Raw genomic sequence first — 57,671 nt, forward strand, 5'->3', positions numbered from 1 at the left:
ATCTCTGTTAATTTTTGCTCTAATGTGGACAAGTCCACCCCCAAGACATAAAAAAAGGGCCTAATAGCCCAGTTGTTTGTTGCCAAATAACAAAAAACCCCGAAAAATCGGGGCTTTATGCAACTGGACCCTAATACCGCTAACCAGCGCGGCATAACTTTCGGTGAAGGATTTTTTCAAAAATCACTGCAAAAAGAGATAGAAATTGAGTGAAGAACGTATTTGAAAAAACACTTTACTGGAAGTTAAGTGGTTGCGGGGGCCGGATTTGAACCGACGACCTTCGGGTTATGAGCCCGACGAGCTACCAAGCTGCTCCACCCCGCGTCCGAAAACGTGGCAAATACTACGCTGACAACTCCAGAAATGCAAGTCATCCATAGGATTGGTTCGAAGGCGATTCTTATACGCGCAATGCGCACCGTTGTCAAGAATCATCAGCCATCGAGAGACGGCTCACGGCAAGAGGTATTTCACTTTATAAATTGATCTGGTGTCGTCATACCAGCCGTAAAGTAAAGCAACCGTCGAAGAAAGGCACGGGTACCTGAAGTGGCTAAAAAAGATGACGCAGTGGGGATTCCCTGATGCTTTAATAAAACAACAGCTAAATAATGTAATGGGATAAAATTATCTTCGTTCTTCTAACTTATCTTCGTTCTTCTTCTAATAGTACGATCGCAGCCTGCGTTCTGTTACGCACATTAAGTCGCCTGAAAATCGACTCCAAATGCGACTTCACGGTTCCTGCACTGATGTTTAATGTCCGACTAATCTGTTTATTAGAAGCGCCTGATGCAATCAGTTGTAGCACCTCATGCTGCCTTTCACTCAGTTTGCCTTTTACACTGTTATCGACGCTCCATCCTTCATAGATCACGCCATCATCCGGTAAACAGACCATACCCATTGACACTGTTTTTAATGCCTGAGCAATAGAATCAACGGGAGATGTTTTAAGAACGACCCCCATAACATGATGCTTCAGATAGTTATTCAAAATATGTCTTTCTATAGCATCAACCATAATAATCACACTGACACCAATATATTTCTCATACAGAGTTTCAAGGAAAAAACTGTACTCTCCATTTTCTTTATTACAATTTAGTAAAATAAAAGCGTTTTTCATCCCCTCAAGGCAAGGCCATACATCGTCAATTTCCTTTACGCCAACAATATTGACATTGTGAATAAAATCATTCAGCCCAACAGATAAGCCCTGAATGAAAACAGGGGATTTGTCAATAATAACAACATTCACTGTGCAATCTCCATTTACCTTTATTTTAAAATGCCATATTTAAAAATGCCCTCTAAGAAGTTTTAGCCTATCTTGAAAGATATGATGTCACGCCATTTGGCATATGCCGTTTACCTTATAGACCTGGTCATATTTATTCACGCATACTGACATGATAACTTCAGATAAAACCCCCGAAGAGGAATACCATTAGCAATGAAATATTATCTCAAAATAAGACCTAATGGCGTAATGATTTCATAAACGCATAAAAATATTTAGCATAATAGATTTTAAAAATGGTAATAAATGGCCTATGTCGTATTACATGCTGCCTCTAACAAAATGACTGATATATCCCTCTTTCATTAGCTGTTAAGTTTTCTCAAATTGTCATTTATTTCCCTCCAGGCTGTTTATTTTTAGCAATTGGAAAATAAGATAAGGAGAGAGTATGTCATTCAAAAATTGGATAACGGGGAAAAATAAAAAACCAGATGATGTTGATCATTCCCAAGGGAAAAATCCGCATTCCACGCTAAACGATTGCGCAACGTCATCAAAGGCAATGACATTGGCAGATATTGCTCGCGGCATGCAGCATGCCGCCACCGCCGCCAATCAATTTATCGCTCACCAATACCAACAAACGCTCGATCCTTTTTTTGAACGAGGCGCTGATGGCGCACTAACGCCAAAGACGGTTTCGATTCAACTCGACTCCCGACACCACATCGAACTGCCGCTGGTTGCCCTTTCTACCCCAAGGGGGTTGATGCTGGAAAAAATGAAAGTGCAAATGACGGTGAGAACCGATGCGGTAAACAAGGACGAAATAACCCCACCTTTAGACGATTATAATATTAGTAATTTTCACGTCAGTATGTCGCCTTCTGGCAAAAATACAAAAGGCAGAAATAGTCAGCACGTCGATATAGAAATGCAGTTCACTGCGCTCGAACCTCCAGAAAGCATCATGCGGTTAATTGATGAATATACCAATCTCGTTCTTCCAAAAATAACACAAGAGGAAAAAAACAATGGCTAACATTCCTGAAACGATCAATGAAGCAGGACTCTCGCTGATTAAGAGTTTTGAAGGTCTGAAATTAACAAAGTATCGTGACACAGCAGGTAAATGGACGATTGGATATGGACATTTAATACTGCCGAATGAAAACTTTGATAATGGAATTACCCCCCAGGAAGCTGATTTATTGTTACGACAGGACTTAAAAACGGCGGAAAATGGTGTTCAGCATTATGTGAACGTTGACCTCAACGGAAATCAATTTGGTGCATTAACATCATTTACCTACAACCTGGGAGTCAATAGTCTGAAGACGTCGACATTATTGCGCCTGCTTAACCAAGGTGACTATGTTGGCGCAGCAGCTCAATTTCCACGCTGGGACAAAGATGGTGAGCAAGTCGTGGAAGGACTCCTTCGCCGTAGAGAAGCAGAGAAAGCCCTTTTCCTACAATCCATCACACCAAATTAATATTCAACAGAAGTTAAAAAACGCTATTTCACAGAGTAAATCATCGTGGATATATTATGGATACCTCACAACTCCCTATCATTTATGACATTCTGATCAGTGATATTATTGCATCAGTTGCAGGACTATTCGGCGGACTCAGTATTTCCTTTTTTTGGCGACCGCAGAAATTGAATAATTATGACAAATTCATTGCCGCATTAATTATTATCATCATCAGCATTTCAGCTGCCTTCTCACTGGTAGGGATTATCGCCGAATTGCTGCACGTTAATATTAGTAAAATGGAGAATGCAATAGGATTAGGCTATCTGGTTGGCGCGATTAGCGTAGGCCTGGTTACGCTGCTGGCAAATTTCTTCAGCTATCGAGAGAATAACGATATTCTGGATGTCGCATCAGAAATAAAACAGGCCAGAAAAGGCGTTCATTTAATTAATGAGGCCCAGAAAAAAACGCCCGATGACAAAACCCCACCAGACCCTTAAGAGATTGTTCTTAGAGGTCAATGTTCTTGAGAGCAAGTGTTTTTGAAGGCAAACGTTCTTAAGAATCAGGGCTTTCAACCGCACATCGCCCATATGGCAGGAAGGTATCTCACTGCCTTCCTGCTACCGCTTTCTCCTTCCCGACGTGTTCGACTCCCCCCACCCATGCATTGCCAACGAAACCAACGCCTAAATGCAAACCACCTCAACGAAGGCGCCTCGGTTCGGGACGCCTTCGTTAGCGTTATTACGGCTTGCCGTACGAGGACGTCGCGCTTGGCTGTACGATATCCATGAGAATTTGATGGTACTGATGAGACAGCGCGGCAATCTCTTCCGCTTCAAACGCCGCCTGCTGATAATTAAAACACAGCGTCAGTGCATCATCGTCATAAACAGAAAGCGTCAAATCCAGCCGAGCCTGATGATTAGCAATGTCCGCGATCTGATATTCAGTCTCATTGATTTGTACAGCCAGCGGCATGGCGGTCAGATAGTTAAAACTCACAGGGAAACGCAGTTGATCAGACCATCCTCTGGCCCGAACGTCGGCCATTAACACATCATAGGGCAGCGTCTGATTGTCCAAAATGGCATGGATCTTATTCTGGCTACGGGCCAAAAGCGTGCTGAAAGACTCCTGCGCGGGTGCATCATCATAGTACGTCACCATGTTAACGAAACAGCCTATCGTGGTAGCGTTGTCCGCCAGCATACGGTTCGACACCGGAATACCGATGGGCACATGGCGGTAGTTTGTGGTTTTGAGCAGCAGAGTAAAAGCGGTCAGCATGCAGACAAATGGCGTTGTGCGATGCTGCTGGGCATAGTGCTTGATCGCCTGCGTTAACGTATCAGAAAAAATACACCAATAATTTTCTCCCTCCTGATTTTCACTAAGAGGAAACGCCGTCGCATCGGCACCCGCCGTCAGGTAATCCACCATTTTATCCAGCCAGAACTGCCGTTCTCTTGGGTAGCACTGATCGTTGGTACGTCGTTGCTGTTGACGATAGCGCAGATAGCGCTCCTCACTGCCTATTCGATAGCTGCGATCGCCTGCGCTATAAGCACGGACGTAATCAATAAACTGATTGAAGAACAAACCAATGGCGTCATGATCGAACACCGTATGGTGTACACGTCCCAGCAGAATATGCCGTTGCGCCGTCAGCGAGACCAGATGAAAACAGGTGAGCGGCGAATGTTCTAAATCCATCTCTGGCGTATTGACCAGCTCCAGCAGCTGTCGGTCGCTCAGCGTATTCGCCAGCCCGCCGGGAGAGCAAGCCGTCAGTCGTTCAATCGGGATCGCCTCGATCGGATAATCCCCCTCAAGGCACTGTAGCCGATCCAGATCGAAGCGAGTCCGCAATACCGGATTGCCTTCCAGGATACGTCCAAGACTCCATTCCACGGCAGATTCATCCAGTGTACCGTCTATCGTCAGGCGAAAGGCCAATTGATAGACCGACGGTTCCGGACTGAGCTGATCCAGCGTCAGAAAATAACGCTGCTGGGATGACGGTGTGAGCGCCTCAATATCCGTTGTACCCTCGTCAAACGTGGGCTCGTCATCGTTAACATAGTAAGGGACGATGAAAGCCAGCAGATGGGGCGTTGCGTTGTTGAAAAACAACGGGTAATCAATGTCGCTAAACAGTCGTTTTCGAATCAGTAGCCTGGCGTTCATCGCCTGAAGCGAATCGCCCCCTAAATCGAAAAAGTTATCGTTGGCGCCGAGCTCACGAAAACCAAGCACTTCCTGCCAGATATCAATCAGTTCCTGCTCCAGCTCATTGCCTGCAGTTTTAACCGGATACCCCAGTTCAGGGCGCTGCGGACAAGGCGCAGGCAGCCGGCTCACATCCAATTTCCCGTTAGGCAATTTGGGCAGAGTTTCCAGCATAATAAAATGGGACGGGTGCATCGCTCGCGGCAGTTTGTCCTGCAAGAAGCGACGCAGATCGTTCGTGGCAAGCGACGGGTTATGACTGACCAGATAGGCGACCAGACGCTGACGCCCGTTTTCCTGAATCGGCCGCACCAACGCCTTGTCGATATCGCCATGCTGACGTAACACGATTTCGATCTCTTCAGGCTCGATACGAATACCATTAATCTTAATCTGGCGATCGATGCGCCCCAGATACACAATTTCCCCATCCGGCATCCTTTTTCCAAGGTCGCCAGTGCGATGTCCCCAGTCGCTTTTATCAGCTCGCACATGGGTGAAGAAACGCTGTTGCGTTAATTCGTCTCGATTAATGTAGCCACGGGCGACACCTTCACCAAAGGCGCAAATCTCCCCTTCTTCCCCTTCAGCAACAGGACGCAGACTCTCATCCACGATCAGAATTTCGCTGCCACGTAGCGCCTTACCAAGCGTCACACCTTTTCCCGGTGCCAATTCGGCAAACGAGCAGTTGGCCGTCGTTTCCGTCGGGCCATACAGATTAAAGAGCCGGACATCGGGGATCTGTTGGAACGTGCGCTCTTTTAAATCAAAAGAGACGGGTTCGCCAGAGAGAAAAACGGTTTTGGGTAACGCCCATGCGTGAGCAGATGCCGCCTGATAACGCAGCAGTTCGTCCCAAACGGTCGGCACGCAGTAAATGGCTCCGTCTGGATGCTGTTGGTGCCAACGTAATAAAACGTCCGGCTCATTCAAACTATCGGCGGGTAAAATAAACAGGGTGTCGCCACGTAATAAAGGCGCATAAAGCTGTGTCACGGCAGCAGCAAAGCTGAGTGACGATGTCAGAGGGAGCGTCGCACGCGTTTCTGGCCACACATCCTCATTAAACCAGTTCAGATAATAACTCAGGTTCCGGTGCTCAATGGCCACCCCTTTTGGCTTCCCGGTAGAGCCGGAGGTATAGAGAATATAAGCGAGATCGTTTTCACAAACCGGAGGCAGCACGGCGGCCAGCTCAGCCGGATAATGGATATCCTCTAATACGAGCGTAGAAGAAAAAACTTTATCGATAGCCGTTTTATTTAACATCGAGCGCGTGGAAATAAGTAAAAATGCCGACGAGTCATCAAGGATCTGAATGATTCTTTCTGACGGATGAAAATGTGAGAGAGGAACATAGGTATACCCGGCTTTTAAAATAGCCAGTAAGACCACGGGCATCATGACCCCAGGTTCCAGATAGACAGCAATTCTGCCACGTTTATTATTCGGGTAGTGTGATAACAGATAGTCGGCCAAAAGACGTGACCGTAATTCTACTTGTTGATAGTTTAGCCTGTCGCCATTAAATTCCACTGCCGTCTTATCGGGGCTTTTCAGTGACCATTCAGAGATAATTTCAAAGACCGTTTTTCTATTCTTCATCATTTTCCTTCCATATTGTAAAAGGATGCTTTTTGCGGGAATGGTTCTAACGCGACGTCCGGTATCTCACACGGTGAAAAGTGAATGCAGTAAAAATGAGAACACGTAACGATGGGTTCGTCATGCTAATACCAGGAAAGACACTTAAAATAATACGCATGCCTGAGTATGGGTTTAACAAATAAAAGACATTATTGCCTATATACCAAAGGGACTATGCCAGAATGCGAAAGTCCCCCCGTACCCTGACGGGTATTCTTTTCCCTTCCCTTTGCTATTTTTTATTGACAGTGCATCACACCCTATTAGCAGATAATTGGAGGCTCCGATGGATTCACAATTTATCGGTTCGGTTATTAATGCGTTACCGCTGGAAAATATGATTAGCGGGCCTTTACAGGCAATGATTAACGCACAGGTTCAAGCCAGCAAAGCCTATACGGATTTTTTATTATCGGTATGCATTCAAAATAATAAAGCGGTCGCTATCCAATTCGATTACGACGAAACGCTTATTGATGAAAGCGGAGTCGCAAAAGGCGCAGTGACAAAAACGATGCGCATACCGCTCATTGCCGCCATTACCCATCCGATTATCTCTATTGAAGAAGGGACAATCGATTTCGAGCTTGAGGTAACGCAGAGTGAATCTTCATCCGATGACACCGGAGAAGACGGCAATCTGGCGGCTTCACTGGGATGGGGAGCCTTCAAGGTCAAAATGGCCGGCCGGGTATCACACAAGTCGGCGCAAACCCGGGCTACAGACACACGTGCCAAATACAGCATTCACACGCAGGTAAAACGTCAACCTGCGCCTGAAGCACTGATGCGCGTCATTGATTTTCTGACCGATGCCGCAATCAGGCCCAGTATTCCGAATGGGGAAAGCACGTCACCGGCAGCGGAAAACGCCGCCCCACCTGCGTCTGCGGAGCAGCAAGAAGCGTCATCATAACCAAAGAACATTATTCAGCGGCATAGCACATGTGTGCCGTACCTGCATAACGCGTAAAAGGATGCCCGGCGTGACTCCCTGGCATCACCAGAGGATCAGACCATGGCATCGGCAAAAGTGCTCCATACCTTATTTGAACAGCAGTGGCATCAGACGCCGGACGCCATCGCCCTGAGAAGCGATACCGAAACATTGACCTATCGGCAATTGGAGCAACGTGCGAACGCCATGGCGAGCGCGCTGTTGCAGCGGGGCGTAAAGCCAAAGGATGTTGTCGGTATTTATTTGAATAAAAGCCCGAATCTGATCGTCAGCCTGCTCGGCGTATTGAAAACCGGTGCCTGTTATTTACCACTTGATCCGTACTATCCACATGAGCGTCTGGATTATATGGTCAATCATGCCAACGCACGTCTGGTGATCACTGACGATGAACACGCGCTTAAGCTGGCGCCGGGCCACCGTGAGATCGTTGACCTCAATCAGCTCGATCTGAGCACGCAGGCTACTCCAGCGCTTCCCACCGTCAGTGAGGAAGACCTGTGTTATGTGATGTACACCTCAGGTTCTACCGGAACGCCAAAGGGCGTGATGGTCAGCCATCGAACGGTGATCAATTACCTGGTGTGGATGCAAAACGCCTTCGGACTTCGTCACGAAGACGTTGTCCTTAATCAATCCACATTCAGTTTTGACGTCTCGGTGTGGGAGATTTTCTGGCCACTGATCGCTGGTGCCAGTTGTGCGGTCATCACCGAGGACGCTAAGTACGATCCGCTGTTGCTGGCAGAATTTATGTGCCGCCATCAGGTCACGGTTGCGCAGTTCGTACCGACGGCACTGCGCGTCATTGTTGATGCGCATGTGCTATCTCGCTGCACATCCCTATGCCATATCTTTTCTGGCGGCGAGGCGCTCGATCAAACGCTGGTTAACGATCTTTCCCTGCAATATCCAGGGAAAATCCACAATCTCTATGGCCCGACCGAGGCCACGATATTTGCCTGCCACTGGCACTGCCAGCCGGGGGCAGAGGAAAACATCGCCCCGATTGGCAGGCCAATCCCGCACGCCATCGCTTATGTACTGAATGAGGCGCAACAGCCTGTCAATCCAGGGGAAAGCGGCGAACTCTATCTGGCAGGAGATGTTCTGGCCAAAGGCTACCTGCATGCAGAAAAGCTGACACAGGAGCGATTTATCGATGACCCGTTTAGTCACCCGTCTGGGCAGAAAATGTATAAAACCGGTGACTGGGTTAAGCAGCGCGCCGATGGCGTGCTGGAATTCATTGGCCGCATAGACAGTCAGGTTAAATTGCGAGGACACCGTATTGAGCTGGCAGAAATAGAAACGCATTTGCAGGCGTTGCCCCAGATTAATCACGCCGCCGTTATTCTCGAAACGCGCCCGGAAAACGCGGCGCCATCACTCTCCGCGTTTTATGTATTACGGCATCAACAGCACATCGATATTCAGGAAATAAAAGCGCACCTTGCCAAGACGCTGCCTTTTTTCATGGTGCCTTCTCATTTCGTTGCGTTGGAGAAAATGCCTACGCATCCTAATGGAAAAATAGATAAATCCAAGCTGTGTTCCTATGTAAATAACTAATGGTGAAAAAATGTCAAATGACAAAGCAATATTACCTTCCGAGATAGAAAAAAACATTATTTCTATCTGGCGGACCGTACTCAATAATCCGAAGGTCTCCATTCAAGAGAATTTCTTCGATGCAGGAGGAAATTCCCTGCTGATGTCCAAGGTTTATCGCGAAATAAAAAACAAAATAGAGTCACCTATCTCTATTGTTGATTTATTCCAATACCCGACGGTACAGATGCTAAGCAAACGTATTAGCGAAATACACGCTGGGAAATCAAGCAGCAAGAAGTAATTACGCCGAAAAGCGTATTGATACTCCAGGGGAATAACCGCCCTGTAATGGGTAATGCATTTCATCATCCTTATTTCACTGATAATAGGTGGTAATACCATGTCTGCAAATCAACTGAACGTTTCCTCGGCAGTAAAAGCAAAAGTGGCTTCGGCAATTAAATTTGTCCTGAGTCACCAAAATTCATCCAAGCCCGCGCACTACTATGCGATTGGCCAGAAAATCCTTCCTTATGCCAAAAAATATTGGGGGACTAAATCTATTCCAGCCATTCCTGTTTCAATCAAAGCATCATTGCAACACCCGTCGGCATCCAACCTGCAAAGCCTCATCAGCCGGGTTACTGCTGGCGTCGCAGGTAGCAAAAAGTAATTAACGTTTAATTTAGCTGTCCCTTCTATATTCACGGCGTAGGACGTCGACCTCTCTTTCTCTGAAGAATATTTAGCGAGAGAAGGTTAACGGCCTGCGCCGTGAAAGGAGGCGAATATATTCACGGTGAGGTAATGAAATGAAACAGCAAGAACAGTTCCGCGATAAGGATATTGCTATTGTAGGAATGTCGGCCCGCTTTCCCGGTGCGGAAGATACCGCGATATTTTGGCAAAACCTGTTGGACGGCGTGGAGACGATCAGCACATTCAGTGAAGAAGAACTGAGGGAGTCAGGCATTGAAGAAGAGATGATCGCCTCGCCCAACTATATTCGCCGTCGGGGAATTTTGGGCAACGCACAGCACTTTGACGCTAATTTCTTTGATATTACGCCGCGCGATGCCGAAATTATGGACCCACAGCATCGTGTCTTTTTGGAATGCTGCTGGCACGCATTTGAAGACGCAGGCTATGTACCTGCCACCTATCCCGGCAAAGTTGGCATCTTCGGCGGAACAGGAACCGCCTGGCATTTGAGTAAAGTGAATGCCCATCCTGAAGTACAGAAGTATGCCAGCGGCGCATCGGTCGTCACCAACAATGATAAAGATTACGTAACGACCCGGGTTTCTTATAAGCTCAACCTCAAAGGGCCGAGTGTTAACGTACAGACCGCCTGTTCAACCGCGATGGTCGCCGTCGTGATGGGCATGAATAGCCTGTTGAACGGGGAAAGCGATCTGATCGTTGCGGGCGGTGTTTCCGTGGATACGCCAGAACGCCGGGGTTATCCTTATATGCAAGGCGGCATGGAATCCGCAGATGGCCGCTGCTATGCCTTTGACTCCCGCGCCAACGGCACGGTGTTCAGCCGCGGTGCTGGCGTCGTGTTACTGAAGCGCCTGAATGACGCTGTGCGCGACGGCGACCATATTTACGCCGTGCTGAAAGGCGGCGCAGTGAATAACGATGGTAACCTGAAAGCTGGTTTTACCGCGCCGAGCATCGACGGGCAGATCGCCGTTGCCAAACAGGCCATCGCCAATGCGCAGCTTGATCCCGCTACCATCAATTTTGTTGAAGCACACGGCACCGCGACGGCATTGGGCGACCCCATCGAATTCACGTCGCTCACACAAACGTTTCAGGAATATACAGATAAAACCCAGTATTGCCGCCTGGGATCGGTGAAAACCAACATCGGCCATACGGACGCGGCATCAGGCATGGCCAGCCTCATCAAAGCCTCGCTGGCGCTGGAAACCGGCAAGCTGCCAGCCTCACTCCATTTCGAATCACCAAATCCTAACATTGAGTTTGAAACCAGCCCGTTCATCATGAACACCGAGCTCAGCGAGCTGGAACCGTCGGAGACACCGCACCGCGCGCTGGTAAACTCTTTCGGCGTCGGCGGTACCAATGCCTGCGTCATTCTGGAAGCGGCGCCACCGCTCAACGCGGGCGATACCCATAATGACAGCCTGCTGGTTTTGCCTTTCTCCGCCAAAAGCCGCACGGCGCTGGAAGACATGAAACGCCGCCTGCGCGATTACCTCAGTGCGCATGACGACGCCAATCTGGCAGATATCGCCTACACCCTACAGGTTGGGAGACAAAAGTTCTCGCACAGCACGGCGGTTATCGGGAAGGATCGTGATTCCCTGCTGGCCAAACTGGATCAGCCGTCACTGGTTGTGACCCAACAGGGTAAAAGCAAAAAGTCTGTCGTGTTCATGTTCCCGGGACAGGGCAATCAGTATGTCAATATGGCGCGTGAACTGTACGATACCTACGACGTCTTCCGCGCGAGCATGGATCAATGCTGTGACTATCTGGAACCGATTCTGGACGTCAATTTGACGTCAATTATTTTTCAGGACAGCGACAATATCGCTGAGTCCCGTATCAATGAAACCCAGTTTACCCAACCGTCCCTGTTCGTGGTGGAGTACAGTCTGGCAAAACTGTGGATGTCGTGGGGCATTCAGCCAGATGTCATGATTGGGCACAGCGTGGGGGAATACGTGGCAGCCTGCCTGTCCGGCGTATTCTCACTGGAAGATGCGCTGAAAGCCGTGGCGCTCCGGGGCAAAATGGTACAGGCATTGCCCGCAGGGGATATGCTGGCTGTTCTGCTTGATGAGGAAAGCCTGAAGGCAAAACTTCACGGCAGCAAGCTGGAAATTGCAGCGGTTAACTACCCTGGGCTCTGCGTCATCGCCGGTGCTTCAAACGATATCGCACGTTTCCAGCAGCAGTTGGAAGACAGCAATATTTTCTGTAAACATCTCGACACTTCACACGCGTTCCACTCACACATGATGGAGCCCATGCTGCCCGCCTTCAAAAAGGTCATCGACAGCATCAAGCTCCATGCACCACAGATCCCGTTTGTCTCTACCGTTAACGGCGCATGGGTCACTGAAGAACTGGCGAAAAATAGCGACTACTGGGTGCGTCACGTACGCAACCCGGTGCTGTTCTCCCACGCCTTCAAAACGCTGATGGCTGAAGAGCATCATGACTTCGTATTCCTTGAAGTCGGACCGGGGCGTTCACTGGAATCGTCCGCCAAGCAGCATTTCAGCGCGGAAGACGGCGCCTTGATTTATGCCTCATTACCCACGGCAAAAGACGTTGCGTTATCCGGCGAACATCTCCTCTCAACGCTTGGCGCGCTTTGGGCTAGCGGCGTAGACGTTCCCTGGCATCTGCAGCATTCAGAGCAGCACCGTCGCCGAACCCCGCTGCCGGGCTACCCTTTTGAACGTAAACGCTTCGCCCTGCCAGCACTGTCGTCAGCCAGCCCTGACGCGCAGAGTGAACAATCCGTTAAGGCTAAGAAGCGGAAACAGGCCGATATCGGTGACTGGTTCTATATGCCGACCTGGAAAAAAACCATTCCAGCGAAATACATGGCGGGCAAACGCGTTGAAGCTGAGAACACCTGCTGGCTGATCCTGACGGATACACAGGGCATCGCCGAACGCACGAAGCAGATACTGGAAAAGGACGGGCATCAGGTCTTTTTCGTCAGCCCGGGAACGCAGTATCAGGAAACACGTTCCGAAGGCCGATACACTCTCAACCCTGCCTCACGCGCCGACTATGTCCGGTTACTGAAAAGTCTGACGGAGCAAGGGCTACGTCCATCGCGTATCCTGTATTTGTGGAACCTGGCGGCAGAGGAACAGGTACAGCCGCTTGAGCACACCTATCTCTCGTCACCGCTGAATACATTCTATCCTGCCCTCTATCTCCAGCAGGCGCTGGTGAATGAGAATTTGCTGGACGATCTGCATATCACTTTTGCCACCAGCAACACATTCAGCGTCATGGGCGAACGTATCGCTTCCCCAGAGAATGCACTGCTGGTAGGACCTTCGCGCGTGTTCTATCACGAATACCCTGAGGTGCAATGCCATCTGGTAGATATCGATCTCAAACAAAACGCCGTACAGCTTGATGAATTTGCCCATAGCCTGATTGCAGAAAGCCATATTGCAACACACGGCAATCTGGTGGCTTACCGCGGAAACCAGCGCTGGGAAGAAAGCTATCAGGCCGTCCATCTGAAGCAGGACGATCTCGGTTTACCGGCAGAATTGAAAGACGACGGCGTCTACCTCATCACAGGCGGCCTCGGTGGCTTGGGGATCCTGCTTGCCAACCACCTGTCAGAAAAAAGTCATGCGACGCTCATCCTGACCTACCGCGCCGCGCTACCGCCACGCGAAGAGTGGCAAGCCTGGATCCAACAGCATCCTGTTGACGATCCTGTCAGTGAAAAGCTGGCGAGCATTTTACGTCTGGAAGCCCGCGGCAACCTGATACATCTGGCACAGGTCGACGTGAATGACTATCACGGTATGCGTGACATGTTATCCGCGTTCCCGCAGGTCGACGGAGTATTCCATACCGCAGGCGTGGCTGGCGGCGGCATTATTCCGCTGAAAAATGACGCCGATTGCGCCAACGTGCTCGATCCCAAAGTCGCAGGTTCGCTCATTCTGGATGAATTGCTACAGGACAAACAGCCAGACTTCTTTATTTTATTCTCTTCCATTACCTCCATTGTCGGTGACGAAGCCCGCATTGATTACTGCTCGGGTAACGCGTTTATGGATGCCTTTGCGCATTACCGCAACCAGCATCGCCGCGGACGCACTGTCTCGCTGAACTGGGGAAAATGGGGCGATGTGGGCATGGCTGTCCGTTGGGGCAAGCAGTTACAGGAGAAGAAAAACAGCAAGCTGGCGGCTGTTGAGGAAACCAAAGGCGACCTGCTTACATACCTTGAGCGCGAAGGCATGCAGGAAAGCTATCAGGTTAATCTCACCGTGCAAGACTGGGTCATCGATGAGCACCGCCTCGCGAAGCAGCCTTCACTGGTGGGAGCGACGATTTTATCGCTGCTGCATGAGTTCATGACGTGCTTTAAACCTCAGGAAAGCCTGCAGGTCAAAAACCTGATGCTGACCAAGCCCGTTATCTATACCGATGCCTGGCCACGACAGATGAAGCTATTCATCACGCCAGATGGCAAAGGTTATAAGTTCAGCCTCAAGAGCCGAGGCGTGCTTGAACTCGCATGGCAAGAGCATGCATTCGGGGGAATCGGCAACGGTGCGCCAGCTTCCGATCTCACGCCACAATCGATTGACGCCATTAAACAGCGCTGCACCACGCAGGTGCCCTACGCGCCGTTTATCACTGAGCTGGACAATGCCAACACGGGCGAAAATTTCCTGTCGTTCAGCCAGCGCTGGAACAACCACCGCGAGATCGTTCAGGGCAATAACGAATGGCTGATACACAAGGTGCTGGGGAACGAATATACGCACGATCTTACCCGCTATCCGTACCATCCAGCGCTGATTGATGCCACGGCGATATCCTGCCTGTCATTGATTACACAGGAGAATTTCCTGCCTATTAGCTATGGCAAGATGACCTTCCTATCTCCACTGGAAACAGAGTGCTACGTCCACGTCAGGCTCAAGCAAGCCTATCAGCCGCAGGACAACGCCATCGTCATGGATATCACGTTCCTTTCACCGGCGGGCGTTCCGCTGCTGGTCCTGGAAAACTACACGCTGATGAAGATGACGATGGGCAATCAGCTCGCAACGCCAGAGAACACCACTGCGGCAACGGCAGCCACGGTAAAAGTGAATCTGGCAGATAAAGACATTCTGTTGCCAGAAGGGGTGGATGCCATAAAGCGCCAGCTCGCACATCTGGAATTTGAACAGTTAGTCGTCGTCACCAGCGATCTGGACCAGCTCATTTATGAGTCAATCCCTGAGCAGGAAACGCCTGAATTCATCTTGCAGGATAGCGAAGCTACGGAAGGGTATGCCAGACCCGCTCTCTCTGTGGATTACGTTGCGCCAGAAAATGACATTGAGAAAGAGATCGTCAAAGTCTGGCAGTCCATTCTGGGGATCTCGGGTATCGGCGTTAATGACAGCTTTACTGAACTGGGCGGTAACTCACTGCTGGCAGTACAGGTCGTTTCTACCGTTTCCGGCATATTTGAAATCGATATTCGCGTTGATCTGTTTTACCAAAACCAGACCGTGCAAGGGTTAGCAACGCTGATCCTTACCGAACTGGAAGCCTTATTGCAGGAATAAGGGCACGGCCGCCTTCGGTATGCATCTCGAAGGCGGCCGCTAATGTAAAAACCGAATGTCACAAAATGAGACTCGATAATGACGCAGCTTCCCACCGCAAAACTGACCTCGCTTAGCCTGGATGAACTCAAAAAGCTGGCAAGAGAAAAGAAGAAAACGAGCAACACATCCTCAGGTAAAGCCATTACTCCGCACGCAACCCCCGGCAGAGTCCATTTCCCCATGACCAGCGCGCAAAAGCGTATCTGGATGCTCTCCCAATACCTTGACGATAGTCAGGTCTATAACAATCCGTATGTGCTTGCCTGCAGAATCGAGCACGACATGGAGCCGCGGCGAGTACAGCAAACGCTCGACTATCTGATGCAACAACATGACATTCTGCGTACGACATTCCGGTTGGTCGATAACGATGTGTGCCAACACATCGCCGACGATATGTCTTTTCCGTTTAGCTTTGAAGATATCTCCGCATTCAGCGAAGAAGACATTGAAAAATACGTCTCAGAGACGGCCATAGCGAAAGGGAATATTGTTTTTGATCTGGAGAATGGCCCTCTGGTTTACCTCCATATGGTCAAAACCCATCCGTACAACTATGTCCTATTTCTGACATTCCATCACATTATTTCCGACGGGTGGACGGTCAATGTGCTCTTCAAAATGCTGATGGAAAACTACTTTCGTCTGTTGCAAGGAGGGACATTACCTATCGAGAAAACGCTCCAGTTCGCCGATTACGCGCTGGCGGAAGATCGATGGTATACCGAGGGCGAATACCAGACCGGGCTCGCTTACTGGGCGAAGAAGCTGGATGGCATCACGGGGCAGTTAGATCTGGCAACAGATTACCCCCGTCCAGCCAAAATGAGCACCGCCGGCGGCATCATAAGTCAGTTCTTTGATTCCTCTTTCTGCCAGCGTTTGCAAACCTCTGCCACACAGCATCAGGCCACGCAATTCCACGTTATCCTCACGGCATATCAACTCCTGCTACATAAATACAGCGGGCAGCAGGAAATCATCATCGGCGCGCCATTTGCCAACCGCAATCTACCAGCCACGCAAAACATGATGGGGCTGTTCATGAATACCCTGCCATTACGTTTTGATATCGATCCTGATGCCAGTATCGCTTCGCTGATTGAGGGGGTGCGCGTCGAATGTGAAGAAAGCATGAAATATCAGGATGTGCCGTTCAATTACATTCTGGATGAGATTGCCTATGTGCGTAATCCCCAGATCAACCCGGTATTTCAGGCAATGCTGACTTATCAGGTGTTTCCTCATTTTCACAGCAACAGCGGGTTCAAATACAAGCCGTTAAAAGTGGATTACGGCACCGCCAAACTGGACCTGAACTTATGGGTAGAAGAAGACAAGGATAACGACGGCTTGCTGTTCACCATGAACTACAGCAGCGCGTTATTTTCCAGCAATACCATCCAACGCATGCTGAATGACTTGCGTACGGTGATTGAAACCTTAATTAACCAGCCGCAACTCACCGTGCGGGATATTTCGCTGTTAGGCGATGAAGAACGCCGCGCGACCATCGCGCAATGTCGTCCAACCGCTAACACGCTCCCACCAACCGTTCATCGGCAGTTTGAACAACAGGCACAGCAGAGGCCGAATGCTATCGCGGTTCGCTGTGAAGGACGCACACTAACCTACGCTCAGCTCAATGAACGGGCGAACCAGTTGGCTCATCAGCTACAGAAAGACGGGCTCGCTCATGGGGAGTGTGTCGCGTTATTTATGCCTAAAAGCGAGTATTACGTCATCGCGATTCTGGCCGTGTTAAAAGCGGGCGGATGCTATGTCCCAGTCGATATGGATCTTCCTGCGCAGCAGGTTGAGTTCATACTGCAAAACTCCGCCGCCCGTCGTGTCATCATCGACGAACAGGCGCCCGGTGAGATGCTCCCCTGCGTCTACGTAAGACAAAACCGCAGCACGATGCCAGACAACAATCCATCACAACCACAGCCCGTGACAGATGGCCCTGCTTACATCATTTATACCTCGGGCAGTACCGGAAAACCCAAGGGCGTTCAGGTCAAACACTCACAGCTAAGCCACTACTGTCAGGCCATTCGACCCGTGCTCAACCTGTCGTCCGATGCCCGCTACGGCATGTTTTCATCCTTCACAACCGATTTGGCACACACGGTGTTATTCCCCGCATTGATCCATCAGGGTCAATTGGATGTCATCACGACTGAATTACTCCGCTCGCCACAAGAGCTGTTTGCTTATCTGGCACACTACCCCGTAGATTGCATAAAGATCACACCTTCCCATTTAGCGACGTTATTGACGTCACCACAGGCCGAAGCGTTATTACCTCGTCAGTTGCTGGTTATCGGCGGAGAACGCGTTCCTCTGTCACTCATCAAGCGCGTACGTGAGTTCCCCCTTCCTTGCCGCATCCTGAACCATTATGGTCCAACCGAGTGTACCGTCGGTGTCACCACCTATCCGGTGCCAGAGGATCTTAGCGCGCTCTCAGGGAACTACTTACCCATCGGTAAACCCCTGTCCGATAGCCATGTCCTGCTGCTCGATCCTTATCACCAGTTAGTTCCTGCCGGTCTGCCAGGTGAAATTTATCTGGGTGGTTCACATGTGGCGGAAGGATACATCGGCCTGCCGGAGAAAAATCACACACGCTTTATCCCCCACCCTTACCTTGAGGGCGAGCGGCTTTATCGCAGCGGTGACAAAGGCCGCTTCCTGTCTGACGGCAATCTTGAATTTATGGGGCGCTTGGATCGCCAGGTTAAAGTACGCGGCTACCGTGTTGAGTTGACAGAGATCGAACAGGCATTACAACAGGTCGCTAATGCGACACACGTGGCCATTAAACAAAACACGCTCCCCCACGGAGAAGCCGTTTTAACCGCCTATGTGTGCGGTATTACCGACGCTCATCAGACTGCGGTAAAAGCAGCACTGCAAAAGAAATTGCCAGACTATATGCAGCCCGAACGCTGGGTATGGCTAGAGGCGATGCCATTAACCGCCAGCGGTAAGATAAACTATGCCGCGTTACCTCTGCCCTCAGCGGAAAAGCGCGAATCGCTTCATACCCCGGAAAATCAGCGCGAACGCGACCTGTATGAGATTTACCGTGATATTTTACAAAACGATGCCATTGATACGCAGGAGAGTTTCTTCACGCTTGGCGGGAATTCTCTCAGTGCATTAAAGCTCATCCTGAACATTAATCAGCACTTCGGCACCTCCCTGTCTCTGGGACAACTGTTCGAAAACAGCAGCATTGCGCAGTTGGCTCGCGTGATTGACGAAAAAGGAACCCAGACTCAAGCCGCAAGGGTGACCATCAACCGTGGTCAGCCTGAAGATAAACCTACGTTGCTTTTGATCCACCCAGCAGGCGGCAACGTACTGTGCTATTCCGCGCTAGCGCGTGAATTGGGCGAGAGCTACCCGGTCTACGGTATTCAGGTGCCTGACTTCAGCGTTAACCAGCCTTATAACGCCGATATCAAAGCGCTTGCCGCATTCTACCTCTCACAGGCTGGCGACATCATTCATCACTCTCGTCTGGTTCTGGGCGGGTGGTCCCTCGGCGCGACCATTGCCTTTGAAATGGCACAGCAGCTCGCGGCAAAAGGCATCACCCCCACGGTATTAGTCCTGGATCAGCCTGCGCCAGAGATCAACATCGATGGTTCAGCAGACATGAACGAGGCTGAACGTCTGGCGTACTTTGCACATAAAGTGGCTTTGTTTACCGGCACGTCTTTCGATCTGTCAGAGCAGTCACTTGCGGACATGAGCAATGCGCAACGCACGGCACGCTTTCTGACTGAATTTAAACGGGTGGGGCTGGTTCCTGAGTCAATTGGACCGAAAGCGTTTCAAGATTTTCTCAATATCCTGCAAACCCATATCTATGCAACGGATGCTTACCGTAGTGAGCCCTACTCAGGTGATGTACTGGTCGTCGAGGCGGACGATATTTTGCCCGGTCGCATCCGCCTGCCTGAATCCGGGTTGGGGTGGCGTCGCCTTACGTCAGGCTGCCTGACGGTACTGCCGACATCTGGCGACCATATCTCAATGATGAACGCCCCACATATTTCGCGTATAGCCGAACAGCTCAAGAAAGTATTGCGATAACACATCCGCCGTCTGTGGTTTCAAACGCAGAACGGCGGTTTCATGACGTAAGCGAGGAGAAAACATGGGCCATCCCCCGTCGTTAACCGTTTGGCGATATCTGAGATCACGCGATGCGCTTCTGACCATTATCATACCGGTCATTCTTTACAACATCGCATTCTTACAATCGGGGGCGGGCATTGCGCTGTTAATTACCGCGATCTATTCCGGTGTCCTGCAATTATTCAGCCGTTGGCAGGGCTATCTGCCAATCATCGCTCTCATCCTGGTTTCGGGGCTTAGTCACTACCTTTATCTCGAAGGGGTAATGCTGCTTGGAATCCATCAGGAGAGCGTCTTTTTATCGATCAGCGGCGCGCTTTCCACCGTTATTATTTTTTCCATTTACAGTATCAAGGGGCGTCCGGTCATACAAATCTTGGCGGAACAAGCTACGCCGGACCTTAAGACGCTCCCCGTTTATGGCACACCGCAGTATGTCAGAGTCTGGAATGAGGTATCACTTGTCTGGATTCTTGTCTACCTGGTAAAAGCCATCATCATTTACCTCCTTTCTCTCCAGCCCGGATTACCGATGGATACCCTTGTCCTCATCAGCGGATGGCCGCTTACGCTACTGCTGGTGATTTTCAGTTTCCGCTGGCCAAAGCATCGTTGGACCTCGCACGCACACGACAACGCTTCCTGACCAACTCAACAGGTAGCGCATAACATAATGAATGATAAATATAGGGAATATTATGAATCCGTTAGAAAACAAGCTGATTGTACTGGATCACCATCCTGATGGCCCTGCGCAGCTAGAGCATTTCAGGTTTGAAAAGCGCCATATCAATGCACTACAGCCCGGCGAATATCTGGTTGAAAACAAATGGTTATCCATTGACCTTTATACACGTCCACGGCTTAACAAGAACACGGCCTATGTGAGCCCAATCAAACAGGGCGAGGTAATTCAAGGCGAAACGATAGGCTACGTGGTGGCGACGAAAAATCCACATTTTCAGGTTGGAGACTGCGTGTTCACCTTCTCAGGCTGGCAGAAATACTATGTCGGCACGCCTCAGGATTTTATTACGCATCGCCTGCCGCCAACGATTCTGTCACCTTCGATTTTTCTCAGCGTAGTCGGAACACCGGGACGTTCCGCTTATTTTGGCATGAACAAAATAGCCAAACCCAAAGCGGGAGAAACGCTGGTGGTCTCAGCAGCCTCAGGGGGCGTAGGATCCGTCGTCGGTCAATTAGGTAAACAGGCTGGATGCCGGGTTGTCGGTCTGGCTGGCAGCGAAGAGAAGTGTCGCTATGTCGTTGATACATTAGGCTTTGACGCCTGCATTAATTATAAAGAAGATGATCTAAACCGAGCCTTGCGGGCTGCCTGTCCTAACGGGATTGATATCTATTTTGAAAACGTTGGTGGCAGGATCTCACTGTTCGTCGCCAAACTACTCAACGAAGGCGCAAGAGTCCCAGTCTGTGGCAGTGCAGCACAATACAATCAGGATCCTGACGTTGACGCGTCCAGCACAGTCGCGTTTTTCTCTTCTCTACCCGATGCCCCGCTGAGCCGTTTTTTTCTCGTAACAGAATGGTTCAAAGACTATGCGGAAGCAAACATCTGGCTATTGGATGCCGTAGAGAAAGGACGGTTAAAATACCGGGAGAGCATTGTTGAGGGAATAGAAAATGCACCTCAAGCCTTTATCGATCTGTTAGATAGCAAACACTTTGGCAAGCAGCTGGTTCGTCTGTAAAGCTGAGACCAGAAATTAAAGACAAAAAAATAGACGTCCATTGACGTCTATTTTTTATGTTGGTACCGAGGACGGGACTTGAACCCGTAAGCCCAATCGGGCACTACCACCTCAAGGTAGCGTGTCTACCAATTCCACCACCACGGCATCACAATTACTACTTTAAAACGCTTACTTCGGAATGTCACTCGCCGGCGTTGAAGGCGCAGCAGGCGTTGTCGTCTGCTCAGCTTTTTCAGGCTGGTTAAGGTTATCCCAGGCGCCACCTTTTTTCTGCAGCGAACTCAGGTTGCCCAGAACGAGGCTGATAATGAAGAACAGAGTCGCCAGTATCGCCGTCATGCGGGTCATGAAATTACCAGAGCCGCTCGAACCGAACAAAGTGGCAGAAGCACCTGCTCCGAACGACGCTCCCATATCAGCACCTTTACCCTGCTGCAGCATGATCAAGGCAACCAGCCCGATCGATACTAACAGGAAAATCACTAATAGAGCTTCGTACATAGTCGTACCTGTTAACCGTTTCCCCATGTTTTATGGAGAATGCTATATTCTGGCGGTAAACCGCGTGTCATTCCGCAAGTCAGATGTCTTGAACATCCGTTATCAAGCGGGTCTGAATACTAACCAAAGGATGTAACGTACGCAAGGGTAATTTAGCCACCACGGGTTGATTGCAGAAAAAAACAGCGGCTTTCGACACGAGATGCCTGTCGAAAGCCTTATCTGCCTGATTGGTGAATAAAAAAGCCCTCAACCAGCGGCTTTCACCGCATCGGCAATACGGTTTGCCAGCGCGATTACCGTCTCTTCATGTTCACCCTCAACCATGACGCGGATAAGCGGTTCAGTACCGGATTTACGCAGCAGTACCCGCCCGCGTCCGGCCAACTCTTTTTCCACATCCTGCGTAATCTGCTGCACTTTTTTATCTTCCAGCGGATCGTTTTCACCCGTAAACCGTACGTTAACCAGGATCTGTGGAAACAGCTTCATACCGCTGCACAAATCATGCAGGCTCATATGGTTTCTCACTATAGCGGTAAGTACTTGCAAACCGGCAATCACACCGTCGCCCGTCGTCGTTTTATCCAGCAGGATCACATGACCGGAGTTCTCTGCACCAATGCGCCATCCTTTTGCCTGCATCATTTCTAATACATAGCGGTCGCCCACCTTGGCGCGAGCAAACGGGATGCCGAGCTGCTTTAACGCAACCTCAAGCCCCATGTTACTCATCAGCGTGCCCACCGCACCGCCGCGCAGTTGTCCTTGACGCAAGCCTTCACGCGCGATGATATAGAGGATCTGGTCACCATCGACTTTGTTGCCCAAATGGTCGACCATGATGAGCCGATCGCCATCGCCGTCAAAGGCCAGCCCCACGTCCGCTTTTTCAGCCAGTACGCGAGCTTGTAACTGCCTGACGTCGGTCGCTCCGCACTCTTCATTGATATTCATGCCATCCGGTTCACAGCCAATCGCGATCACTTTAGCGCCAAGCTCGCGCAATACGCTGGGAGCGATATGGTAGGTCGCACCATTGGCGCAATCGACGACAATCTTTAAACCATTGAGGCTCAACTCGCTCGGGAACGTTCCCTTACAAAACTCGATGTAGCGTCCAGCAGCGTCAACAATGCGGCTGGCTTTACCTAATTCAGCAGACTCAACACACGTCAGCGGTTTTTCCAGTTCAGCTTCTATCGCTTCTTCTACGTCATCTGGCAACTTGGTGCCGTCAATTGAGAAGAATTTAATTCCGTTGTCGTAATACGGGTTGTGAGAAGCAGAAATCACGATCCCCGCTTCTGCGCGGAACGTGCGAGTCAGATAAGCAACCGCAGGCGTAGGCATGGGGCCGGTAAAAGAAGCCGATAAGCCCGCCGCAGCCAGCCCGGCTTCCAGCGCAGACTCCAACATATAGCCAGAAATACGGGTATCTTTGCCGATAATAATCTTACGAGAACCGTGTCGCGCAAGCACTTTCCCAGCGGCCCAACCCAGTTTAAGCACAAAGTCAGGAGTAATCGGCGTATCGCCAACCTTGCCACGTACGCCATCGGTACCAAAATATTTGCGGTTACTCATCTCGTTTTTATTCCTTCGCAGAAAGGGTGGCCTCAACAATGCGCATGGCATCAGCCGTTTCTTTAACATCGTGCACGCGAATAATCTGTGCTCCCTGCATCGCCGCAATCACTGCGCAAGCGACGCTACCATGAACACGCTGCGCAGGTGGCACGTTTAGAAGTTGTCCAATCATGGACTTCCTCGACATCCCCACCAGAAGAGGCAGTTCAAAACGATGCAACTCGCTCAGGCGGGCCAGAAGCGCATAATTATGGGCAAGATTCTTACCGAATCCGAACCCAGGATCCAGCAATAGCTTACTTTTCGGAATATTGGCGTTCACGCAGCGATCTATTTGCTGTTGCAAGAAATTTCCGATGTCCTGCATCAGGTCATCATAATGCGGTTTGTGCTGCATCGTTCGCGGCATACCCTGCATGTGCATCAGGCACACGGGCAAACCTGTTGCCGCAGCAGCTTCCAGAGCGCCAGGTTCTTGCAAAGCGCGAATATCATTAATCAGATGTGCGCCTGCCAGCGCTGATGCCGTCATGACTTCCGGTTTTGAGGTATCAACAGAGATCCAGACGTCAAAACGCTGAGCAATGGCTTCAACAACGGGCACCACACGCTCCAGTTCTTCTTCCGTACTCACCTCATCCGCCCCAGGACGCGTTGATTCACCACCAATATCGATCAGGGTCGCGCCAGCGGTAACCATCTCCTGAACGTGCAGCAATGCAGCATCGAGCTTGTTGTGTTTGCCACCATCGGAAAAAGAGTCCGGCGTGACGTTAAGAATTCCCATGACGTGTGGGCAGGAAAGATCCAGCGTTGAGTCTCTGGCAACCAGTTGCATGATTTACCTCCGCATTCTGGTGTAGTTAGCATGAAATGTGATTCGAAGAATATTCCCAGTAAAAAACCCCAGCCTGAGCTGGGGTTTCATAAGTGACCGATATCAATCGCAGGCGAATTATTTGTCGTCCGCTTGCTCTGACATGGTGTTACCGGGATTCGGCGTCTGCGGCTCATCCACTGGCGTAGGGGCTTTAGGTGTCCCACCGCCGTTGCCGGAATCGTTGTCAGAACGAGACTCTTCCCAACCCGCAGGCGGACGAACCTCTTTCTTACGTCCCATCAGGTCATCAATCTGCGGCGCATCGATGGTCTCATACTTCATCAGGGCATCTTTCATCGAGTGAAGGATGTCCATATTAGCCATCAACAGCTCACGAGCACGCACGTAGTTGCGTTCAATCAGTGATTTCACTTCCTGATCGATGATACGCGCCGTTTCATCTGACATGTGCTTGGCTTTTGCTACAGAACGACCGAGGAATACTTCACCCTCTTCTTCCGCATAAAGCAATGGACCCAGCTTTTCAGAGAAGCCCCACTGCGTCACCATGTTACGAGCAATCGACGTTGCAACTTTGATGTCATTGGACGCACCAGTCGAAACATGCTCCACGCCGTAAATGATTTCTTCGGCCAGTCGACCACCGTACAGCGTAGAGATCTGGCTTTCCAGTTTCTGACGGCTGGCGCTGATCGCATCACCTTCAGGCAGGAAGAACGTCACACCCAGCGCGCGACCACGTGGAATGATCGTCACTTTATGGACTGGGTCGTGCTCTGGCACCAGACGACCGATGATAGCGTGTCCCGCTTCATGGTATGCCGTCGATTCTTTCTGCTTTTCGGTCATGACCATGGAACGGCGCTCAGCACCCATCATGATCTTGTCTTTCGCTTTCTCGAACTCAACCATCGAAACAACGCGTTTGTTACCACGAGCAGAGAACAATGCGGCTTCGTTAACCAGGTTAGCCAAATCCGCACCAGAGAAACCTGGTGTACCGCGAGCGATAACTGACGCATCGATATCTGGAGACAACGGTACGCGACGCATATGTACTTTCAGAATCTGTTCACGACCACGAACATCTGGCAGGCCAACAACAACCTGACGGTCAAAACGACCGGGACGCAGCAAAGCCGGGTCAAGCACATCGGGACGGTTAGTCGCCGCGATAACAATAATACCTTCGTTGCCTTCAAAGCCGTCCATCTCAACCAGCATCTGGTTCAGCGTTTGTTCACGTTCATCGTGACCACCGCCTAAACCTGCGCCACGCTGACGGCCAACGGCGTCGATTTCATCGATAAAGATGATACAAGGTGCAGCCTTCTTCGCCTGCTCGAACATGTCACGGACACGAGAAGCACCGACACCCACAAACATTTCAACGAAGTCAGAACCGGAAATCGTAAAGAAAGGTACTTTCGCTTCACCGGCAATCGCTTTCGCCAGCAACGTTTTACCCGTTCCCGGCGGGCCGACCATCAGAATGCCTTTCGGAATCTTACCGCCCAGCTTCTGGAAACGGCTAGGTTCACGCAGGTATTCGACCAGTTCGCTAACTTCTTCTTTCGCTTCGTCGCAACCGGCTACATCAGCAAACGTCGTCTTGATCTGATCTTCAGTCAGCATACGCGCTTTGCTCTTGCCGAAGGACATGGCACCTTTACCGCCGCCGCCTTGCATTTGGCGCATGAAGAAGATCCAGACACCAATCAGTAACAGCATTGGGAACCAGGAAATAAAGATAGAAGCCAGCAAGCTCGGCTCTTCCGGTGGCTCACCAACGACTTTCACGTTCTTCGTTAGCAGGTTATCCAGTAGCTTGGGGTCATTGACAGGAATGTAAGTCGTGTATCTATTGCTGTCTTTTTTGATAACACTGATCTCACGCCCGTTAATACGTGCTTCACGGACCTGATCCTGATTCACTTCAGTCAAGAAGGTTGAATAATCCACCCTACGGCCATTCGACTCGCTGGGCCCAAAGCTCTGGAAAACAGACATCAGCACAACTGCGATGACTAACCAGAGAATTAGGTTTTTCGCCATGTCACTCAAGGGATTAACCTCATATTACAACTGTGTTAAAAAACAGCGTTAGGGTACTACAGTTTGCGCCCTGTCGCTACAATATACACTTCACGAGACCGGGCACGTGAGGCGTCTGGTTTACGAATTTTCACCTTCGTAAACAGGGAGCGAATTTCCCGCAGGTATTCATCAAAACCTTCTCCCTGAAACACTTTCACCAGGAAACTTCCGCCTGGCGCTAATACATCCCGACACATACCAAGGGCTAATTCAACCAGATACATCGACTTCGGAATATCAACGGCTGGTGTACCACTCATGTTAGGGGCCATGTCAGACATCACCACCTGAACTTTGCTATCGCCAACCCTTTCGAGCAAGGCTTTGAGGACCAGTTCATCACGAAAGTCCCCTTGCAGGAAGTCGACGCCGACAATCGGATCCATCGGTAAAATATCGCACGCGATAATTCGACCATTTCCACCGATTTGCGTGACCACATACTGTGACCAACCGCCAGGTGCAGCGCCTAAATCCACAACCGTCATCCCGGGTTTAAACAGTTTGTCGCTCTGCTGTATTTCGTCAAGTTTAAACCAAGCACGCGAGCGCAGCCCTTTTTTCTGAGCCTGCTGCACATATTTATCGCTAAAGTGTTCCTGCAACCAGCGACTGGAACTTGCAGAACGCTTTTTATTCGCCATCGATTTTCCAACTATTCTCAGTAACACGCTCGTGGTGGGGAGAAACTTCTCACATATTACCAATCAGAACAGTCAAATTGGTTATAATCATGAGATGGCGGTAGAATGAACCGTTTTCAATCCCAACCTAAGTAAAAAAGACAATGAACCTAAGTAATAAACAAAAACAACACCTGAAAGGCTTGGCACATCCGCTAAAACCGGTTGTCATGCTGGGCAATAACGGTCTCACCGAAGGTGTTCTGGCTGAGATCGAACAAGCATTGGCGCATCACGAACTGATCAAGATAAAAGTAGCGACAGAAGATCGCGAAACCAAAGCCTTGATTGTTGAAGCGATTGTTCGTGAAACGGGTGCCGCTAACGTTCAGGTCATCGGCCACACGCTGGTGCTCTACCGTCCTGCTAAAGAACGTAAAATTGTGTTACCACGATAACACTTTTTATTTCAGGATACTCAGTTTTAACGGAAAGGTGCCATGCCTCTCGGTTAGAGAAAAGGCCGCAAGCGGCCTTTTTCTTTTCTTTACAATTTTTGCTGTTTTAATCAACAACACGGCAAAATTTATAGATATTCGACCTTCAGGATCTCATATTCCACGTCGCCGCCCGGCGTACGAATGACCACAACGTCATCTTCTTCTTTGCCGATCAGACCGCGCGCAATCGGGGAATTTACAGAGATCAGATTTTGCTTAAAATCCGCCTCGTCATCACCCACGATCCGGTAGGTTTGTTCTTCCTCGTTATCCAGGTTCATCACAGTCACAGTGGCGCCAAAAATAACACGACCGTTCGCCGTCATCTTCGTGACATCGATAACCTGTGCGTTAGACAGCTTAGCTTCAATGTCTTGAATGCGCCCTTCACAAAAGCCCTGCTGCTCACGTGCGGCGTGGTATTCTGCATTTTCTTTCAGATCGCCGTGCTCACGCGCTTCGGCAATGGCCGCAATAATTTCAGGTCGACGCACAGATTTCAGGTGGTCAAGCTCTTCGCGCAATTTTTCAGCACCACGCAAGGTCATCGGAAATTGTTTCATATTGTCTATACCTCTAAAAAAGTCCGTAAGACTCAAATAATCGTCATCCTGACGCGCTAAAAATCAAAGGCGACGGAGTCTCTGCAACGTGCCAGTCCTCACTGGACATAAAGCAAAAGCAACCAGCCCCGGAACAAAATTTCCAGGCTGGCAGCGGTTTTGCATTTTGATACGTATTTTACCCCAGAGTTCAATGAGGGTCATCGTTTACTTTAGACCTTGTTGCGCCGTAGTATGACCACACGTTACCCCGTTCTTAGCTGAGATTATGCGTTTTTCATCGATTGTTACCGGACTTGCCTGCGCTTTTGTTCTGCATGCCAATGCAGCTTCTGTTGAGGATCATCGCCAATATTTACCAGACGGCGCCAATCTGGCGCTATTGGTACAAAAAGTTGGCTCGACAACACCCAGCATGGCCTTCAATAGCCAGCAAATGGCGCTTCCCGCCAGTACACAAAAGGTGATAACCGCATTAGCTGCATTACTGCAATTGGGTCCAGATTATCGATTCGTCACTACGATGGAAAGCCATGGCCCTGTCACTAGCGGTATTCTGAACGGTAACCTCATCGTACGGTTTAGCGGTGATCCAACACTGAAGCGCCAGCAAATACGGAACATGGTGCAGGAATTAAGAAAGCGCGGGATAAAGGAAATCGCCGGGGATGTGCTGATCGACACTTCGGTATTCGCCAGTCACGATAAAGCCCCGGGCTGGCCGTGGAACGACATGACACAGTGCTTCAGCGCCCCTCCGGGTGCCGCGATTGTCGATCGTAACTGCTTCTCCGTCTCACTCTACAGTGCGCCTAAAGCGGGTGATAATGCGTTTATCCGCGTCGCCTCCTATTATCCAGTGCAAATGTTCAGCGAGGTCCGCACGCTGGCTAAAGGGTCAGCCGATGCACAATACTGCGAACTGGATGTCGTGCCGGGGGAACTGAATCGCTTTACGCTTACAGGCTGTTTGACTCAACGCACAGAGCCGCTTCCGCTGGCGTTCGCCATTCAGGATGGGGCCAGCTATGCCGGCGCTATTGTTAAAGATGAGCTACAACAGGCAGATATACGCATCAAAGGCAGTCTTCGTCGTCAGACGCAGCTAGGAGCAGCGGGGAGCGTGCTGGCTCAGACACAGTCTGCTCCACTGCACGATCTGCTCACCATCATGCTGAAAAAATCGGACAACATGATTGCCGATACGGTTTTTCGCACCATTGGACACGAGCGATTTAGCGTCCCGGGAACGTGGCGTGCAGGCGCAGATGCAGTGCGTCAGATCCTTCGTCAAAAGGCAGGGGTAGATTTAGGAAACAGCATTGTTGTTGATGGTTCCGGCCTGTCACGACACAACCTGATCTCGCCAGAAACGATGATGCAGGTATTGCAGTACATCGCACAGCACGATAATGAATTGAATTACATCACCATGCTTCCGCTTTCCGGCTATGACGGCACGCTGCGTTATCGTGGTGGTCTGCATGAAGCTGGCGTTGATGGCAAGGTTTCGGCGAAAACAGGGGCGCTGCAGGGGGTATACAATCTGGCAGGCTTTATTACCACAGCGAGCGGTCAGCGTATGGCATTCGTCCAGTTCCTTTCAGGCTATGCCGTGCCGCCAGAAGACCAACGCGCACGCCGTGTCCCTCTGGTGAGATTTGAAAGCCGTCTCTATAAAGACATTTATCAGAGTAACTAAATAATAACGCGGCCTTACCCTGATAGGATAAGGCCGCGATAAGCGAGAATTAACTAGCAGAAGAACGAATTACTTTTGATAGATAATTTCAACGCCTTCATCATCTTCATCGTCCCAATCATCATCCCACTCTTCTTCGGCTTCTTTTTCTATTTCAGCCAGCTGTTGACGATGATAATCATCCCACATGAACTCAACCTTTTCCGGCGCGCTTTCGGCGATCGCCGTCACTTTCGGATTGGCTTTCAGGAAGCTCATTACGTCCCAGCAAAGTGGAGTGACACCTTCACGGTTCGCCGCAGAAATCAGGTAATACTTACCTTCCCAGCCAAGCGCAGTCGCAATCTCTTTGGCACGTTTTTCCGCTTCAGCCTTGTCGATCAAATCCACTTTGTTGAAAACCAGCCAACGCGGTTTTTCTGCTAAACCTGCGCCGTACTGCTCTAACTCGTTGATAATGATTTTGGCATTTTCAACCGGATCGGACTCATCAATCGGTGCCAGATCAACCAAATGCAACAGAACACGGCAGCGTTCAAGGTGTTTCAGGAAACGAATCCCTAACCCAGCGCCTTCAGATGCTCCTTCAATCAAACCAGGGATATCTGCCACAACAAAGCTCTGTTCACTATCCATGCGAACCACACCAAGGCTCGGCACCAGTGTAGTAAACGGATAATCCGCGACTTTTGGCTTCGCTGCTGATACCGCACGGATGAACGTCGATTTACCTGCGTTCGGCAGACCCAACATTCCCACGTCAGCCAGCAACAGCAGTTCCAGCGTCAACTCACGTTCTTCACCTTTCGTGCCACTGGTCTTCTGGCGAGGAGCACGGTTGACGGATGATTTAAAACGCGTGTTACCTAAACCGTGCCAGCCGCCTTTCGCGACCATCAGGCTCTGCTGATGACGCGTCATATCACCCAACACCTCGCCGGTACCCTGATCCAGAACACGGGTACCAACAGGGACTTTAATCGTAATATCTTTACCGCGTTTACCGGTACAGTCGCGACTTTGCCCGTTTTGTCCACGCTCAGCGCGGAAGGATTTTTCAAAACGATAGTCAATCAGCGTGTTCAGGTTTTCGTCAGCCAGCAGATAAACGTCGCCGCCATCACCGCCGTCACCGCCATCTGGGCCGCCGTTAGGAATATATTTTTCACGGCGAAAGCTAACACAACCGTTACCGCCATCGCCTGCCACAACGAGAATTGTGGCTTCATCTACAAACTTCATTGATTCTCTCCGCAAAAAACCAATAGAGAATATCTACGTGTTTTAGGCTTGTTATTGGTTCTTCTTGGCGTAACTTTTTGATTTTAAGGCATGTAGCGTATTTCTACTTACCATTAAAAAAACTGACGCACCAGAACGCATTCCAGCAAAGGAGCGGATTGTACCTGCCCGCTCCAATAATTTCATCTGTATTAAAAATAAACAACCTATGCAGACTATCAAAAGATGGCTGTGACCGCTGCAATACGCTTTATCTTAAGTTACTTTTTCACCATCAATGGTGGCACAGGCTCTTTCTTTCCAGGGAGGAAACGGTGTCCGATAGCAGAAAACATGGCTCCAGCAACAACGACAAAGGCCCCTACATAGCCGACCCAATTTAGTACTGGCGCAGCAAAAAAAGTCGGCCATCCTAACGCCAATAGATCGGAAAACAGCAGTGTAAATAGCGGCGTCAACGTAATGACCGCGCTAACCTGCGATGCCTGCCAGCGAGCCATCGCCTCCGCTAGCGCGCCATACCCAATCAAGGTATTCGCGCCGCAGAACAGCAGGCAGATAAGTTGCCACCCACTAAGTTGGAAAATAACTTCAGGCTTGGCAAAAGGCGTAATAAAGACGACACACAGAACATACAGCAGAAACAGAATCTGCTGCGATGTCAGACGCCGTAATAACACCTTCTGCGCCACACCATAGGATACCCATACCGCCGAGGCGCAAACACCTAGCAGTACGCCCAGTGTGTAGTCCGTCAGTCGGGTAAAGATCTCAATCAGGCTGGTATTAAAGAACAGAATCAGGCCACAGATCAGCATGATCGCGCCAATGACCTGCGTGCCACGCATCTTTTCCTTTAGGATAAGTACGCTGGCGAACATCATACCAACAGGAGAAAGCTGTCCGATGACCTGAGAGGCAGTCGGACTCAGATATTGCAGAGACGAGCTAAAGAAAACAAAATTTCCTAATAACCCCGCCGTTGCAATCAGCAACAGAACCCACCAGCGGCGATGCCGAAAAACCCGCATTGGCGGTAAATTCTTACGGGATGACAGAATAATGCCGAGTCCAATAGAAGCAATAATAAAGCGATACCAAACAATCGTATAAGGCTCCATAACCACCAGAACCTGTTTCATGGCTATCGGCAGCGCCCCCCAGCAAACAGCCGTAGTCAGCGCCAGACACAGACCGATACCCGTCTGCTGTTTAGTATTCATACTTATCCAGATGGTTTACTCAGAATCAGAATGTAAAAAGCCCCGCAAAGAATTGCGGGGCTTGAATCCGTAAGACCTAACGCGAAAAATTATTCAGCAACGATGCTGATATATTTACGGTTTTTTGGGCCTTTAACTTCAAACTGAACTTTACCATCAGTCAAAGCAAACAGAGTGTGGTCTTTCCCGCACCCAACGTTAGTTCCTGCGTGGAATTTGGTACCACGTTGACGAACGATGATGTTACCAGCCAGTACACTTTCGCCGCCAAAACGTTTTACGCCCAGACGTTGTGCATTGGAGTCGCGACCGTTACGGGTTGAGCCGCCAGCTTTTTTGTGTGCCATTTAATCCGCTCTCCTAATCTTAAGCGCTGATGCCGGTAATTTTCACGTCAGTGAACCACTGACGGTGGCCTGCTTGCTTACGGTAGTGTTTACGGCGACGGAACTTAACGATCTTCACTTTTTCGCCACGACCATGAGCAACAACTTCAGCTTTGATTTTACCGCCATCGACGTAAGGAACGCCGATTTTGATTTCTTCACCGTTGGCAACCATCAGAACTTGGTCAAACTCAACGGCTTCACCAGTTGCGATGTCCAGCTTTTCCAAGCGAACGGTTTGACCTTCGCTTACTCGGTGTTGTTTACCACCACTTTGGAAAACTGCGTACATATAAAACTCCGCTTTCCGCGCACTCACGATAGTTTTTAGAGCGCGCTATAAATATTCATAATAGGGCGCGAATTCTACGCAAAAATACTGCGGATGACAAGTGCATAATCAAAGGATGTGAAGAAAAAGAATACAACGTATGAACTGCCGTTTATCTCTCTCATTTTTCAAGTACAATCGGCGCAATAAGTTCCGTCTTGCCGATATGCAACAGCAATCTTACGGCAGTGTTGAAGACATACGTTGGCACAAACCATGAATCTAGAACAAATTACAACATTAACCGCACAGGATATGGCAGCTGTTAATAACGTCATTCTTGAACAACTGAATTCCGACGTCGTTTTGATCAACCAGCTTGGACATTATATCATCAGCGGCGGTGGAAAACGTATACGCCCGATGATTGCTGTGCTAGCTGCCAGAGCCCTCGACTATAGCGGTGATAAACATGTCACCGTCGCTGCACTGATCGAATTTATTCATACCGCAACGCTACTGCATGATGACGTGGTAGACGAATCTGACATGCGTCGAGGTAAAGCAACGGCCAATGCCGCCTTTGGCAATGCCGCAAGCGTGCTGGTTGGGGATTTCATCTATACCCGCGCCTTCCAGATGATGACCAGCCTTGAATCGTTACGCGTACTGGCGCTGATGTCAGAAGCGGTAAACGTAATTGCCGAAGGCGAAGTCTTACAGTTAATGAACTGCAACGACCCGGATATTACCGAAGAAAGCTATATGCGTGTCATTTACAGCAAAACGGCACGTTTATTTGAAGCCGCCGCGCAATCGTCATCCATCCTTGCTGGCGCGACGCCAGAGCAAGAAAAAGCGCTTCAGGACTATGGCCGCTATCTGGGCACCGCATTCCAGTTAATTGACGACCTGCTTGATTACAGCGCAGACGGCAAAACGCTAGGCAAAAACACAGGTGATGACCTCAATGAGGGCAAACCAACGCTGCCGCTGCTGCACGCCATGCGTAATGGTAATGCAGAACAGAGTTCGCTGATTCGTAAGGCAATTGAAGAAGGAAACGGGCGCCATCTTCTGGAACCTGTGCTTGCCGCCATGCAACAATGTGGTTCGCTTGATTACACACGCCAGCGTGCCGAAGAAGAGGCAGATAAAGCAATTAGCGCATTGCAGCAGTTGCCAGAAACGCCATACCGTATGGCGCTCGAAGGCCTTGCCCACTTAGCCGTACAGCGCGATTTCTAATCGTGGTGTGAGGTACTTGCCTGGTAACGTAATCATCGTTAACTCAATCGTAAGTAGCGCTGCCTTGCAGCGCTACTCGCTCGCAGACTAGGCAGTCTGGTCGATGGTGACATCATCCAGCCGAGACAACATCGCTATCGTCCCTTCACGCAAGATGAAATTAATCAGTCGGGTTCGTTCATCAACGGAAAGTTGATGGAAAATATGCACCCACGATGACAGCAGCGTTGGCTCATTATCGATACGATAATATTCTGTTGGCGGATTCTCTTTTACAAGCAGAGAGTTCCTGACCTCGTTCGGCAAACTGCGAATCGAATATTCGACACCGCGTCCTTGAACTCCTTTCCGCCTGCGCTTTTCCCAACCGTCGTCTCGCGCCCGTTTGTTCAGCCCCTGCGGTGACTTCGGCAAACCACCTACGCCAACCAGCTCACTTGTTGCAAACCATTCTTTGTCCATACTCGTCACTCCCTTGTTTGTTTTGAACAGGCATTACGTCAACTCGCCCAAAAGTTTCCATATAATAGACTATAATTACCTAAACCGCTAACTTTTACGCGTTACCGACACACCTAAGTAATAAAGAAATGATTAAATCCAGTGCGATGCCGAAACATCGCGACCAAAGCAATACGGTAAAGCGAACGAAAATGCGGGTTCCTTTTTATCGCCAAAGCACACCACCTGAAAGATCGCTCTCGATGACTCAGTCAATCTCCATTGATGAGATAGGTTCCTCGTCCGATGGTGTAATTCCCAACTGGCTCAGCGTAGATGACACGCCGACGCGAAGAATATAAGCGATTAGCTCATCCCTTTCTTTTTCAGATAGTTGCTGATAAATCTGCATCCATACCGCTAATGCCGCAGGCTGCTTCGCCGAGTAGGCGGAAGGCTCGATTTCGAGTAATAGGGATTTTTTTACTGTATCCGGCAAGCTGTGAATTGAGTACTCCACTCCTCTTCCCTGGACGCCTTTACGGCGACGCTTCTCCCATCCATCCTCACGGGCGCGCTTATTCAATCCTTGTCTTGATTTCGGAAGGCCGCCGACTCCAACCAATTCGCTGGTAGCAAACCACTCTTTTTTCATTGCCTTTCATCCTGATAGTGCCATCCCTAACAAAAACGCGCTTATTTGGAAATTAATTGAGAATTTTAAGGAAAATTAATGCTATATTATTTCCAAATAATAATGTCATGTTAGCTCGGCATATAACTAACATCCGTTATTTATACCACTAATCTACAGTCGTCTTATAGCAAATAAGGGAAGGATTATGATTTTAAGGAAACAAGACTGGCATCCCGCTGATATCATTGCTGCACTGCGCAAGAAAAACACGACGCTGGCGGCAGTATCGCGAGCGGCCGGATTAAGCTCATCGACGTTAGCCAACGCGCTCTCACGCCCTTGGCCAAAGGGAGAATGGCTTATTGCTGATGCGCTAAATATCCACCCATCAGAGATTTGGCCGAGCCGGTACTACGATCCGGAAACCAATGAGCTTATCGACAGAAAAAAACTCATCCGCCCCGATTAAAAAAGAAAAGCCGGAGATCGACATCTCCGGCTTTTTATTCAACGTCACGTCTTACAAGAATCTCAATGATTAATTCTTGATGAACGTCTCGCCTAACTCAATATCCTGCTTCAGCGTATCCAGCATGCTGCTAAGCGCGTTTTGCTCAAAAGCGCTTAATGTGCCGATGTCTTTACGCTCTACGACGCCGTCTTTGCCCAACAGCACCGGCTGAGCGAAGAAACGGGCATGTTTGCCATCGCTTTCAACGTATGCACATTCCACCACACCGCTTTCGCCTTGCAGCGCACGAACCAGAGACAGACCAAAACGTGCAGCAGCCTGACCCATGGACAGCGTCGCCGATCCGCCACCCGCTTTGGCTTCAACAACTTCGGTGCCGGCATTCTGAATACGCTTGGTCAGATCGGCCACTTCCTGCTCGCTGAAGCTGATACCAGGAACCTGAGACAGCAATGGAAGAATCGTCACACCAGAGTGTCCGCCGATAACCGGTACATTAATATCCTGCGGCTGTTTGCCTTTCAGTTCAGCGACAAACGTGTTGGAACGGATGATATCCAGCGTGGTAACGCCGAACAGTTTGTTTTTGTCATACACACCGGCTTTTTTCAGCACTTCTGCTGCAATGGCAACAGTGGTGTTCACTGGGTTGGTGATAATACCGATACAGGCTTTCGGGCAAGTAACCGCGATTTGCTCAACCAGATTACGCACAATGCCCGCATTGACGTTGAACAGATCGGAACGATCCATACCAGGTTTACGTGCCACACCGGCAGAGATCAGCACGATATCCGCGCCAGCAAGCGCAGGTTTAGCATCTTCACCGCTATAGCCTTTGATCTTCACTGCTGTAGGAATGTGGCTCAGATCGACGGCAACACCTGGCGTGACTGGCGCGATATCGTAGAGGGATAGTTCTGAACCTGAAGGAAGCTGGGTTTTGAGGAGGAGTGCGAGTGCCTGACCGATACCACCTGCTGCTCCGAGAACTGCAACTTTCATCCTAAACTCCTTATTATCGTAAAATAAAAAAGTGCCGTGAATTCATTTGGTTATAAACAGAATATAAAAATGGGGATAAGATCAGTCTACTCATCGTTCTGCCAATGGCATGAGAGACAAAAAAATACGCTATGTCTCTAATAATAAATCAAAAACAACCATTCGTTTGAAAGGTAAGTAAAGTTAATAAGCTATTGAGCTATAACGCGGTGTTCATTCACGTGCAATTAACCTGTGCGCTACATTACACCGATCGATGGCGTCCAAACAACATCATTCTGATAACATTTGATTTACTTTTATGTGACGCAGGACGCATTTTTCGGACTCCCCAAGAGGCGAATTTTTTTGAAAACAGCGACTAGCACATATCTGGTGAAATAGATTGGAATTATACGCGATTTAATTGCATAAAAATTCACACAACTGCATAATAGAAGGATTAACCATAACAATTAATCCGGTGCAGAATGCGAAATTCGACAAAACAAGAAGACCTCGTTAAAGCGTTCAAAGCGCTGTTAAAGGAAGAGAAGTTCAGTTCTCAAAGTGAAATTGTTCAGGCATTGCAAGACGAAGGATTTGAAAATATCAACCAATCCAAGGTGTCACGCATGCTGACGAAATTTGGCGCCGTGCGCACACGTAATGCAAAAATGGAGATGGTGTATTGTCTCCCAGCCGAACTCGGCGTTCCTACCACATCCAGCCCGTTGAAGAATCTTGTGCTGGACGTGGACTATAACGATGCGGTCATCGTCATCCACACCAGCCCAGGAGCCGCGCAGCTCATCGCCCGTCTGTTGGATTCACTCGGGAAGTCAGAGGGAATCCTCGGCACCATCGCGGGGGATGACACCATCTTCACCACCCCGGCAAGAGGCTTCAGCGTCAAACAGCTTTACGAAGCGATTCTGGTGTTATTCGAACAAGAGTTGTAACGCGCCCGTTCACTGCCGTTCCTCATTGCTCGTTTCTTTACTGCATATTTTTCGCTACGTGTAGGCTCTGCTCTCTACACGTAGCGATTATTGCTAAAACGTCATACTGCTGGCAGCTCAGCCAACGGCCAGCGTGGTCGAACGGATACACCCAGCGTCTGACTGGCGCCATGCGCCAGACGTACACTGCCCGCATAGGCAATCATCGCACCATTATCCGTGCAGAATTCAGGACGCGCATAAAACACTTCGCCGCCACGTTTCGCCATCACGTCGCCTAAGCGCTGGCGCAGCGTCCGGTTCGCACTTACGCCCCCCGCCATGACCAACCGTTTAAAGCCTGTTTCATCCAACGCACGACGGCACTTGATAGCCAGCGTATCCACCACGGCATCTTCAAATGCGCGGGCAATGTCAGCACGCGTTTGATCGTCATCACCGTTGCTACGAATCGTATTGGCAGCAAACGTTTTTAGCCCGGAGAAGCTGAAATCCAGACCGGGGCGATCGGTCATTGGGCGCGGAAACGTAAAGCGCTGGGAATCTCCCGCCTGCGCCATTTTCGATAGCATCGGCCCACCGGGGTAATCCAGCCCCAGCAGCTTCGCCGTTTTATCGAACGCTTCACCCGCCGCGTCATCAATTGACTCGCCCAGCAAGCGGTACTCACCAATGCCCGTCACGCTGATGAGCTGCGTATGCCCACCAGAAACCAGCAGCGCCACGAAAGGAAACGCCGGTGGATTATCTTCCAGCATCGGTGCCAGCAAATGCCCTTCCATATGATGCACAGGAATCGCCGGCACATCCCAGGCAAACGCCAGAGAGCGGCCGACAGTCGCCCCCACCAGTAACGCGCCGACCAAACCGGGGCCCGCAGTGTAAGCTACGCCATCGATATCGCCAGCCTGCAACCCGGCTTCACGCAGCGCTGCCTGAATGAGCGGCACCGTTTTACGCACGTGATCGCGCGAGGCGAGCTCAGGCACAACGCCGCCGTAATCGGCATGTAATTTAACCTGGCTGTATAACTGATTGGCAAGCAAACCGGTTTCTGTGTCATAAATGGCCACGCCGGTTTCATCACAGGATGTTTCGATACCCAATACGCGCATTGCTGTTCCTACTTTGATGACGATACAAGCGCTCGTTGAATGCCGCTTGCTTCAAACTGTGGATAGTCTACCATAAGCGCCCTGATTTCTGCGCTGGCCGTGGTTGGGTGTTTTATGATCACCACAATGCTTTACAAAGGCGTCACGTTTGCAGTAGAATTCCGCACCATTTTGAAAAGGCTGGCACAAGGCCAGCGGCAAACCGAATTTATTGAGGTGAGAGGCACATGCCGGTAATTAAAGTACGTGAAAACGAGCCGTTCGACGTAGCTCTGCGTCGCTTCAAACGTTCCTGTGAAAAAGCAGGCGTTCTGGCTGAAGTTCGTCGTCGTGAGTTTTATGAAAAACCAACGACCGAACGTAAGCGCGCTAAAGCTTCTGCAGTGAAACGTCACGCGAAGAAATTGGCTCGAGAAAACGCACGCCGCACTCGTCTGTATTAATTTTCAGGAGGGTTTCCCTCCAACGCGTGATTAATCCGCAGACTTAGCAGTTGCATACGAAGGCCGTGCTTTCCGTAAGGAAGCGCGGCTTGTTGTCGTTTATAAGCTATATCCAATGTAACCACCTTACAGAAAGATATACATCAGGGGCTTATGGCTGGACGAATCCCACGCGTATTTATTAATGACCTGCTGGCTCGTACCGACATCGTCGATCTCATTGACGCGCGTGTCAAACTGAAAAAGCAAGGCAAAAACTACCATGCGTGCTGTCCGTTCCATCACGAAAAAACCCCCTCATTCACCGTAAACGGTGACAAGCAGTTCTACCACTGTTTTGGTTGTGGCGCCCACGGCAACGCCATTGACTTTTTGATGAATTACGATCGTCTCGAATTCGTTGAAACTATTGAAGAACTGGCCACCCAATACGGCCTCGAAGTGCCTTATGAAAGCGGCACTGGCCCAACCCAGTTAGAACGTCACCAGCGGCAAAGCCTGTACGAATTGATGGGGCAGCTCAGCGGGTTCTATCAGCAAGCACTTAGCCAATCAGTCGGTACGCCAGCGTTGCAGTATCTGCAACAGCGCGGTTTAAGCGCAGAGGTTATCAGCCATTTTGCGATTGGCTTCGCCCCGCCCGGCTGGGATAACGTTTTAAAGCGCTTTGGCCGCAATAATGACGATCGCAGTACATTGAACGATGCCGGCATGCTGGTGACTAACGATCAGGGCCGAACGTATGACCGCTTCCGCGAACGTGTGATGTTCCCCATCCGCGACAAACGGGGACGAGTGATTGCCTTCGGCGGACGAGTATTAGGCGACGGTACGCCAAAGTACCTTAACTCGCCGGAAACAGAGATTTTTCATAAAGGTCGCCAGTTGTACGGCCTGTATGAAGCGCAGCAAAGCCACGCGGAGCTAAAACGACTTTTGGTTGTTGAAGGCTACATGGATGTGGTGGCATTGGCGCAATTTGGTATTGATTATGCCGTAGCGTCGCTGGGCACTTCCACGACGGCCGATCACATTCAGTTACTATTTCGCGCCACCGATCTGGTGGTGTGTTGTTACGACGGGGACCGTGCAGGACGCGAAGCGGCATGGCGCGCGCTGGAAACTGCGCTACCCTATTTGAACGATGGTCGTCAGCTACGCTTTATGTTCCTGCCGGACGGTGAAGATCCCGACACGCTGGTACGTAAAGAAGGCAAAGCCATCTTTGAACAGCGCATGGAACAAGCCTTGCCGCTGTCGCAGTTTCTGTTTGAGACGCTGCAGCAGCAGGTGGATATGAGTTCCCCCGATGGCCGTACCAAGCTCAGCACGCTGGCGCTGCCGCTGATAGGTCAGGTTCCGGGAGAAACGCTGCGGCTGTATTTGCGCCAGCAGCTCGGCAATAAGCTGGGTATTTTGGACGACAGCCAATTGGACAGGCTACTGCCCAAAGTGGCAGAGCAGGCGCAGCCTTATCAGCCGCCGCAACTAAAAGTCACAACTATGCGTATACTTATAGGACTTTTAGTACAAAACCCAAGGCTGGCGGCAGAGGTTCCTGACCTTGCGCTGGAAGGGATTGAAGAAGACAAAGTGGCTGGTTTATCGCTGTTTCAGGATTTGGTGAAAACCTGTAACGCCAGCCCTGGAATGAACATGGGTCTGCTGTTGGAAAAATATCGCGACAGCAAGTACCGCAAACAGCTTGAAACCATGGCTTCATGGAACCATATGATCGTAGAGGAAGAGCTCGACGAGAAGTTCAGAATCAGTCTGGCAGAGCTCTACGATCAGCTGTTGAAACAGCGACAAGAAACATTGATTGCCCGTGACCGAACGCACGGGCTCAGCGCCAAAGAAAAAAAAGAGCTTTGGTCGTTGCAACTGGCGTTGACCAGAAAACACTGATACAGAGGCTTAATTGCCGATAAATAGCAGGGTTGAGCCCTGCAAAGAGCCGCTACAGGGGCCGCGGCGATAAGAAAAATACCCCTAATGCTATTGTTAGCGAACTACGCTGACCGACACCAACCCAAATACTCTGAAGTGTGGATACCGTCTTATGGAGCAAAACCCGCAGTCACAGCTGAAGCTGCTTGTCACCCGTGGTAAGGAGCAAGGCTACCTGACCTATGCTGAGGTCAATGACCATCTGCCGGAAGATATCATCGACTCGGATCAGATCGAAGATATCATCCAGATGATTAACGACATGGGCATCCAGGTGATGGAAGAAGCACCGGATGCAGACGATCTGTTGCTGGCCGAAAACACCAATGATGCCGATGAAGATGCGGCAGAGGCTGCTGCGCAGGTTCTATCCAGCGTTGAATCGGAAATTGGTCGCACTACCGATCCGGTTCGCATGTACATGCGTGAAATGGGTACCGTTGAACTGTTGACGCGTGAAGGCGAGATCGATATCGCCAAACGTATCGAAGACGGTATCAACCAGGTTCAGTGCTCTGTTGCCGAGTATCCTGAAGCCATCACTTACCTGCTGGAACAATACGATCGCGTTGAAGCGGGCGAAAGCCGCCTGTCCGACCTGATCACTGGTTTCGTCGATCCTAATGCGGAAGAGGACATTGCCCCTACCGCGACGCACGTTGGCTCCGAGCTTTCGAGCGAAGAAATGGATGATGACGACGAAGAATCCGAAGACGACGACGATTCTGAAGACGATAACAGCATCGATCCTGAACTGGCGCGTGAGAAGTTCACCGAGCTGCGTGATCAATATGAAACCACACGCAAGGTGATCAAAGAACACGGCCGCAGCCATGCGCTGGCAGTACAAGAAATCCTGAACCTGTCTGAAGTCTTCAAACAGTTCCGTCTGGTGCCGAAACAGTTCGATTTCCTGGTTAACAGCATGCGTTCCATGATGGATCGCGTCCGTACTCAGGAACGTTTGATCATCAAACTGTGCGTTGAACAATGCAAAATGCCGAAGAAAAACTTCGTCACCATGTTCACCGGTAATGAAACCAACAGCACCTGGTTTGCCGCAGCCGTCGCGATGGGCAAGCCTTGGTCTGAAAAGCTGAATGATGTTGAAGAAGACGTCACCCGCAGCCTGCAAAAACTGCAACAGATCGAAGAAGAAACCGGTCTGACGATCGAGCAGGTGAAAGACATCAACCGCCGTATGTCGATTGGTGAAGCAAAAGCACGTCGCGCCAAGAAAGAAATGGTGGAAGCCAACCTGCGTCTGGTTATTTCTATCGCGAAGAAATACACCAACCGCGGCTTGCAGTTCCTCGATCTGATTCAGGAAGGCAACATCGGTCTGATGAAAGCGGTAGATAAGTTTGAATATCGCCGTGGCTATAAATTCTCGACCTATGCAACCTGGTGGATCCGTCAGGCAATCACCCGTTCTATCGCCGATCAGGCGCGTACCATCCGTATTCCGGTACACATGATTGAGACGATCAACAAACTGAACCGTATCTCTCGTCAGATGTTGCAGGAAATGGGTCGCGAGCCGACGCCGGAAGAGTTGGCTGAGCGTATGCTGATGCCGGAAGACAAGATCCGTAAAGTGCTGAAGATCGCGAAAGAGCCGATTTCTATGGAAACCCCGATTGGTGATGATGAAGATTCACATCTGGGCGATTTCATCGAAGATACGACGCTGGAGCTGCCGCTGGATTCCGCAACGTCGGAAAGCCTGCGTTCTGCGACACATGACGTCCTGGCTGGCCTGACCGCACGTGAAGCGAAAGTCCTGCGCATGCGTTTCGGTATCGATATGAACACCGACCATACGCTGGAAGAAGTGGGCAAACAGTTTGACGTTACACGTGAACGTATTCGTCAGATCGAAGCGAAAGCGCTGCGTAAACTGCGTCACCCAAGCCGTTCCGAAGTGCTGCGTAGCTTCCTGGATGATTAATTCATCCCTTAGCCAATCCACACGATAAATAGTCATATCCCAGATAACCCCGGTCCGCCGGGGTTATTTTTTGCCTGTAGAACGCTCAGGTTGGATTTACGCCTTATCCTGCAACGCCTGATGCAGTTCCTGATAGGACGCCACCAGCGACTCCAGCGTCGCACGATTCAACCCGCTTGGGTTCGGCAGCACCCACACCTGTGTTTCGCCAATATTCAGCGACTGACGCCCCCATGAGACCTTTTTGATACCAAACGCCTGACTGAACGCCTGCTTCCCCAGCACGGCCAGCGCACGCGGTTGATAGCGTTCCATCTTCTCGACAATCGCATTGCCGCCTTGCAGCAATTCATCTCGTCCCAGTTCGGTAGCTTCAACCGTAGGGCGATCCACCAGCATGGTGATGCCGCATCCGGTATCCAGCATATGCTGTTCTTCCGCGGGCGTTAGCAAACGTTCGGTAAAACCTGCATGATGAATCACTTTCCAGAAGCGATTACTGGGGTTCGCGAAGTGGTAACCGTGATGGGCCGTCGACAGCCCAGGGTTAATGCCGCAGAAAACCACCTGAAGATTCATGGCCAGAATATCGGTAATCATCTCTTTCCCTACTTACGTTGACTACAGACATCGTAAATTCTGATAAGAATAACAACAAGCTATCTTGAGTATAAAACCATCACCCGGCAGATAGGCTATAGACCTCCCCCCGCACATTACCGTATAATCATCGCCCATTCGGCCCCTTAGCTCAGTGGTTAGAGCAGGCGACTCATAATCGCTTGGTCGCTGGTTCAAGTCCAGCAGGGGCCACCAAATTCAAGGAGTTGCGTTAGTAGCGCAGCTCTTTTTTTGCTTATCGGATTAATAGATAAAGCGACTGACGCCACCTCATCAAGAAACTCCACGTTTCACGTGTAAGGCAATCAAGCCGATAACGGGCAACTCAGTACACATCGCGTACGTAGCGTTTGTCCTGCGCCATTTTTGCCACATAGGCTACCGCTTGTTCACTGTTCATACCGCCATGTGCCTGCGCAACCTGCCGGAGCGCCAAGTCCACGTCTTTAGCCATACGGCTGGCATCACCGCATACGTAGAAATGCGCCCCCTCCTCCAGCCAGCGCCATAGTTCAGCGCCCTGCTCACACATACGGTGCTGGACATAAATTTTCTCGTGTTGGTCACGAGAAAAGGCCGTATCCAACCGATGCAGATAACCATCACGCTGTAGTTTCTCCAGCTCCTCACGATAGTAGAAATCGGTCGCCGCATACTGCTCACCAAAAAATAGCCAATTTTTACCTTGTGCCTTCGTCGCCTGACGTTCTTGCAGAAAAGCCCGGAAAGGTGCGATACCCGTGCCAGCCCCCACCATGATGATGGGCGTATCAGGGTGTTGAGGAGTGCGAAAATGGGCTGACTTTTGGATGAAAATAGGCACCATACCCGACTCTGCTGCGCGGTCAGCCAGAAAGGTTGAACACACACCGCCACGCGATTGCCCTTCAACACCATAACGCACCGTCGAGACGGTCAGGTGGATCTGATGCGGGGTAACTTTTGGGCTGGACGAAATCGAGTATAAACGCGGCTGAATGCGCTTAAGTACGGTTAGCAATTCGTCAGCCTGAACCTGAATCGGAAACGCCTGTAGCACATCAACAATCTGCCGTCCCCACAGCCACTGTTTAAGTTCCTCCTTACGTTCCTCTTTCAACAGGTCGGCCAGTGCCTCATGACCCGAGCGTTGACTCACAAACTGCAAAAACTCCGGCGTGATACGGGCAATCTCGACATGCTGGGATAACACCTCAGCCAGCGTCATGTCACCTTTATCCTTGACGGTCACCACGGTAGCAGGCGAAAGCTTGAGCGCTGAGAGTATCTCAGTCACCAGCTCAGGGCTGTTCGTCGGCCAGATGCCGAGCGCATCGCCCGCTTCGTAGCTCACATTGCTGTCTGCAATATCAAAGGCGAATTGCCGGGTTTCTTTTTCCGCTCCAGGCGCATTAAGCCGCTGATTGATAACAAGGCGGGCGGGCAGAGGCGCATTCCTGCTAAAAATGGGAGCCGATGCCGCAGTAAGCACCGGCGCGTCGGCGTCATCCTCGTCAGCCACTGTCACCATTGCAGCGATAGCGGCCCGATTCGCCGCTGGCGCAGGTACTCCTGCAAGCGCGTTGACCATACTGTCGAGCCAGGCTGTTGCTGCCTCCTGATAATCCGGTTCACAGTCGATTCGTGCTAACAGACGCTGCGCCCCCAGCGCCTCTAACCGAGCATCAAGCTCGCGGCCAAAGCCGCAAAACTGATCGTAGTTTGAATCTCCCAATGCCAACACGGCGAACACCATTTCCGTCAGTCTGGGGGCCGTTTCCGCCTGCAATGCCGTCCAGAAATTCATGCCATTATCGGGAGGATCGCCGTCACCAAACGTGCTAGCGATAAAGAGTACACGCGGTATCGCAGGCAAATCAGCAATCGTGACGCTGCCCATCTCAGACAGCATCACAGTATGTCCCTCTGCTTTCAGGCGTTCAGCACACTGTGCCGCGAAACTTTCCGCATTGCCGGTCGATGATGCCCATAAAACCAAAACGGGCGACGGCGATGATGCAGGAACTGCGGGCGCGACAGGAGCCGACGCAGGCAGAGCAGCAATACCGCCATCAGGCAACCAGGTTCGGGCAAAAAGCCCTGCCAGCATGCCGTCGAGCATCAGGCGTCTGGAGGGTTCCAATGGTGCCGTGGCAGGCAGCACGGGCACGCCACCAGCCAACCGTGATGCATCGGTACGCAACGCGGCAATGTACCCTTGCAGATAGTGCTGTTCGTGCGCACTCAACGTCAGCGTTGGAGGAGCATCCAGACCGAGTAGCGTGGCCAGCGCATCAATGTGTTTCATGTCGAGCTCCTTGATATCGTTGTTCGGCGTGTCCACGTCAGCCTGTTTCGATACGGGCAACGCAACCGGATGGCTCTCCCGCTCAGGGGAAATGCGCGATACGGGTTCAGCGATCCGAGTCAATGCCACGGCGCAAAACTTGAATTCAGGCTGTTGGGAAATAGGATCAATGGCATCGCTGGTGACCGCATTAATGGCCAGATCGTCACCAAAGACATCATTCCAGTGGAAAGGCGCAAAGCAGTTTCCAGGACGTACGCGATCGGTGACAACGGCAGGGAGTACCGCATGTCCTCGGCGTGAACGCACTTCCACACGATCCTTATCGTGAATGCCAAGCGCGCTGGCATCTTCAGGATGCACTTCAATGAAAGGCCCTGGGTTGAGCTTGTTGAGCGTCGGAATCTTTCCGGTTTTCGTCATCGTGTGCCACTGGTGCTGCAAGCGACCGGTATTCAGTACAAACTGAAAGTCGTTATCCGGCATCTCGGCGGGTGACATATGCGGTCGGGGGAGGAATATCCCTTTACCGCTTTCGGTCGCAAAAACAAGCCGTGGCCGCGTGCCGTCTGGTAACGCTTTTAGCGTTTGACTCACACCGTCGTTGAGGTAGCGAACGGGATGACGATGGTTGTCATCATCTGGCGGACAAGGCCACTGCAATGGTGCCTGCCGCAAGCGCTCGTAGCTGGCGCCACGAATGTCATAACCGGTTTTGGGGTTCCATGCCTGCTTGATTTCTTCAAACACCTCAGCGGCCGAACCGTAGCTAAACCCTTGCGCATAGCCCATCTCGCAGGCGACTTTAGCAATGATTTGCCAGTCAGCCATCGCCTCGCCGGGTGGATCAACGGCCTTTTGCATCAGCGTCAAATTCCGCTCGGAGTTAATCATCACGCCCTCTGCTTCAGCCCACAGTGCGCCGGGTAGCAGAATATCGGCATAACGATTGGTTTCGGTATCGAGGAAGGCGTCTTGTGTGATGACCAGCTCGGCGGCTTGCAACCCAGCAATCACGTTCTTGCGATTAGGCACCGTCGCAACCGGATTGGTACAGATAATCCAGCATGCCTTGATCTTGCCCGCCATCATGTCTTCAAACATGGCTACGGTGCCCCCACCCAGCTCGGTGCGTAAGGTGCCAGCGGGTACGTTCCAAAGCGCTTCAATAGCCGCCCGATCTTTCTCTACCAATACCGAGCGTTGCCCCGGTAATCCCATCCCCATATAGCCCATTTCGCGTCCGCCCATCGCATTGGGCTGTCCCGTCAGAGAAAACGGGCCACTGCCGGGGCGGCAAATCGCCCCCGTGGCTAAATGCAGGTTACAGATCGCATTGGTATTCCAGGTACCATGCGTGCTCTGGTTAAGCCCCATCGTCCAGCAACTCATCCACGCCGACGCGGTGCCGATCCATTCTGCCGCCTTGCGGATATCCGCTTCCGGCAACCCGGTTATCTCCGCGACCGTCTCAGGACGATAGTCGTCAAGGAACGCGGGCATCGCTTCCCACCCTTCGGTAAACTCGGCGATAAACGCAGGATCGCTGTGTCCGTTCTGGACAAGCAGATAGAGCAGGCCGTTGAGCAACGCTAAATCCGTGCCGGGCTTGATGTGCAGGAACAGGTTCGCTTTGTCCGCGGTGGCATTACGGCGTGGATCGACCACGATGAGCTTGGCCCCTGCTTTAACGCGATCCATCATCCGCAGGAACAGGATAGGATGACAGTCGGCCATGTTCGCCCCGATGACAAAAAAGACATCGGCGTGGTCAAAATCCTGATAGGAACCCGGCGGCCCATCCGACCCCAGAGAGAGCTTGTAGCCACTCCCCGCGCTTGCCATACAAAGGCGTGAGTTTGACTCAATGTTATTGGTACCGATAAACCCCTTGGCAAGCTTATTAGCCAGATATTGAGACTCCAGCGACATCTGACCGGAGACATAAAGCGACACCGCATCAGGGCCGTGAGTATCAATGATCGTCCGTAGCCGCCGTGCGGTTTCCTTAATCGCCTTATTCACATCAACCCTGACGGATTCGTGCTGACGATCCGCCCGCAAGTAGGCATGTTCCAGCCGTCCTGATTCGGCAAGCGCCTGACCACTGGTATTTCCCTTCGTGCACAGTCGCCCGAAGTTGGTGGGGTGCGTCTTGTCGCCTGACACCTTGATCACGCGATTGTCTTTTACCTCCATCACCACACCGCAGCCGACCCCACAATAGGGACAGACACTCTTCACACACGTTGAGGATTTGGCATTCATGGCTGCCTCCTATCGGATTAGCATGTCACAGCCCGCGAAAGCAGTGCTGCAACGGGCAAATCCAGACATAAAAAAACGTCCACATCCTCCTGCTCTCGCTGTAATGCGAAAAGCATGATGATGTGGACGCCGTTGTCCTGACCGAGGCTTCACTCACCGTTGAGGTAAGCCTGCGGAGTTGCTATGCGTTAATAAGCAAATTGCATGCCACCGCTGTGTACCACCAGATATAGCGAGGAGAAACGTAAAGCAATGGAGACCCGCGCAGCCCGCTTGCATCACGATGGTGCAGGTTAAGAGGGCTCGCGTGCATTTTTGGTTCATCTGCCATCAGGCGATAGCACGACGGTGAAGAAGAACCGGTATGCCATATCAACATGGTCTACCGGCTTGATGCGGGGAACGCAGGCTAAGTCAGCGACCGATCGGCTGGTAGCCCTGCCATTCCGGTGTGAAGGGGGTGCCAGTTGCACAAGGTGTCAGATGAATATACAGGCCGCCGATTTTTTCCAGCAGCAGGCAGTCATCCACATCCTTAAGGTTGTCTTTATGCTGATGCAGCGCGCCATTCAGGAGCGATGCCAATCCTTTCGATTTTGCTTCTTGTGCACTCTTCGCCACAAATAAATCGAACGCATGCAGCTCCGCCAGCGTTGACGGATGGTAAGCGCCGGCGTTAACAAAAAAGAGTCGGTTGTCGTCCGCAGGCCGCGTGTCTGAAAGGGTAACGGTATAACCATCCGACCATACTACGCGCGCATACCCATCAATATGCACTTTATCGGGGTCACCAAACCACGCGTCCCGGAGCGCGGGCCACGCATCCTCTGGCTTCTCAGCCGCCACAAACTGGATATCGTGAACTTCGATATTCGACTTCCCCGCATTCCCTCCCAGATAAAACATATACAGATGCACGGTATTTTCTCCTTATATGACGTCAGGCATCGGCTACATTATCTCACATTCGTTATATTTTTTTATACATAGCGATAAAGCCAGAAAGCGCCCTGCCTTTTCCTTGAGGGCCTCCCATCCTCCCATGTAGTGTCGATGTGGCATCCACAGAGATGTCGTGACCGGAGTCACATAACCAAACGGGGGCATTGCCGCAGAAATTCAGGATTGTATAGTGGTCCGATAAGACGTTACCGCCAATGGCGGGCGAGACTTGGGCAGAGGTGAGTAGTGATACTCTCTTCTGCCCAAGTTTTTTTTTGCCTGTCATTCGGCGGTTCCCAGCACGGAGCCACAGGCCGGCGCAGAGTAATGATGTAGAAAACGATGAGGAGAAATACCATGAAAGCATTCCCCGACGGATTTTTATGGGGCGGTTCAGTTGCAGCAAACCAGGTTGAAGGGGCATGGAATGAAGACGGTAAAGGTGTTTCCACCTCCGATCTTCAGCTAAAGGGCGTACATGGCCCGGTGACGGAACGCGATGAGAACATTAGCTGCATCAAAGATCGGGCAATCGATTTTTATCATCAATACCCGCAGGATATTCAGCTGTTTGCCGAAATGGGGTTCAAGGTGTTGCGCACCTCGATTGCCTGGACGCGCATTTACCCCGAAGGCGATGAGGCAGAACCTTGCGAAGCCGGTCTGGCCTTCTACGATCGCCTGTTCGATGAAATGGCAAAACATCAGATTCAGCCGCTGATTACGCTGTCGCATTATGAAATGCCGTACGGTCTGGTGAAAAAACTGGGAGGCTGGGGCAACCGCGCCGTCATCGACCATTTTGAGAAGTATGCCCGTACCGTTTTCAGCCGCTATAAAGACAAGGTGAAATACTGGCTGACCTTCAATGAAATCAACATGGCGTTGCACTCGCCCTTTACGGGCATCGGGCTGAGCGGCGAACCCTCGAAGCAGGAGATTTATCAGGCGATTCACCACCAGCTGGTTGCCAGCGCACGCGCGGTAAAAGCCTGCCATGACATCATCCCGGATGCCAAAATCGGCAACATGCTATTGGGCGCGGTGCGCTACCCCATGACCTGCCATCCGAAAGATGTGCTGGAAGCGCAGAATAAGAACCGTGAATGGCTATTCTTCGGTGATGTGCAGGTACGCGGCACCTATCCGGCCTGGATCCAGCGCTATTTTCGGGAAAATGGCGTCGAACTCACCATTACCGCGCAGGACAAAGACGATCTGAGCCACACCGTAGACTTTGTCTCCTTCAGCTATTACATGAGCGGCTGCGCAACCTTCGAGCCGGAGAAATATCAGTCCTCACGCGGCAATATCATCCGCCTGATTCCTAACCCGCACCTTGAGGCGTCCGAATGGGGCTGGCAGATCGATCCAGAAGGTCTGCGTTTCCTGTTGAACGAGCTGTATGACCGCTATCAGAAACCACTGTTCATCGTGGAAAACGGACTGGGTGCACGCGATGTGGTGGAAGAGGACGGCAGCATTCACGACAGCTACCGTATCGATTACCTGCGTCGCCATCTGCTTCAAGTGCGTGAAGCCATCGACGATGGCGTCGAGCTACTGGGCTACACCAGCTGGGGTCCGATCGATCTGGTCAGCGCGGGAACAGCGCAGATGTCAAAACGCTACGGCTTTATTCATGTGGATCGTGATGATGACGGCAAAGGCACGCTGGTGCGTCGGCGCAAAGACAGCTTCTACTGGTATCAGGATGTGATTAACAGCAACGGAAAGTCGCTGTAATCCTATAGAACATAAGATAATAGAGAAAATCAGACGGCGTGTTCACATTGCGCCGTCTGATTACGTGTATTACGCCAGCGCGATAATCGTATCACCGACCCTCAACTGACGAGCGGAGCCCGGACTGAATAAGTGGTACTCATCCGCATTCGTCACCACCATCGGCGTCACCGTGTCGTAGCCTGCCTGCTTGATTGCTTCCAGATCGAACTCCAGCAGCAACTGGCCTTTTTGCACCTTGTCACCTTCTGCAACGTGCATCTGATAATGCTGGCCTTCCAACTGCACCGTATTGATCCCAACATGAATCAGAATTTCCGCACCGTTCTGCGAAAGAATGCCGACGGCATGGCCGCTGGTAAACGTGCTGGCAACCACGCCATCCACCGGTGAATAGATGCGCCCTTCTTCCGGCAGAATAGCAACGCCCTGCCCCACCACGCCGGAAGAGAACACCTTATCGTCCACGTCCTCCAGCAAGATCAGTTCGCCTTTTACCGGCGATCCCAGCTGTTCCGCCGTCGCCGGCGCGTCTTTTAGCGGTTGGGCAGGTGGCACAGCATTGGCTGGCTGGCGTGATACTGGCGCAGCGGGTGTCGTAGAAGTTGATGATGAACGCGTGGGCGCTGGCGTGTTCTCAACTGGCGGCGTCGGATCGTCAAATCCCACAATAACCGTTAGTACAAAACTCGCGGCGAAGGCGATAGCGCAGCCGATGAGGAACCCGACAAAGCCTTCTCCGTAGAAGATCGGCAGCGTCAGTAACCCAGGCATCCCCATAGAGACCGCCGAGCTTTTCGCATAGCCAACGATAGCGCCCCCGATGGCAGCGGCGATCACCGCGCAGATAAACGGTTTCTTCAGCTTCAGCGTAACCCCATAAACACCGGGTTCCGTGATGCCAAACAGCGACGCGATAAAGGTACTGCCTGCCAACGCTTTGAGTTTTTTATCTTTGGTACGCACCATCACGCCCAGCAGTGCGCCAGACTGGGCAAAGACCGACGGGCTGGAGGCGGCTTTAAGGTAGCTGTGCCCCATGACGGAGAGATCGTTGATGAACACGGTCACAAAGCCCCAGTGAACGCCAAATATCACTAAGACCTGCCATGACGCCGCCATCAGCGCGCCCGCAATAATCGGGTTGAATTCATAGATACTGACGAATACCGACGCAATGAGCTTACTGGCCGAAATCCCAATCGGCCCGATGGTCATCAGCGTTAGCGGTACCATCAGTAGCAGCAGGAAGAACGGCGTCAGTATATTGCGCACGCTTTCGTGAATATGGCGATTCAGGAAACGCTCGATATACGACATCAGCCACACGCTGAAGATAATCGGGATCACCGAGGCGGTGTATTTCATCATCACCACAGGCAGGCCGAAGAACGTCACAGGCTGACCGGCATCAAATAAACCCTGAATCGTCGGGTAAACCAGCGCACCGGCAATCGACACCGCCACAAAAATGTTGGTTTCAAATTTACGCGCAGCGGTAATCGCCAACAGCATCGGCAAAAAATAGAACAGGCTGTCGGACGCCGCATGCAGGATGACATAGGTACTTTCTTTAGTATTCAGCCACCCGAGCGCCAGGACAATAGCCAGCGCCCCTTTCAGCACCCCCGCTGCCGCCATCGCGCCCAACAAGGGGGTAAAGATCCCGGCAACCAGATCGATCAATCGTCCCATGGCCGAGGTCGATTGCTCGCTTTCCGCGGTCTGGCGTTTCCCGTCGCCGTCCTCCAGCAGCTTGGAGATCGAACCAAAAGCGCGATACACCTCCGGCACCCGGTTCCCGATCACCACCTGCAATTGCCCTGAAGCATTGATGACCGTAATGACGCCTTCCAACGCCTCAAGCGCAGCCACATCCACTTTACCGTGATCAACAATCTTAAAGCGCAAACGTGTTGCACAATGCACCAGGGTAGAAACGTTCGTTTCCCCTCCGACCAACCTCAGAATATTTTCAGCGAGCACTTTGCTATTCATAATGACTTCCCGTTTCGTCAATGGCTGCAACTGCCTAATACACGTCATCCCGCTTGTTGTCCGCTGGCCAGCTGGAAAATAAGCAAAAAAAAACCTGGATAAAGCAGCGTGCGGTATACGCTGCTTTATCCAGGTCTCGCCCAGAAACTTCTGGTGACGTCCTTTGCTGTTTTCTAACAAGTTCACGCGGAGAAAGCTATCTCTACGTTTTATTCTGTGAAAACAGTCACTAAATTTCTATCCATCTAAATTTCTATCCATCAGGCGAAGTCGCCCGACCTACGCGCCGTAAAACGAAATGGCGCTTCTCAGAAGAAGCGCCATCGGCAATGTTACTGCTTGCCTTGCTTCTTCAGCCAGGCTTCCATTTGGTCGATCTCCGGCTGCTGGGCTTTAATAATCTCTTCTGCCAGCTTGCGCAATTCCGGGTCTTTACCGTATTGCAGTTCCGTCTTCGCCATATCAATCGCGCCGCGGTGATGCGCAATCATCCCTTTGGCAAAGGCAATATCAGGGTCGCTGGACTTCAACCCGTCCATCATCTCGGTATGCATCGCATCCATCCCTTTCATATACGCCTGTTGGGAGGACGACGCTTCACTCGCTGAACCATGGCCGCTATGCGCGCTGTCAGCGGCAAACGAGAGAACCGGAACCAGCAAGGCCGCAGCTAATAACAAATGGACTTTCTTCATCACAACCTCTCAATCAGTCACAGAACTTCTTGAGGGTAGACGTTCCAGTAAGGGGAAGGTCAAGGGAGGATTCAGATCTCTTCGACCAAACGTAGACACACACGATTACGCCCCTGTGCCTTCGCTTTGTAGAGTTGCTCATCTGCCAGCCCGATCAAATCGTAAGTGTTGCCACCTTCATACTGGGGAAACGTGACCACGCCAATACTGATCGTAAAACGGATTTCCCGGCCATCGGACAGCACAAGCGGCGTGGATTCCGTCAGATGCCGTAGGGTTTCAGCCATCGCTGCGGATTGTTCAGCCGTCAGATCATAAGCCGCAATAACGAATTCCTCCCCGCCCCAGCGGCAAAGAATGTCGCTCGGCCGAATATTCGCGCTCAGCATACGGGCAAAGCTGGCGATCAATTCATCGCCGCTGGCATGACCGTAGGTATCGTTGACCTGCTTAAAATAATCAATATCCAGAAATAACAGCGTTAGCTGACGCTTTCTCTTATTCATTAGCAAGCCCTGCCTCCCATTCAACATGCTAAGGAAAGCGCGACGATTGAAGGTATTCGTGAGTGCATCCTTCAGGCTGTTGCTTTCGATGATTTTAATCAGTCGTCGGTTCATCGAAACAAAATGAGAGACGCTTAACATCGCCATAATTAACATCGCGATGTTCAGTCGTGCGGTCGTGAGAAACGAATTAATGTACGCCTCAGAATTTGAATTGATGAGTATACCGACTTGATTAATATAGAGATAATTCAGTATTACGCCCGTAATCGCACAGAGCAACGACATGATCGGGAAAGAGTAATTGAATGCACACAGCGTGAGCGGAATAACAGACAGCGTAATCAGGCTCGCGTCCTGAAAAAACAGGCTCACCAATAAGAAAATGATGAAGACCAGAAAGGGAAAAATATTCTCTCTGATGTGCTTAGGACAAAGAGGAATATTCCGCAGCGCCCGCAGGATATCTTTACCGCGCAGGAAAAAGAACGCGAGAATAATACCGGTTCCCAGTTGTTCACTGAACCAGTCCATAAACTCGGCATAGCGGTTCCCCGTATCGTAGACATACGCATAAACCCCATACGCCACGCCGGATGAGAACGCACCGACAAACGTCGAAGCGAAAATAATATAGACGTAATATTTGCTGAATTTTTCAAATGTCGACCACTTACCGGTAAACCGACACATCAGGCAAAAGGCGCACCAGGCCGTTACCACAAAGACCATATTGCACAAACATAACAGCACTTTGGTTTTTAACGGTGAGTTATTGTCCATCCACAGCGCCGCCGATAGCATCGCCACATAACTCACTAAAAAACCGATACCGATAGACAGTGTTTTACCTTTTATCGTCCCGTTTCTGGCTCTGAAAGTAATCATGAGACAAAAAACCAGAATATTGGCGGGCCAAAACAGCGACAGCTCATCCAGTACCCGAAACCGAAATCCCAGACAGCTCACGATGAAAGTGGTCAAGAACAGAAACGGCATGAATTTTATAGTTTTCAACGTCAAATCGTTATTCATTTGTCCTTTACCGCCTGCTGTCCGATGGTTCCACCTGCTTTCTCCGCGTGAGGATAGCATTAATCATTTACCGACTCACAGCACGATGGTTGCGGGAAAAATAAATAAAAAAAACCACCGGACCGAGGCATTACTCATCAGGTAATACGTCGATCCGGTGGTCTTAGTGACTTATCGTACGGCGGGCTCTCGTGCGTACACGTTATTCCGCAGGGACAGGCTTACCATCCGGTCTTGGCGGTTGAGTCAGTCGTTTTTCAAAGTTGTCGTTGTACTGTTTCTTCTGTTCTGGCGTCAGAACATTGTAAATTTTGTTCTTGGTTTCCAGCCCGTTAAGCATTCTGGCCTTGTGTTCCGCGTCGGCTTTATCCAACTGCGCCTGTGCTTTTGCGGTATCAAAGGTATCTGATGCGATCAGGCTATGCATTTCACGACGGTCATCCTGCATCGCTTTGTGCATTTTCTCGCGGGACTCTTTCATGATGTCTTTGACTTGCTGCTTCTGCGCTTCTGTCAAATTCAGCTCCTTAAACATCGCATCCGGCCCCATCATGCCACGATGCTCCCGACCCTCTTTCATCATCATCTTGTGTTCCGGGCCAGGACCTTTCGATGCTTCATTCGCATGCGCGATACCTGCCGCGCCCAATGCCAAAGAAGAAGCAACCAGCATTGCAGTGAGTTTACGCATATTTCATTCCTCTCTCTGAATTGACTTATCGACGGCGAGTGCCGTGCTACGAGGGAAAGTATAGGCCCGACACCTTCAGTTAATTAGAGTAAGGGTAAATCTCTGCAAGTGTCGGCTCCACATTTGCGGCAATTATGGAGAATGAGGAGGAATTGTGTAAGGAAGCGGCAGTATTGCGTTAACCGAATTTTGTGTTAACCGACTCTGGTATTAACAGGCGACACAATAGCTAAAAAAATGCTGGTGGGTGGTTACCGCAGTGAACGTCTAAAGGCACTGGCTTCTTGTGCCAATGCATCAAGATGGGCATGAATGACCTTCATTTTCTGAATCAGCGGATTTCGCTCAGGCGAACTGTCCATCGAACTCAGCTGCGCAGAGAGCCGCTCAATCTGCGTACAAAGGTAAGCATCACGCTCTTTCGCCTGAAGCAACTGCTGCTGGAGGGACTGATGTTCCTGCCGCCACGTCTGCTGCTGACGCTGCACGCTTTGTTCTAACGCACGCAGTGCGCTATCCAGACGATATTCCAACTCTTCCACCCGCATAACGATACCTTTGCCCGATAAACCCGCGGATTATAATGTCACACGCCCCCGACAACAAACACTCCGGCGCACGATCCCTTGCCTGCTTCGGCTTTCCCCCAATATTCGCAATGACATCAATCACAATAAATACACATAAATTTCACAACTCACTCAATTACAGCTAGATTGAACACAAGAACTCATCAGACCAGTTAACTTCACCGGAGAGTGCAATGACTGCCTACCCTACGCTGCTTTCCCCGCTCGATCTTGGCTTCACGACGTTAAAGAACCGTGTGGTGATGGGCTCCATGCATACCGGGCTGGAAGAACATCCGGACGGCACCGAAAGGCTGGCGGCATTTTACCGCGAGCGGGCGCAGGGCGGCGTTGGCCTGATTGTCACTGGCGGCATTGCGCCAAACGCCAAAGGTGCCGTTGCCAAAGGCGGAGCGACCCTGCATGACGAAGCGCAGCTCGCGCATCATCAGGTTCTGACGCAGGCGGTACACGACGCGGGCGGGAAAATCGCGCTGCAAATTCTCCACGCTGGGCGCTACAGCTATCAGCCCGATCCAGTCGCACCATCGGCGATTCAGGCACCGATTAACCGCTTTGCGCCACGGGAAATGAGTACGCAGGATATTGTAAAAACCATCGATGACTTTGCCCGTTGCGCCGCGCTGGCGCAGCAGGCGGGCTACGATGGCGTGGAAATTATGGGGTCGGAAGGCTACCTGATTAATCAGTTTCTGGTCACGCATACCAACCATCGTGATGATGAATGGGGCGGTGATTTTCAACGCCGCTGCCGCTTCGCACTTGAGATTGTTCGCGCCGTGCGGGAGCGAACAGGGTCGGACTTCATCCTGATTTACCGTTTATCGATGCTCGATCTGATAGAAGAAGGCTCAAGCTGGCAAGAAATTGTGCAGCTGGCGCAGGCGATTGAACAGGCTGGTGCCACCCTCATTAATACCGGTATCGGCTGGCATGAAGCGCGTATTCCAACTATCGCCACGCTGGTGCCACGCGGCGCATTCGGCTGGGTCACGCAGAAGCTGATGGGGAAAGTTCGTATCCCGCTGATTACCACCAACCGCATCAACGATCCCGACGTGGCGGAAAAACTGCTCGCCGAAGGCTGTGCCGACATGGTATCGATGGCACGCCCTTTTCTCGCCGATGCCGAACTGGTGGCAAAAGCGCAATCGGGGCGCAGCGATGAAATCAATACCTGCATCGGCTGTA

46 protein-coding genes and 3 tRNA genes (2 of these 49 running past the window's edge) are annotated in these 57,671 nt (G+C 50.8%); 22 read left to right on the forward strand and 27 right to left on the reverse strand.

The window, feature by feature from the left end:
* The 3 genes from rimP to I2D83_RS18755 form a co-directional block, all read right to left on the reverse strand.
* Positions 1-32, reverse strand: the beginning of a protein-coding gene (gene rimP, locus I2D83_RS18745; RefSeq protein ID WP_010279686.1) for a ribosome maturation factor RimP. It extends 421 nt beyond the left edge of the window; only the first 32 of its 453 coding nucleotides appear in the window; it begins with the start codon at positions 30-32; its stop codon lies beyond the left edge, outside the window.
* Between the two features lie 218 nt (positions 33-250).
* Positions 251-327, reverse strand: a tRNA-Met gene (locus I2D83_RS18750).
* A 322-nt stretch (positions 328-649) separates the two neighbouring features.
* Complete coding sequence (locus I2D83_RS18755) at positions 650-1,264, reverse strand: response regulator transcription factor (RefSeq protein ID WP_205947093.1); 615 nt, start codon at positions 1,262-1,264, stop codon at positions 650-652.
* Between the two features lie 433 nt (positions 1,265-1,697).
* Here I2D83_RS18755 and I2D83_RS18760 point away from each other — a divergent pair, with 433 nt between their 5' ends.
* From I2D83_RS18760 to I2D83_RS18770, 3 genes are read left to right on the forward strand one after another with little or no spacing between them, the layout of a single operon-like run.
* Positions 1,698-2,291, forward strand: a complete 594-nt coding sequence (locus I2D83_RS18760; RefSeq protein ID WP_181845132.1) for a DUF2589 domain-containing protein — start codon at positions 1,698-1,700, stop codon at positions 2,289-2,291.
* Positions 2,284-2,745 (forward strand): lysozyme, encoded by a 462-nt coding sequence (locus I2D83_RS18765; RefSeq protein ID WP_012773283.1) that lies wholly within the window; start codon positions 2,284-2,286, stop codon positions 2,743-2,745. The genes I2D83_RS18760 and I2D83_RS18765 overlap by 8 nt, the downstream gene beginning before the upstream one ends.
* Positions 2,746-2,801: 56 nt before the next feature.
* Complete coding sequence (locus I2D83_RS18770; RefSeq protein ID WP_014914123.1) at positions 2,802-3,233, forward strand: hypothetical protein; 432 nt, start codon at positions 2,802-2,804, stop codon at positions 3,231-3,233.
* Positions 3,234-3,480: 247 nt separating this feature from the next.
* On the opposite strand, the gene I2D83_RS18775 is transcribed toward I2D83_RS18770, so the two are convergent.
* Positions 3,481-6,579 carry an amino acid adenylation domain-containing protein gene (locus tag I2D83_RS18775; protein ID WP_241007245.1) on the reverse strand — a complete coding sequence of 1,033 codons (3,099 nt, stop codon included), beginning with the start codon at positions 6,577-6,579 and terminating at the stop codon, positions 3,481-3,483.
* A gap of 325 nt (positions 6,580-6,904) precedes the next feature.
* Between I2D83_RS18775 and I2D83_RS18780 the strand changes: the two genes are divergently transcribed.
* From I2D83_RS18780 to I2D83_RS18815, 8 genes are all read left to right on the forward strand, one after another.
* Entirely contained in the window at positions 6,905-7,534 is a 630-nt protein-coding gene (locus tag I2D83_RS18780) for a DUF2589 domain-containing protein (protein WP_181829690.1), read from the forward strand.
* Positions 7,535-7,636: 102 nt separating this feature from the next.
* Positions 7,637-9,148, forward strand: coding sequence for an amino acid adenylation domain-containing protein (locus tag I2D83_RS18785; protein ID WP_205947094.1), 1,512 nt, complete (start codon positions 7,637-7,639; stop codon positions 9,146-9,148).
* Positions 9,149-9,158: 10 nt separating this feature from the next.
* On the forward strand, positions 9,159-9,431 hold the full coding sequence (locus I2D83_RS18790) for a phosphopantetheine-binding protein (protein ID WP_012773278.1): 273 nt from the start codon (positions 9,159-9,161) through the stop codon (positions 9,429-9,431).
* Between the two features lie 99 nt (positions 9,432-9,530).
* Positions 9,531-9,803: a hypothetical protein gene (locus I2D83_RS18795; protein WP_012773277.1), complete on the forward strand. Its 273-nt coding sequence runs from the start codon at positions 9,531-9,533 to the stop codon at positions 9,801-9,803.
* A 139-nt stretch (positions 9,804-9,942) separates the two neighbouring features.
* On the forward strand, positions 9,943-15,444 hold the full coding sequence (locus I2D83_RS18800; RefSeq protein ID WP_205947095.1) for a type I polyketide synthase: 5,502 nt from the start codon (positions 9,943-9,945) through the stop codon (positions 15,442-15,444).
* A gap of 78 nt (positions 15,445-15,522) precedes the next feature.
* Positions 15,523-19,596 (forward strand): non-ribosomal peptide synthetase, encoded by a 4,074-nt coding sequence (locus I2D83_RS18805; RefSeq protein ID WP_205947096.1) that lies wholly within the window; start codon positions 15,523-15,525, stop codon positions 19,594-19,596.
* Between the two features lie 64 nt (positions 19,597-19,660).
* Positions 19,661-20,287 carry a hypothetical protein gene (locus I2D83_RS18810; protein WP_205947097.1) on the forward strand — a complete coding sequence of 209 codons (627 nt, stop codon included), beginning with the start codon at positions 19,661-19,663 and terminating at the stop codon, positions 20,285-20,287.
* 52 nt (positions 20,288-20,339) lie between these two features.
* Entirely contained in the window at positions 20,340-21,356 is a 1,017-nt protein-coding gene (locus I2D83_RS18815; RefSeq protein WP_205947098.1) for an NADP-dependent oxidoreductase, read from the forward strand.
* Between the two features lie 60 nt (positions 21,357-21,416).
* Here I2D83_RS18815 and I2D83_RS18820 read toward each other — a convergent pair.
* The 6 genes from I2D83_RS18820 to rlmE form a co-directional block, all read right to left on the reverse strand.
* Positions 21,417-21,503 (reverse strand) — tRNA-Leu (locus I2D83_RS18820).
* Between the two features lie 24 nt (positions 21,504-21,527).
* Positions 21,528-21,860, reverse strand: coding sequence for a preprotein translocase subunit SecG (gene secG, locus I2D83_RS18825; protein ID WP_012773272.1), 333 nt, complete (start codon positions 21,858-21,860; stop codon positions 21,528-21,530).
* A gap of 249 nt (positions 21,861-22,109) precedes the next feature.
* Positions 22,110-23,447, reverse strand: a complete 1,338-nt coding sequence (glmM, locus tag I2D83_RS18830; protein WP_181829697.1) for a phosphoglucosamine mutase — start codon at positions 23,445-23,447, stop codon at positions 22,110-22,112.
* A gap of 7 nt (positions 23,448-23,454) precedes the next feature.
* Positions 23,455-24,288: a dihydropteroate synthase gene (folP, locus tag I2D83_RS18835; RefSeq protein ID WP_012773270.1), complete on the reverse strand. Its 834-nt coding sequence runs from the start codon at positions 24,286-24,288 to the stop codon at positions 23,455-23,457.
* Between the two features lie 117 nt (positions 24,289-24,405).
* Positions 24,406-26,346, reverse strand: coding sequence for an ATP-dependent zinc metalloprotease FtsH (gene ftsH / locus I2D83_RS18840; protein WP_181829698.1), 1,941 nt, complete (start codon positions 26,344-26,346; stop codon positions 24,406-24,408).
* A gap of 56 nt (positions 26,347-26,402) precedes the next feature.
* Positions 26,403-27,032, reverse strand: coding sequence for a 23S rRNA (uridine(2552)-2'-O)-methyltransferase RlmE (gene rlmE, locus I2D83_RS18845; protein WP_012773268.1), 630 nt, complete (start codon positions 27,030-27,032; stop codon positions 26,403-26,405).
* A gap of 143 nt (positions 27,033-27,175) precedes the next feature.
* Here rlmE and yhbY point away from each other — a divergent pair, with 143 nt between their 5' ends.
* A complete protein-coding gene (gene yhbY / locus I2D83_RS18850) occupies positions 27,176-27,469 on the forward strand; it encodes a ribosome assembly RNA-binding protein YhbY (RefSeq protein ID WP_010283039.1) in 294 nt (97 codons plus the stop codon).
* Between the two features lie 128 nt (positions 27,470-27,597).
* Here yhbY and greA read toward each other — a convergent pair whose 3' ends face one another.
* Complete coding sequence (greA, locus tag I2D83_RS18855) at positions 27,598-28,074, reverse strand: transcription elongation factor GreA (RefSeq protein ID WP_012773267.1); 477 nt, start codon at positions 28,072-28,074, stop codon at positions 27,598-27,600.
* Between the two features lie 268 nt (positions 28,075-28,342).
* Here greA and dacB point away from each other — a divergent pair, with 268 nt between their 5' ends.
* Positions 28,343-29,776 (forward strand): serine-type D-Ala-D-Ala carboxypeptidase, encoded by a 1,434-nt coding sequence (gene dacB / locus I2D83_RS18860; RefSeq protein ID WP_205947099.1) that lies wholly within the window; start codon positions 28,343-28,345, stop codon positions 29,774-29,776.
* Positions 29,777-29,845: 69 nt separating this feature from the next.
* Here dacB and cgtA read toward each other — a convergent pair whose 3' ends face one another.
* The 4 genes from cgtA to rplU all read right to left on the reverse strand — a co-directional run bounded on the left by cgtA (position 29,846) and on the right by rplU (position 32,919).
* The gene (gene cgtA / locus I2D83_RS18865) at positions 29,846-31,018 is read right to left on the reverse strand and encodes an Obg family GTPase CgtA (RefSeq protein ID WP_012773265.1); all 1,173 of its coding nucleotides are present in this window, start codon (positions 31,016-31,018) and stop codon (positions 29,846-29,848) included.
* Between the two features lie 260 nt (positions 31,019-31,278).
* Positions 31,279-32,241: a DMT family transporter gene (locus I2D83_RS18870; RefSeq protein ID WP_012773264.1), complete on the reverse strand. Its 963-nt coding sequence runs from the start codon at positions 32,239-32,241 to the stop codon at positions 31,279-31,281.
* 89 nt (positions 32,242-32,330) lie between these two features.
* Positions 32,331-32,588 (reverse strand): 50S ribosomal protein L27, encoded by a 258-nt coding sequence (gene rpmA / locus I2D83_RS18875; protein ID WP_012773263.1) that lies wholly within the window; start codon positions 32,586-32,588, stop codon positions 32,331-32,333.
* Positions 32,589-32,607: 19 nt separating this feature from the next.
* Complete coding sequence (gene rplU, locus I2D83_RS18880; RefSeq protein WP_005971496.1) at positions 32,608-32,919, reverse strand: 50S ribosomal protein L21; 312 nt, start codon at positions 32,917-32,919, stop codon at positions 32,608-32,610.
* 255 nt (positions 32,920-33,174) lie between these two features.
* On the opposite strand from rplU, the gene ispB reads away from it, so the two are divergent.
* Positions 33,175-34,146 carry an octaprenyl diphosphate synthase gene (gene ispB / locus I2D83_RS18885; protein WP_180777452.1) on the forward strand — a complete coding sequence of 324 codons (972 nt, stop codon included), beginning with the start codon at positions 33,175-33,177 and terminating at the stop codon, positions 34,144-34,146.
* Between the two features lie 87 nt (positions 34,147-34,233).
* On the opposite strand, the gene I2D83_RS18890 is transcribed toward ispB, so the two are convergent.
* Positions 34,234-34,608 (reverse strand): DNA-binding protein, encoded by a 375-nt coding sequence (locus I2D83_RS18890; RefSeq protein WP_010283015.1) that lies wholly within the window; start codon positions 34,606-34,608, stop codon positions 34,234-34,236.
* A 247-nt stretch (positions 34,609-34,855) separates the two neighbouring features.
* Entirely contained in the window at positions 34,856-35,242 is a 387-nt protein-coding gene (locus I2D83_RS18895; protein WP_012773261.1) for a DNA-binding protein, read from the reverse strand.
* Positions 35,243-35,429: 187 nt separating this feature from the next.
* On the opposite strand from I2D83_RS18895, the gene I2D83_RS18900 reads away from it, so the two are divergent.
* Positions 35,430-35,693, forward strand: coding sequence for a helix-turn-helix domain-containing protein (locus I2D83_RS18900; RefSeq protein ID WP_012773260.1), 264 nt, complete (start codon positions 35,430-35,432; stop codon positions 35,691-35,693).
* 69 nt (positions 35,694-35,762) lie between these two features.
* Here I2D83_RS18900 and mdh read toward each other — a convergent pair whose 3' ends face one another.
* Positions 35,763-36,701 (reverse strand): malate dehydrogenase, encoded by a 939-nt coding sequence (gene mdh / locus I2D83_RS18905; RefSeq protein ID WP_012773259.1) that lies wholly within the window; start codon positions 36,699-36,701, stop codon positions 35,763-35,765.
* Between the two features lie 470 nt (positions 36,702-37,171).
* On the opposite strand from mdh, the gene argR reads away from it, so the two are divergent.
* Positions 37,172-37,642, forward strand: a complete 471-nt coding sequence (argR, locus tag I2D83_RS18910; RefSeq protein WP_012773258.1) for a transcriptional regulator ArgR — start codon at positions 37,172-37,174, stop codon at positions 37,640-37,642.
* A 101-nt stretch (positions 37,643-37,743) separates the two neighbouring features.
* Here argR and tsaD read toward each other — a convergent pair whose 3' ends face one another.
* The gene (tsaD, locus tag I2D83_RS18915) at positions 37,744-38,757 is read right to left on the reverse strand and encodes a tRNA (adenosine(37)-N6)-threonylcarbamoyltransferase complex transferase subunit TsaD (RefSeq protein ID WP_181847054.1); all 1,014 of its coding nucleotides are present in this window, start codon (positions 38,755-38,757) and stop codon (positions 37,744-37,746) included.
* Positions 38,758-38,984: 227 nt separating this feature from the next.
* Between tsaD and rpsU the strand changes: the two genes are divergently transcribed.
* From rpsU to rpoD, 3 genes are all read left to right on the forward strand, one after another.
* Positions 38,985-39,200: a 30S ribosomal protein S21 gene (rpsU, locus tag I2D83_RS18920; RefSeq protein ID WP_001144069.1), complete on the forward strand. Its 216-nt coding sequence runs from the start codon at positions 38,985-38,987 to the stop codon at positions 39,198-39,200.
* Positions 39,201-39,353: 153 nt separating this feature from the next.
* A complete protein-coding gene (gene dnaG / locus I2D83_RS18925) occupies positions 39,354-41,108 on the forward strand; it encodes a DNA primase (RefSeq protein ID WP_205947100.1) in 1,755 nt (584 codons plus the stop codon).
* Positions 41,109-41,262: 154 nt separating this feature from the next.
* Positions 41,263-43,101, forward strand: coding sequence for an RNA polymerase sigma factor RpoD (gene rpoD, locus I2D83_RS18930; protein ID WP_012773255.1), 1,839 nt, complete (start codon positions 41,263-41,265; stop codon positions 43,099-43,101).
* A 96-nt stretch (positions 43,102-43,197) separates the two neighbouring features.
* On the opposite strand, the gene mug is transcribed toward rpoD, so the two are convergent.
* Entirely contained in the window at positions 43,198-43,701 is a 504-nt protein-coding gene (gene mug, locus I2D83_RS18935; RefSeq protein WP_205947101.1) for a G/U mismatch-specific DNA glycosylase, read from the reverse strand.
* Between the two features lie 140 nt (positions 43,702-43,841).
* Here mug and I2D83_RS18940 point away from each other — a divergent pair.
* Positions 43,842-43,917 (forward strand) — tRNA-Ile (locus tag I2D83_RS18940).
* Between the two features lie 130 nt (positions 43,918-44,047).
* Here I2D83_RS18940 and I2D83_RS18945 read toward each other — a convergent pair.
* Together I2D83_RS18945 and I2D83_RS18950 are read right to left on the reverse strand one after the other, a co-directional pair.
* On the reverse strand, positions 44,048-48,277 hold the full coding sequence (locus tag I2D83_RS18945) for a sulfite reductase subunit alpha (RefSeq protein ID WP_205947102.1): 4,230 nt from the start codon (positions 48,275-48,277) through the stop codon (positions 44,048-44,050).
* A 414-nt stretch (positions 48,278-48,691) separates the two neighbouring features.
* Positions 48,692-49,195: a DUF1543 domain-containing protein gene (locus I2D83_RS18950; protein WP_205947103.1), complete on the reverse strand. Its 504-nt coding sequence runs from the start codon at positions 49,193-49,195 to the stop codon at positions 48,692-48,694.
* A 381-nt stretch (positions 49,196-49,576) separates the two neighbouring features.
* On the opposite strand from I2D83_RS18950, the gene I2D83_RS18955 reads away from it, so the two are divergent.
* A complete protein-coding gene (locus tag I2D83_RS18955) occupies positions 49,577-50,965 on the forward strand; it encodes a glycoside hydrolase family 1 protein (protein WP_181829704.1) in 1,389 nt (462 codons plus the stop codon).
* A 69-nt stretch (positions 50,966-51,034) separates the two neighbouring features.
* Here the strand turns inward: I2D83_RS18955 and I2D83_RS18960 are convergent, their stop codons facing one another.
* The 5 genes from I2D83_RS18960 to I2D83_RS18980 form a co-directional block, all read right to left on the reverse strand.
* Positions 51,035-52,963, reverse strand: a complete 1,929-nt coding sequence (locus I2D83_RS18960; RefSeq protein ID WP_205947104.1) for a beta-glucoside-specific PTS transporter subunit IIABC — start codon at positions 52,961-52,963, stop codon at positions 51,035-51,037.
* 332 nt (positions 52,964-53,295) lie between these two features.
* Positions 53,296-53,658 carry a CopM family metallochaperone gene (copM, locus tag I2D83_RS18965; protein ID WP_205947105.1) on the reverse strand — a complete coding sequence of 121 codons (363 nt, stop codon included), beginning with the start codon at positions 53,656-53,658 and terminating at the stop codon, positions 53,296-53,298.
* 71 nt (positions 53,659-53,729) lie between these two features.
* Positions 53,730-55,199, reverse strand: coding sequence for a GGDEF domain-containing protein (locus tag I2D83_RS18970; protein ID WP_181829707.1), 1,470 nt, complete (start codon positions 55,197-55,199; stop codon positions 53,730-53,732).
* A gap of 202 nt (positions 55,200-55,401) precedes the next feature.
* A complete protein-coding gene (gene spy / locus I2D83_RS18975) occupies positions 55,402-55,890 on the reverse strand; it encodes an ATP-independent periplasmic protein-refolding chaperone Spy (protein ID WP_012773246.1) in 489 nt (162 codons plus the stop codon).
* A 251-nt stretch (positions 55,891-56,141) separates the two neighbouring features.
* Complete coding sequence (locus tag I2D83_RS18980; RefSeq protein WP_012773245.1) at positions 56,142-56,438, reverse strand: hypothetical protein; 297 nt, start codon at positions 56,436-56,438, stop codon at positions 56,142-56,144.
* 215 nt (positions 56,439-56,653) lie between these two features.
* Between I2D83_RS18980 and I2D83_RS18985 the strand changes: the two genes are divergently transcribed.
* On the forward strand, positions 56,654-57,671 hold the start of the coding sequence (locus I2D83_RS18985; RefSeq protein ID WP_205947106.1) for an NADPH-dependent 2,4-dienoyl-CoA reductase. The gene runs 1,037 nt beyond the window's last position; only the first 1,018 of its 2,055 coding nucleotides appear in the window; the start codon lies at positions 56,654-56,656; the stop codon falls past the right edge of the window.

It is taken from the genome of Pectobacterium aroidearum, assembly GCF_015689195.1.
In the GTDB taxonomy this organism is placed as follows: Bacteria; Pseudomonadota; Gammaproteobacteria; order Enterobacterales; family Enterobacteriaceae; genus Pectobacterium; species Pectobacterium aroidearum.

Excerpts from the sequence above, each read along its gene's own strand:
- I2D83_RS18775 (WP_241007245.1), bottom strand. The coding sequence starts at position 6,579 with ATGATGAAGAATAGAAAAACGGTCTTTGAAATTATCTCTGAATGGTCA.
- I2D83_RS18980 (WP_012773245.1), bottom strand. The coding sequence starts at position 56,438 with ATGCGGGTGGAAGAGTTGGAATATCGTCTGGATAGCGCACTGCGTGCG.
- rpoD (WP_012773255.1), top strand. The coding sequence starts at position 41,263 with ATGGAGCAAAACCCGCAGTCACAGCTGAAGCTGCTTGTCACCCGTGGT.
- I2D83_RS18895 (WP_012773261.1), bottom strand. The coding sequence starts at position 35,242 with ATGAAAAAAGAGTGGTTTGCTACCAGCGAATTGGTTGGAGTCGGCGGC.
- mdh (WP_012773259.1), bottom strand. The coding sequence starts at position 36,701 with ATGAAAGTTGCAGTTCTCGGAGCAGCAGGTGGTATCGGTCAGGCACTC.
- I2D83_RS18790 (WP_012773278.1), top strand. The coding sequence starts at position 9,159 with ATGTCAAATGACAAAGCAATATTACCTTCCGAGATAGAAAAAAACATT.
- dacB (WP_205947099.1), top strand. The coding sequence starts at position 28,343 with ATGCGTTTTTCATCGATTGTTACCGGACTTGCCTGCGCTTTTGTTCTG.
- I2D83_RS18800 (WP_205947095.1), top strand. The coding sequence starts at position 9,943 with ATGAAACAGCAAGAACAGTTCCGCGATAAGGATATTGCTATTGTAGGA.
- I2D83_RS18760 (WP_181845132.1), top strand. The coding sequence starts at position 1,698 with ATGTCATTCAAAAATTGGATAACGGGGAAAAATAAAAAACCAGATGAT.
- rlmE (WP_012773268.1), bottom strand. The coding sequence starts at position 27,032 with ATGGCGAATAAAAAGCGTTCTGCAAGTTCCAGTCGCTGGTTGCAGGAA.
- I2D83_RS18960 (WP_205947104.1), bottom strand. The coding sequence starts at position 52,963 with ATGAATAGCAAAGTGCTCGCTGAAAATATTCTGAGGTTGGTCGGAGGG.
- I2D83_RS18890 (WP_010283015.1), bottom strand. The coding sequence starts at position 34,608 with ATGGACAAAGAATGGTTTGCAACAAGTGAGCTGGTTGGCGTAGGTGGT.
- I2D83_RS18955 (WP_181829704.1), top strand. The coding sequence starts at position 49,577 with ATGAAAGCATTCCCCGACGGATTTTTATGGGGCGGTTCAGTTGCAGCA.
- I2D83_RS18780 (WP_181829690.1), top strand. The coding sequence starts at position 6,905 with ATGGATTCACAATTTATCGGTTCGGTTATTAATGCGTTACCGCTGGAA.
- I2D83_RS18870 (WP_012773264.1), bottom strand. The coding sequence starts at position 32,241 with ATGAATACTAAACAGCAGACGGGTATCGGTCTGTGTCTGGCGCTGACT.
- spy (WP_012773246.1), bottom strand. The coding sequence starts at position 55,890 with ATGCGTAAACTCACTGCAATGCTGGTTGCTTCTTCTTTGGCATTGGGC.
- cgtA (WP_012773265.1), bottom strand. The coding sequence starts at position 31,018 with ATGAAGTTTGTAGATGAAGCCACAATTCTCGTTGTGGCAGGCGATGGC.
- copM (WP_205947105.1), bottom strand. The coding sequence starts at position 53,658 with ATGAAGAAAGTCCATTTGTTATTAGCTGCGGCCTTGCTGGTTCCGGTT.
- argR (WP_012773258.1), top strand. The coding sequence starts at position 37,172 with ATGCGAAATTCGACAAAACAAGAAGACCTCGTTAAAGCGTTCAAAGCG.
- mug (WP_205947101.1), bottom strand. The coding sequence starts at position 43,701 with ATGATTACCGATATTCTGGCCATGAATCTTCAGGTGGTTTTCTGCGGC.
- tsaD (WP_181847054.1), bottom strand. The coding sequence starts at position 38,757 with ATGCGCGTATTGGGTATCGAAACATCCTGTGATGAAACCGGCGTGGCC.
- dnaG (WP_205947100.1), top strand. The coding sequence starts at position 39,354 with ATGGCTGGACGAATCCCACGCGTATTTATTAATGACCTGCTGGCTCGT.
- I2D83_RS18815 (WP_205947098.1), top strand. The coding sequence starts at position 20,340 with ATGAATCCGTTAGAAAACAAGCTGATTGTACTGGATCACCATCCTGAT.
- rplU (WP_005971496.1), bottom strand. The coding sequence starts at position 32,919 with ATGTACGCAGTTTTCCAAAGTGGTGGTAAACAACACCGAGTAAGCGAA.
- I2D83_RS18945 (WP_205947102.1), bottom strand. The coding sequence starts at position 48,277 with ATGAATGCCAAATCCTCAACGTGTGTGAAGAGTGTCTGTCCCTATTGT.
- I2D83_RS18810 (WP_205947097.1), top strand. The coding sequence starts at position 19,661 with ATGGGCCATCCCCCGTCGTTAACCGTTTGGCGATATCTGAGATCACGC.
- I2D83_RS18765 (WP_012773283.1), top strand. The coding sequence starts at position 2,284 with ATGGCTAACATTCCTGAAACGATCAATGAAGCAGGACTCTCGCTGATT.
- ispB (WP_180777452.1), top strand. The coding sequence starts at position 33,175 with ATGAATCTAGAACAAATTACAACATTAACCGCACAGGATATGGCAGCT.
- ftsH (WP_181829698.1), bottom strand. The coding sequence starts at position 26,346 with ATGGCGAAAAACCTAATTCTCTGGTTAGTCATCGCAGTTGTGCTGATG.
- rpmA (WP_012773263.1), bottom strand. The coding sequence starts at position 32,588 with ATGGCACACAAAAAAGCTGGCGGCTCAACCCGTAACGGTCGCGACTCC.
- I2D83_RS18785 (WP_205947094.1), top strand. The coding sequence starts at position 7,637 with ATGGCATCGGCAAAAGTGCTCCATACCTTATTTGAACAGCAGTGGCAT.
- glmM (WP_181829697.1), bottom strand. The coding sequence starts at position 23,447 with ATGAGTAACCGCAAATATTTTGGTACCGATGGCGTACGTGGCAAGGTT.
- I2D83_RS18970 (WP_181829707.1), bottom strand. The coding sequence starts at position 55,199 with ATGAATAACGATTTGACGTTGAAAACTATAAAATTCATGCCGTTTCTG.
- I2D83_RS18795 (WP_012773277.1), top strand. The coding sequence starts at position 9,531 with ATGTCTGCAAATCAACTGAACGTTTCCTCGGCAGTAAAAGCAAAAGTG.
- rpsU (WP_001144069.1), top strand. The coding sequence starts at position 38,985 with ATGCCGGTAATTAAAGTACGTGAAAACGAGCCGTTCGACGTAGCTCTG.
- I2D83_RS18900 (WP_012773260.1), top strand. The coding sequence starts at position 35,430 with ATGATTTTAAGGAAACAAGACTGGCATCCCGCTGATATCATTGCTGCA.
- I2D83_RS18805 (WP_205947096.1), top strand. The coding sequence starts at position 15,523 with ATGACGCAGCTTCCCACCGCAAAACTGACCTCGCTTAGCCTGGATGAA.
- I2D83_RS18770 (WP_014914123.1), top strand. The coding sequence starts at position 2,802 with ATGGATACCTCACAACTCCCTATCATTTATGACATTCTGATCAGTGAT.
- folP (WP_012773270.1), bottom strand. The coding sequence starts at position 24,288 with ATGCAACTGGTTGCCAGAGACTCAACGCTGGATCTTTCCTGCCCACAC.
- greA (WP_012773267.1), bottom strand. The coding sequence starts at position 28,074 with ATGAAACAATTTCCGATGACCTTGCGTGGTGCTGAAAAATTGCGCGAA.
- yhbY (WP_010283039.1), top strand. The coding sequence starts at position 27,176 with ATGAACCTAAGTAATAAACAAAAACAACACCTGAAAGGCTTGGCACAT.
- secG (WP_012773272.1), bottom strand. The coding sequence starts at position 21,860 with ATGTACGAAGCTCTATTAGTGATTTTCCTGTTAGTATCGATCGGGCTG.